Source organism: Chitinophaga sp. (assembly GCF_035538455.1).
Lineage (GTDB): Bacteria > Bacteroidota > Bacteroidia > Chitinophagales > Chitinophagaceae > Chitinophaga.
Window position 1 is genome coordinate 57,672 of sequence record NZ_DATLKJ010000042.1, and the last position, 57,671, is coordinate 115,342.

General features: G+C 47.7%; 49 protein-coding genes (2 of these 49 cut by a window edge). 11 read left to right on the forward strand and 38 right to left on the reverse strand.

Annotated elements, in window-relative coordinates:
* Positions 1-314, reverse strand: the 5' portion of a protein-coding gene (locus VM802_RS05075) for a hypothetical protein (protein WP_325528650.1). It extends 652 nt beyond the left edge of the window; 314 of the gene's 966 nt are visible here — the first part of the coding sequence; its start codon is at positions 312-314; its stop codon lies off the left edge, out of view.
* A 231-nt stretch (positions 315-545) separates the two neighbouring features.
* On the opposite strand from VM802_RS05075, the gene VM802_RS05080 reads away from it, so the two are divergent.
* Positions 546-1,298 (forward strand): hypothetical protein, encoded by a 753-nt coding sequence (locus VM802_RS05080; protein WP_325528652.1) that lies wholly within the window; start codon positions 546-548, stop codon positions 1,296-1,298.
* Between the two features lie 331 nt (positions 1,299-1,629).
* On the opposite strand, the gene VM802_RS05085 is transcribed toward VM802_RS05080, so the two are convergent.
* The 10 genes from VM802_RS05085 to VM802_RS05130 form a co-directional block, all read right to left on the reverse strand.
* Entirely contained in the window at positions 1,630-2,610 is a 981-nt protein-coding gene (locus VM802_RS05085) for a helix-turn-helix domain-containing protein (protein ID WP_325528654.1), read from the reverse strand.
* Between the two features lie 182 nt (positions 2,611-2,792).
* Complete coding sequence (locus tag VM802_RS05090; protein ID WP_325528656.1) at positions 2,793-3,113, reverse strand: hypothetical protein; 321 nt, start codon at positions 3,111-3,113, stop codon at positions 2,793-2,795.
* A 4-nt stretch (positions 3,114-3,117) separates the two neighbouring features.
* Complete coding sequence (locus VM802_RS05095; protein ID WP_325528658.1) at positions 3,118-3,402, reverse strand: RNA polymerase sigma factor; 285 nt, start codon at positions 3,400-3,402, stop codon at positions 3,118-3,120.
* Between the two features lie 129 nt (positions 3,403-3,531).
* A complete protein-coding gene (locus VM802_RS05100) occupies positions 3,532-4,326 on the reverse strand; it encodes a hypothetical protein (RefSeq protein WP_325528660.1) in 795 nt (264 codons plus the stop codon).
* A 40-nt stretch (positions 4,327-4,366) separates the two neighbouring features.
* Positions 4,367-5,071, reverse strand: coding sequence for a hypothetical protein (locus VM802_RS05105; protein WP_325528662.1), 705 nt, complete (start codon positions 5,069-5,071; stop codon positions 4,367-4,369).
* A 225-nt stretch (positions 5,072-5,296) separates the two neighbouring features.
* On the reverse strand, positions 5,297-5,887 hold the full coding sequence (locus VM802_RS05110) for a hypothetical protein (protein WP_325528664.1): 591 nt from the start codon (positions 5,885-5,887) through the stop codon (positions 5,297-5,299).
* Positions 5,871-6,347 (reverse strand): RNA polymerase sigma factor, encoded by a 477-nt coding sequence (locus tag VM802_RS05115; RefSeq protein WP_325528666.1) that lies wholly within the window; start codon positions 6,345-6,347, stop codon positions 5,871-5,873. The genes VM802_RS05110 and VM802_RS05115 overlap by 17 nt, the downstream gene beginning before the upstream one ends.
* Positions 6,347-7,195 (reverse strand): alpha/beta fold hydrolase, encoded by an 849-nt coding sequence (locus tag VM802_RS05120; RefSeq protein WP_325528668.1) that lies wholly within the window; start codon positions 7,193-7,195, stop codon positions 6,347-6,349. The genes VM802_RS05115 and VM802_RS05120 overlap by 1 nt, the downstream gene beginning before the upstream one ends.
* A 131-nt stretch (positions 7,196-7,326) precedes the next feature.
* Entirely contained in the window at positions 7,327-7,545 is a 219-nt protein-coding gene (locus VM802_RS05125; RefSeq protein WP_325528670.1) for a DUF4287 domain-containing protein, read from the reverse strand.
* Between the two features lie 2 nt (positions 7,546-7,547).
* Complete coding sequence (locus tag VM802_RS05130) at positions 7,548-7,979, reverse strand: VOC family protein (RefSeq protein WP_325528672.1); 432 nt, start codon at positions 7,977-7,979, stop codon at positions 7,548-7,550.
* Positions 7,980-8,101: 122 nt separating this feature from the next.
* On the opposite strand from VM802_RS05130, the gene VM802_RS05135 reads away from it, so the two are divergent.
* Complete coding sequence (locus tag VM802_RS05135) at positions 8,102-9,079, forward strand: GlxA family transcriptional regulator (protein WP_325528674.1); 978 nt, start codon at positions 8,102-8,104, stop codon at positions 9,077-9,079.
* Positions 9,080-9,145: 66 nt separating this feature from the next.
* Here the strand turns inward: VM802_RS05135 and VM802_RS05140 are convergent, their stop codons facing one another.
* Both VM802_RS05140 and VM802_RS05145 read right to left on the reverse strand, forming a co-directional pair.
* Positions 9,146-9,835, reverse strand: a complete 690-nt coding sequence (locus VM802_RS05140; protein ID WP_325528676.1) for a TauD/TfdA family dioxygenase — start codon at positions 9,833-9,835, stop codon at positions 9,146-9,148.
* A complete protein-coding gene (locus VM802_RS05145) occupies positions 9,813-10,802 on the reverse strand; it encodes a hypothetical protein (RefSeq protein WP_325528678.1) in 990 nt (329 codons plus the stop codon). The genes VM802_RS05140 and VM802_RS05145 overlap by 23 nt, the downstream gene beginning before the upstream one ends.
* 434 nt (positions 10,803-11,236) lie before the next feature.
* Here VM802_RS05145 and VM802_RS05150 point away from each other — a divergent pair, with 434 nt between their 5' ends.
* Positions 11,237-11,995: a class I SAM-dependent methyltransferase gene (locus VM802_RS05150; RefSeq protein ID WP_325528680.1), complete on the forward strand. Its 759-nt coding sequence runs from the start codon at positions 11,237-11,239 to the stop codon at positions 11,993-11,995.
* Positions 11,996-12,016: 21 nt separating this feature from the next.
* Here the strand turns inward: VM802_RS05150 and VM802_RS05155 are convergent, their stop codons facing one another.
* The 6 genes from VM802_RS05155 to VM802_RS05180 form a co-directional block, all read right to left on the reverse strand.
* Positions 12,017-12,670 (reverse strand): NAD-dependent epimerase/dehydratase family protein, encoded by a 654-nt coding sequence (locus VM802_RS05155; protein ID WP_325528682.1) that lies wholly within the window; start codon positions 12,668-12,670, stop codon positions 12,017-12,019.
* Between the two features lie 37 nt (positions 12,671-12,707).
* Positions 12,708-13,064, reverse strand: a complete 357-nt coding sequence (locus tag VM802_RS05160) for a GIY-YIG nuclease family protein (protein ID WP_325528684.1) — start codon at positions 13,062-13,064, stop codon at positions 12,708-12,710.
* Complete coding sequence (locus VM802_RS05165; protein WP_325528686.1) at positions 13,061-13,660, reverse strand: TetR/AcrR family transcriptional regulator; 600 nt, start codon at positions 13,658-13,660, stop codon at positions 13,061-13,063. The genes VM802_RS05160 and VM802_RS05165 overlap by 4 nt, the downstream gene beginning before the upstream one ends.
* A gap of 111 nt (positions 13,661-13,771) precedes the next feature.
* A complete protein-coding gene (locus tag VM802_RS05170; RefSeq protein WP_325528688.1) occupies positions 13,772-14,974 on the reverse strand; it encodes an acyltransferase family protein in 1,203 nt (400 codons plus the stop codon).
* A 200-nt stretch (positions 14,975-15,174) separates the two neighbouring features.
* On the reverse strand, positions 15,175-15,693 hold the full coding sequence (locus VM802_RS05175) for a GNAT family N-acetyltransferase (RefSeq protein WP_325528690.1): 519 nt from the start codon (positions 15,691-15,693) through the stop codon (positions 15,175-15,177).
* Positions 15,694-15,768: 75 nt separating this feature from the next.
* Positions 15,769-16,128, reverse strand: a complete 360-nt coding sequence (locus VM802_RS05180) for a DUF4180 domain-containing protein (protein ID WP_325528692.1) — start codon at positions 16,126-16,128, stop codon at positions 15,769-15,771.
* A gap of 268 nt (positions 16,129-16,396) precedes the next feature.
* Here VM802_RS05180 and VM802_RS05185 point away from each other — a divergent pair, with 268 nt between their 5' ends.
* From VM802_RS05185 to VM802_RS05195, 3 genes are all read left to right on the forward strand, one after another.
* Entirely contained in the window at positions 16,397-17,149 is a 753-nt protein-coding gene (locus tag VM802_RS05185) for an AAA family ATPase (RefSeq protein WP_325528694.1), read from the forward strand.
* A gap of 511 nt (positions 17,150-17,660) precedes the next feature.
* Positions 17,661-18,428 carry a M12 family metallopeptidase gene (locus tag VM802_RS05190; RefSeq protein ID WP_325528695.1) on the forward strand — a complete coding sequence of 256 codons (768 nt, stop codon included), beginning with the start codon at positions 17,661-17,663 and terminating at the stop codon, positions 18,426-18,428.
* 152 nt (positions 18,429-18,580) lie between these two features.
* Positions 18,581-20,206, forward strand: coding sequence for a serine hydrolase domain-containing protein (locus VM802_RS05195; protein WP_325528696.1), 1,626 nt, complete (start codon positions 18,581-18,583; stop codon positions 20,204-20,206).
* 71 nt (positions 20,207-20,277) lie between these two features.
* Here VM802_RS05195 and VM802_RS05200 read toward each other — a convergent pair whose 3' ends face one another.
* On the reverse strand, positions 20,278-20,445 hold the full coding sequence (locus tag VM802_RS05200; protein ID WP_325528698.1) for a class I lanthipeptide: 168 nt from the start codon (positions 20,443-20,445) through the stop codon (positions 20,278-20,280).
* 121 nt (positions 20,446-20,566) lie between these two features.
* On the reverse strand, positions 20,567-21,049 hold the full coding sequence (locus tag VM802_RS05205; protein WP_325528700.1) for a DinB family protein: 483 nt from the start codon (positions 21,047-21,049) through the stop codon (positions 20,567-20,569).
* 122 nt (positions 21,050-21,171) lie between these two features.
* On the opposite strand from VM802_RS05205, the gene VM802_RS05210 reads away from it, so the two are divergent.
* Positions 21,172-21,486 (forward strand): hypothetical protein, encoded by a 315-nt coding sequence (locus VM802_RS05210; RefSeq protein ID WP_325528702.1) that lies wholly within the window; start codon positions 21,172-21,174, stop codon positions 21,484-21,486.
* 83 nt (positions 21,487-21,569) lie between these two features.
* On the opposite strand, the gene VM802_RS05215 is transcribed toward VM802_RS05210, so the two are convergent.
* On the reverse strand, positions 21,570-22,184 hold the full coding sequence (locus VM802_RS05215) for an inclusion body family protein (RefSeq protein ID WP_325528704.1): 615 nt from the start codon (positions 22,182-22,184) through the stop codon (positions 21,570-21,572).
* Positions 22,185-22,881: 697 nt separating this feature from the next.
* Between VM802_RS05215 and VM802_RS05220 the strand changes: the two genes are divergently transcribed.
* Both VM802_RS05220 and VM802_RS05225 read left to right on the forward strand, forming a co-directional pair.
* Positions 22,882-24,114, forward strand: coding sequence for an amidohydrolase family protein (locus tag VM802_RS05220; protein WP_325528706.1), 1,233 nt, complete (start codon positions 22,882-22,884; stop codon positions 24,112-24,114).
* A 260-nt stretch (positions 24,115-24,374) separates the two neighbouring features.
* On the forward strand, positions 24,375-25,721 hold the full coding sequence (locus tag VM802_RS05225) for a M60 family metallopeptidase (protein ID WP_325528708.1): 1,347 nt from the start codon (positions 24,375-24,377) through the stop codon (positions 25,719-25,721).
* Positions 25,722-25,786: 65 nt separating this feature from the next.
* On the opposite strand, the gene VM802_RS05230 is transcribed toward VM802_RS05225, so the two are convergent.
* From VM802_RS05230 to VM802_RS05250, 5 genes are all read right to left on the reverse strand, one after another.
* Complete coding sequence (locus VM802_RS05230) at positions 25,787-26,968, reverse strand: SDR family oxidoreductase (RefSeq protein WP_325528710.1); 1,182 nt, start codon at positions 26,966-26,968, stop codon at positions 25,787-25,789.
* A 139-nt stretch (positions 26,969-27,107) separates the two neighbouring features.
* Positions 27,108-28,289 carry an SDR family oxidoreductase gene (locus tag VM802_RS05235; protein ID WP_325528712.1) on the reverse strand — a complete coding sequence of 394 codons (1,182 nt, stop codon included), beginning with the start codon at positions 28,287-28,289 and terminating at the stop codon, positions 27,108-27,110.
* Positions 28,290-28,466: 177 nt separating this feature from the next.
* Positions 28,467-28,646 (reverse strand): hypothetical protein, encoded by a 180-nt coding sequence (locus VM802_RS05240; RefSeq protein WP_325528714.1) that lies wholly within the window; start codon positions 28,644-28,646, stop codon positions 28,467-28,469.
* A 221-nt stretch (positions 28,647-28,867) separates the two neighbouring features.
* Positions 28,868-29,266, reverse strand: a complete 399-nt coding sequence (locus VM802_RS05245) for a hypothetical protein (protein ID WP_325528716.1) — start codon at positions 29,264-29,266, stop codon at positions 28,868-28,870.
* Positions 29,267-29,464: 198 nt separating this feature from the next.
* Entirely contained in the window at positions 29,465-31,684 is a 2,220-nt protein-coding gene (locus VM802_RS05250; RefSeq protein ID WP_325528718.1) for a putative phage tail protein, read from the reverse strand.
* A gap of 178 nt (positions 31,685-31,862) precedes the next feature.
* Between VM802_RS05250 and VM802_RS05255 the strand changes: the two genes are divergently transcribed.
* Complete coding sequence (locus VM802_RS05255; protein WP_325528720.1) at positions 31,863-32,018, forward strand: hypothetical protein; 156 nt, start codon at positions 31,863-31,865, stop codon at positions 32,016-32,018.
* Positions 32,019-32,186: 168 nt separating this feature from the next.
* Here VM802_RS05255 and VM802_RS05260 read toward each other — a convergent pair whose 3' ends face one another.
* The 11 genes from VM802_RS05260 to VM802_RS05310 all read right to left on the reverse strand — a co-directional run bounded on the left by VM802_RS05260 (position 32,187) and on the right by VM802_RS05310 (position 56,508).
* Positions 32,187-33,677 carry a glycoside hydrolase gene (locus VM802_RS05260; RefSeq protein WP_325528722.1) on the reverse strand — a complete coding sequence of 497 codons (1,491 nt, stop codon included), beginning with the start codon at positions 33,675-33,677 and terminating at the stop codon, positions 32,187-32,189.
* 17 nt (positions 33,678-33,694) lie between these two features.
* Complete coding sequence (locus VM802_RS05265) at positions 33,695-35,167, reverse strand: RICIN domain-containing protein (RefSeq protein WP_325528724.1); 1,473 nt, start codon at positions 35,165-35,167, stop codon at positions 33,695-33,697.
* 10 nt (positions 35,168-35,177) lie between these two features.
* Positions 35,178-36,833: a RagB/SusD family nutrient uptake outer membrane protein gene (locus tag VM802_RS05270; protein ID WP_325528726.1), complete on the reverse strand. Its 1,656-nt coding sequence runs from the start codon at positions 36,831-36,833 to the stop codon at positions 35,178-35,180.
* A gap of 17 nt (positions 36,834-36,850) precedes the next feature.
* Positions 36,851-39,949: a SusC/RagA family TonB-linked outer membrane protein gene (locus VM802_RS05275; RefSeq protein ID WP_325528728.1), complete on the reverse strand. Its 3,099-nt coding sequence runs from the start codon at positions 39,947-39,949 to the stop codon at positions 36,851-36,853.
* Positions 39,950-40,123: 174 nt separating this feature from the next.
* On the reverse strand, positions 40,124-44,218 hold the full coding sequence (locus tag VM802_RS05280) for a two-component regulator propeller domain-containing protein (RefSeq protein WP_325528730.1): 4,095 nt from the start codon (positions 44,216-44,218) through the stop codon (positions 40,124-40,126).
* 151 nt (positions 44,219-44,369) lie between these two features.
* The gene (locus VM802_RS05285) at positions 44,370-45,911 is read right to left on the reverse strand and encodes a glycoside hydrolase family 43 protein (RefSeq protein ID WP_325528732.1); all 1,542 of its coding nucleotides are present in this window, start codon (positions 45,909-45,911) and stop codon (positions 44,370-44,372) included.
* Between the two features lie 31 nt (positions 45,912-45,942).
* Complete coding sequence (locus VM802_RS05290) at positions 45,943-49,230, reverse strand: glycoside hydrolase family 38 N-terminal domain-containing protein (protein ID WP_325528734.1); 3,288 nt, start codon at positions 49,228-49,230, stop codon at positions 45,943-45,945.
* Between the two features lie 16 nt (positions 49,231-49,246).
* Positions 49,247-50,608, reverse strand: a complete 1,362-nt coding sequence (locus tag VM802_RS05295) for a sugar porter family MFS transporter (RefSeq protein WP_325528736.1) — start codon at positions 50,606-50,608, stop codon at positions 49,247-49,249.
* 14 nt (positions 50,609-50,622) lie between these two features.
* Positions 50,623-53,277, reverse strand: a complete 2,655-nt coding sequence (locus tag VM802_RS05300) for an ROK family protein (RefSeq protein WP_325528738.1) — start codon at positions 53,275-53,277, stop codon at positions 50,623-50,625.
* 45 nt (positions 53,278-53,322) lie between these two features.
* The gene (locus tag VM802_RS05305; RefSeq protein ID WP_325528740.1) at positions 53,323-54,063 is read right to left on the reverse strand and encodes a GntR family transcriptional regulator; all 741 of its coding nucleotides are present in this window, start codon (positions 54,061-54,063) and stop codon (positions 53,323-53,325) included.
* Between the two features lie 135 nt (positions 54,064-54,198).
* Positions 54,199-56,508 carry a hypothetical protein gene (locus VM802_RS05310; RefSeq protein WP_325528742.1) on the reverse strand — a complete coding sequence of 770 codons (2,310 nt, stop codon included), beginning with the start codon at positions 56,506-56,508 and terminating at the stop codon, positions 54,199-54,201.
* A gap of 540 nt (positions 56,509-57,048) precedes the next feature.
* Here VM802_RS05310 and VM802_RS05315 point away from each other — a divergent pair.
* Positions 57,049-57,671 carry the 5' portion of a helix-turn-helix transcriptional regulator gene (locus VM802_RS05315; protein ID WP_325528744.1) on the forward strand. The gene runs 259 nt beyond the window's last position, so the window shows 623 of its 882 coding nt (coding positions 1-623); the start codon lies at positions 57,049-57,051; its stop codon lies off the right edge, out of view.

The window sequence follows — 57,671 nt, forward strand, 5'->3', positions numbered from 1 at the left end:
ATCTTCATGGGTACAACATCTGTACGGGTTTGTGGCATTTCTGCACTTTCCGTCACACGGGCATCTTTCCTGACCCCTTTTTTCATCAGACGCAGGATATTGTTTTTCATAATAAAAGTGCTGACTATCCATTGCCTGAATAATCCCTGTAATACGATGATCCACAGGACCAGGGACAATGCCAGAAAGGACAATGCCAGCCAGGGCGCCGAGATTCCACCCTCCTCCCTGGTATTGTAGTAAATAATCATGGGGAAGGGAATGGCAAAGAAGAGGGCGTACAACAGCCAGAAGTAGTTCCAGAATCCTTTCATGCGGGTCGGGTTATTTCAATAATAGCTGTAAAATACAACATAACTGCTGTTCCTGGTAAAAAAGTGATCAGTATCTGGTACATTTCCACTGAATAATAGTACAGGAGCCTGACAAGATAACGTTACATTCTCGCTGGTATACTCATTTATTAAGGATTTATTATCAAAGAACAGCAACATGCATAAGCGAAGAAATTCAGCTATATTACGGTAGCCATAAAACCGTTTGTTATGATGACCCAGGAAGAGCAAAAGCTGTGGGCAAGGATACAGGACTTCCGGATAGATGATCCAGGCATAGCATTACCTTTCCCCGATCGGCTGGCCCGTGAGAATAACTGGTCACCTACCTTTGCAAAAGCCGTCACACTGGAATACAAAAAGTTCCTTTTCCTCTGTGTAGTGAGCAATCAGCCCGTAACGCCATCAGATGCAGTAGACCAGGCGTGGCATCTGCATCTTACTTATACCCATTCTTATTGGACAGAATTATGCGCTGGCATCGTGGGCAGGCCTATCCAGCATACTCCTACCAAAGGTGGCGTAGTGGAGGGCAACAAGTTCCGCAATTATTATGACGAGACCCTGCAACTTTACCGGGATAAGTTTGAAGAATTACCGCCCAGGCATATCTGGAAAGACCCTGACGCCCGTTTCAACGACGATTTCACCCGGGTGAACAAACGCACGCATTGGGTGATCCGTAAACCACGCAGACCAGACTTCATTGTCCCAGTATTAACCGGCATGGTGAGTATCGGGCTGTATCTGTTCCTGCATGCCAACATTATACTGTGGATGGGCATGTTTGTATTGCTATTCACGTTTCCCAACATTTACTTCAGGCAACACCATCGCGACAGGGATGACTCATCCGGTGGCAGTTGCTCCAATACCTGCAGTTCAGACGGCGGACATGGTCATGGTCACAGTGGCTGCAGCGGTTGCTCCTCTGGTTGCAGCGGGTGCGGCAGCGGCGATTAAGAATCTACTTTGCTGCACATTTTTTCTCCATTTCTGCACATTCACCTACAACTTAATTCGTCAACTTTGGATTGTTCGGAATGTATATGTTATTGGCTAACATCCTCTGCCCAGGCGCAGTATGATGTTGATACCATTTCCACTCCGTCACAAATAACGCACTACAGATAGCTATACATCATTATTTTCACAGAAAAAATATTGCTGTCCCTAATAGCACCAGGCATATAATCCGGATTCTTCCGGGTTTCCGGGAACGTTACCAACAAAATAACAGGCATTATAGAGGGGTGACATTTCCCAGATCCGGATGCGAAAGCACCCGGATCTTTTATTTACGGTAGTCGGCAGGCGTATAACCTGTGTAGCTCCTGAAAGCCCTGATAAACCCTGAAACGGTATCATATCCCACTTCATAAGCAATGTCACCGATCCTCGCATCACTGTCGGTCAACATCCGCCGGGCTCTGTCCATTCGCAGCCGCAGCAGCCATTCCTGCATGCTAACGCCATAGAGTAAACGAAAACCGGCAGCGAGCTTCCTGGGATGTAGATGTACCTCCCGGGCCAGCTCACGCTGAGATAGCTGCTGGTGAAGTTTACTGGCAAGGATTGCGCTGGCGCTATGTAGCGCCCGCAGATCCTCTTTGGTGAAATGGTACTGCGACTGCACATACCGCTGCTTCCCACCCAGCTCTTCCGCATATAGTAATATCAAATCATTGATCCGTGCCTGGATGAATATACTGCGCTCGGCATCGTCCAGTCTGCAAAGGTAGATGCTGTTCAGAAGATCTCTCACCCGCGGCGTGATCTTAGCGGCGTGCTGTTGTACTCCTTCCCTGCTGCTGTTCTCTGTTTTCTCCAAGACATCCTTTACTGCGGGGTATTTCCTGCCGAGTCCCTGTATCTGCTGCGGAAAGAGGTTTACCTGGAAGATAGTCGTTTCTCCTTCCGGAATGGAGGCGGAGTAATTGCCTTCCGGAATATAATACATGTGGTACCACCCTTCCGTCAATACAGCGTCGCCGAAGCCGTGCAGCAGGAAGGGTACATTCCCACTCAGTGCATAGCTCAGGGTGATCATAGGCTGACTAATATCCACCTCCAGGTCTATGGTCTGCTTCATCCTGAAGTTGTGGTTATAGATTGTATAATCCTGGCTATTGACCTGTTGCAGCAACATGGAGCCAAATGTGCCACTGATGCGCGTTGCCTGTAAAAAGGGCAGCAGGCTCGCCTGTTCATACGGCGGACCAAGTACTTCAACAGTCATATTTTCCTGCAACCAGGCAGGCAAGGTGAATTTCATAGTGAATGATGGTTGGAATAAAATGGGGCCGGTGCCTGATAAAATAAATTCAGTTCCACAACTGATCCACTGCTAAAATACAACAATTAAAAATCCTATCCTCCGTCACCTGTAGAATTAATTATATCATATGGAATCCTTACTGCTTATATTTACCGGAAAGGTATTTCCTGGTATTAAATTTATTGGGAGCAGCCGTTATCATACAACAATGGATGATACAGCAACTTACCCTCACGGCTATACGCATCGCCATAACTGCGCGCAGGGTTCCCGCGCTGCATATCCGGATTCATCAGCACGATAATACTGCTATTGATAGCAGCGGTATCATCCATCACAGTAAAATCCCTGTACGTTGCCGGAACAACCACCTTGCCCGCTTTATTCTTCACGCCTATCAGTGAATCAGCGGGATTCGTAAAGTAATACAATCGTTCCTGCGCCTGCACGCCAACCATCATCGTCATTAGCGTTACAAAAATGCAAAACTGTTTCTTCATGCTGTTATACTGGTATCTGGCGAAAATAATTTAAAAAACAGATATGCAAACATTTCCCTGATGTAATATCCGGCCGGGACCTCACCTCCCAGATCTTCAGGAATACATCATGCACCGGGTCTTCTGTAAGAGCCGGGTTCTTCGTGAATTTCAAAAGGTAATTGTAAATACCGCCGTGATACTGGAGATAGATAACGGTAAACGCTTCCTCGTTGCCTAAGGCTAATTGTTTCAGTAATTCCTGTTCATTCATTATGCTGCGGAATATCGTGCCATCAGCTACTGTCATCTGATACAGGAATAAATGTAATATTAATTGTCAGAATTTAAATAACAGGGAAAGATGAGTGGGTAACGCGGTCAACAAAAAACCCTCACGCCACGCGTAAGGGTTTCATATCATATGTTCGGGCAGTATTTATTTGGACGAACCTGTGATGCGGTTCAGCTGTTTCTCCATTTTATCAATACGCTGCTGTTGCTGTTCGATAGTTTTCTGCTGCTGTATCAGGTACAATGTCAGTTCTTCAATCTTCTGCATCTGCTGCTTGTTAATCTCAGCAAGGTCAAGACCGTCTTTCGTTACCTCAGCTGCAGACGGGACATCCGGCAGATGGCCATGCGCTTTGATAAAGGCTTCTACTGCAGCAAGTGTTGGCAGTTTATAATCAGGACTAAATACGTAATCGGCCCATGCTGCCTGCGTCACTTTCACTTTGCGGGCGCCAATGGTGCCTTCCACCGCCAGCTTATAAGAACCGGGATTAGTAGTACCGATGCCCACATTTCCACTCCTGGAGGTCTGGTAAGGGGAAGCCAGTATCACATCACCATTAGCCTTGAACGCCAGCGGTGCATAGTAACCGCCGCCCACACGCGTGCAATAAAACTCCAGAGATGTCAGTGCCGTACCGCCACCGGTAAAGTAAGCGTCTTTACGGTGTGAAATGATCCACTGATTAGGATTACCGGTTGGCACGGTAGTTCCTGTTTTCACGGCAAACTGTAAATCCGAATAAGCATTGGCGTCACCATCACTTATCATACTGATGCTATTGCGTGTGGCGCCGAAATCCAGTGTCAGCTTCTGGCCTGGCGTGGCAGTACCTATACCCACATTACCCGTTGCAGGAAAGGTGTTCTGCGCCATAGCGGTACCAGTGGTCAACAAAGTTGCGAGGACAGCCAGATAAAAGGTGTTCGACATTTTCATATGTATGGTTTGTATTTAAAACGGTATAAGGCTAATATCTTCAGAGATTCCACCTGATCCCAGCGGAGATGTTCAGGTGCGAAAGGCTTTCTTTCTGATCTCCTTCCAGCTGCACTTTTGTTCTTCCATAGCCGTCTTCACGCGTGATGCTGCTCAGTTTTCCGGAGATCAGCGACAGTTGTGCACCTGCGGAGAGTCTGCGGGTGATGCGTACATCGTATCCCAGGTCCCAGCCGAATCCCACAGTACCACCAGTGAGCTTTGCCTTTTGAATATGCACCCAGCCGTCGTCATAATAATTCAGATACCCCAGTGATAAATTGGCGTAAAAGAAATTAGTCTGCTTCTTATTATAGAAGCGTGTAGCGAAAGTGGCGGCAAAGAAATTGAATGCCATATTGTCCCCCACGGTCGTGCGCATACGTCCGCTGTTGGGAACGTCCACAAGAAGCACATCGCTTTTTGATGTCTGGAAGCGACTGTACTTGATACCGGCACCTAATGATTCATTAAAATAGTACAATACGTCGGCGCTTACATTGAAACCGGATTTCAGTTTTTTAAAATAGTTCCTGGCTTCTGAGTTAAGGTCTGGCGAGATCTTGGCAAGACGATAACTATAACCGCCATTTATAGCAAAACGGAAGCGGGAATACCCGTTATCAGGCACTTTCCGGGCAGGCTGCTGGGCATAAAGACCATGCACGGTAATGCTCATCAGCAGTATAAGGATACACTTCTTCATATAAGACTGGATTAAAGTATAAAGCTGGCTGTCTTCCGGGTACAATCATAGTTATGCTACAACAGAAAAAATATCATCTACAACAGTTCATAGGTAACCGGGATACGATAATAACAATCCTGCCGGACATTGTCTTATTTTTTTTCAACGCCGGCAGTACATGCCTGAATAATAGGGTATACAGATTGAAAAGTGCAGTGGGTATAATTGTCGAGTATTCTCCCGTTATGAATCCTGAAGCTGGGATTGGTATTTCTCCAGTTGCCCGATTACCTGGTTCAGTTCCCGCTGTTGTTGTTTCATTCTTTTCGGTCTTACAAACAGCCACATATATACGAAAAATGCGAAGACAACCAGGTAAACCAGTCCCACTTTGAGGCCAGACATATGCTGCAATGGTTCATACATATACAAGCCAATGCCTGCACTCAGCAACAGGAAGTATACAGACATAACGGTCCGTGAAGTATACTCCTGTTTTTTCCTGATCCCGATAAGATGGTGAAGGTACTCCCTGTTGGCCAGTGCACAGTTGTGACGGATGAAAAACACCAGCTTCAGTTGATTTACTACCAGGATAACAATTGCCAGGATAGCCAGGCTGATACCGGCTTTGGTAGTGGTGAGCTTCATGCCTGAAGCCCACCAGATATAAATTACGTACAATATGGTTGCAATGAGCAGGATCAGGAGGAGGATGGTTTTCCTTTTTACCTCCTGCTTTACCGCACGTGCCCGGCTTAATGTTTGCGTCATCTCAGGCATGACGGCTTGTTGACGGCCCCACAATGCTTTCAGATCAAATTCGTTCTTCATGCTTTGAAAATTTCGCGGTTAATTTTTCTTTAATCCGGTGGATCTTCACCCTTACATTGGTTTCAGAAATACCGACGATACTGGCAATCTCCGCCTGCTTTACATTTTCTAGTTCCAGGGAAATGATGATGCGGTCTGTTTCCGGCAGCGCTGCGATGCATTTGTACAAAAACGCTGTCTGTGTCTCAATATCCGTACCGGCAGTTTCCGGTATGTCTGTCATCAGTTCCGATTTCGGCAATCGTCTGGCTCGTTCCATCTGTCGCAGACATTGGTTGGTGGCGATACGGAAGATCCAGGTGCCGATCGAAGACTCATTCCTGAATCCGGGTAGTGCTTCCCAGATCTGAACAAAACTGTCCTGTGCTATGTCTCTTGCCCATTCGCCGTCGTTCACAAAGCCCATGCATAAACGAAATACTTTTTGCCAGTATGCTACATATATCTCTTTAAAGTCCATTAAGGTTTTATATAGGTTGCGAGTTGCTGATTATACCAGTCGGTGTCATCGTACATAATAAAGTGTAAACCTTTAGTAGCATACTGTATGGAGGCCCCCTTCAGGTTTCCGTACTGTGCTTCGATCTTTGGCTTGAAAATGGCGAAATTGGCTTCCAGTAATATCAGGCTTGGACATTTAATATTAGCAATTTTTTCTCTCAAATCAGTATTGGAAAAGTCGCAATACATTTCTGCGAATGTTTTACGGTCACTTTTAACGGTCCAGTTGATAATACCGGGTACTCTGGCTGTATCGGCACACAGGCCGGGCATACTCATCTGTTGCATCTGGAGGAACTGTGCATCGCTCACAGTGAGGAACTGGTTCACCATCGGGCTGCAATCGTTCTTTTCCTTCGATTTAAAATTCGGATTTCTCATGGCAACCAGGCAGGGCAATGCATCCACCACCACAATTTTGGAGAACAGTTCCGGATAATCTGCCGCCAGCGCCAGTGCAAGGCCGCCACCCATACTGTGTCCGATAAGAATCGCCCTTTCAATTTTCTGCTCCTTAATATAATCAGCAATACCTTTTTCCCAGTTATTGAAAGAGGCGCCGGGTTGTGCGGGCGTACCGGCAAATCCGGCCATAGTGAGTGTGTAGCATTTATAATTCTTCTCATAGACAGTACGGGTTTCATTCCATACATCACCGGAGCAGGCGAAACCAGGGATAAAGATAATGGCATTTTTCCCTTTGCCGGTGATCTTTACATCAAAAGGATAGGCAGCAGCTTTGCTGCTGCCTGCGAAAGTGATAACAGATATAATAATCAGCGCGGCAAATAAGGTAATCTTTTTCATCTTATAAGGTTTTACTTTTTGTTGATTTTGTCTTTTAGATACGGATGTAATTGAAATGTTACACTCGTTCCCAATTTTTTTTTCAACTGCAAAACCTCTCTTTAAAAATGATACAGGGGATAAGGTTCAGCTTACTCCCTCTTCCCCGTCAGTAACGCATAGACAGCCATCGCATGACCGTGGCCCAGTTCATAGTCCTCTTTCAACCAAGCCACTATCTGTGCCGCCTTTACGCCAGGCATCAGTGCCCCTTTATCTGCCAGCCCCTTCTGCGCGGCCAGCTTTTTGAAGTCTTCCGGGGTTTTGCCCGTTTTCTTCTGAATATTGTCGAGATAAGCCTGAAATGACATCGTTAATTGTTTTTAGGGTAATCGTAATTAAGCATCCATTTGATACCAAAGCGGTCTTCACACATGCCGAAGTAAGCGCCCCAGAAAGTTTTATTCACCGGCATCTCTACCTTCCCTCCTGCGGAAAGCGCGTTAAAAAGCTGATCTACTTCTTCTTCTGAATCAGTATGAATTACGAGATGCACGTTATTTCCCAGCTGCGCCTGTTGCTCCATTGACTCCAGGAAATCGGTAGCCATCAATACTGCACCGCTTTTGGTGGTAAGTATGATATTCATGATTTTGTTGCGCTCATGCGCTGGCATGTTCTCGCTTCCGGGGCCGTCACCGAAACGAACGAATGAAGTGAACTCTCCGCCAAATACGGATTTATAAAAGTTCATCGCTTCTTCGGTATTGCCCATAAAATTAAAGTAGGTGGTAATTGCACGCATAGTTGTACGTTTTACGAATGGTGATATCGCAAAGGTAATGACAGAAATCCATCCCTATGTGTGGCAAATACGGCAACCTTTGGTTGGTATTTGCGTCATCAATTCCATTTACCTTTATGGCTATGATTAACCTATATATACTCACGGTCAGAAATGCCCTGGTAGCCTCTATTGCAGATTGCCAGCATGTATTCTCTATGGTAAATGCCTTCCTGAAAGAAAGGAACAAAGAACCGCTGTTCAACATCCGGCTGGCAGGCATTACAGGAGAAGTGAAGTACAACGGCGACGCATTCCGTATAAAGCCGGACGTGCAACTCAATGCTGTAGACGATGCCAATCTCATCATCATCCCGGCGCTCAGCGGCGACATGACCACCACCGTGATGCTGAACAGGGAATATTGTATCTGGGCTTCCGGGCAATACAAGGAAGGCGCAGAAATAGCCTGTCTTGGCTCAGGCGTTTTCCTGCTGGCTTTCAGCGGTCTGCTGAAAGGCCGGCAATGTACCACCCACTGGAACCACGCCAATGAACTGAAATATTTCTATCCTTCCATTGACGTAGTAGACGAACGGATGATCACTGACCAACATGGCCTGTATTCCAGCGGCGGTGGCAACGCCTACTGGAACCTGCTGCTGCATCTCGTGGAAAAATACGCAGGCAGAGAGCTGGCTATATATACCGCCAAATACTTCGTGATTGACCTGGACAAAAACATTCAGTCGCCGTTCATCGTATTCCACGGACTGAAAGAGCACAACGATGATATCATCAAAGATGCACAGCAATACATAGAGAAACACTATAAAGACAAGCTTGTTGTAGAGGAACTGGCAGACCATTTCAACATGAGCCGCAGAACCTTTGAGCGGCGCTTTAAGAAAGCCACACGCAACACCGTTGCTGAATATGTGCAACGTGTGAAAGTGGAGGGCGCCAAAAAGCAACTGGAAACAGGGAGGAAGTCAATACAGGAAGTCATGCTCAACGTGGGCTATACAGACACCCAGAGCTTCCGCAGCGTATTCAGGCGCATTACAGGTATGACGCCGGTGGAATATAAAAACAAGTACGCCGGGCATATGCTGGCATAAAAACGCAAAGGCTGCGGGAATACAGCCTTTGCGTTGACTATGAAACAAAACCGGATGCTTCACATACTACATAATCAGCACCCTGTCTATCATTCTTGAATAGCTATTTTCTACGGCCGTGAGCCTTCTGCCATGTGCAAACTTCCAGTTGTCCATGATCAGCAGGGTACCCGGATTGAAGGGTACTTCCACCAGGTTGTTGATCACCAGGTTGTCCCAGGTATTGAAGGCCTCCCAGTCTCTTTCAATGGTATCTGAGCGAAAGCGGTAAAACACTTCTTCGTTGAGATGATTCACCAGTTTGCCTTTCAGCGTGCCGCTGCTGCGGTTGGAGGGATGATGGATGTCCAGCACACGGTCAGACAGTTCGGTGCGCTGTGCTTCCGTGAGTTGCAGAAAAGCGGAGTGAATATCAGATACATGCATATGGTTATTTTCAAACCCACTAGCTTGCCGGCAATACAGGATCAGGTAGCGCGGCGGTATTCTCCAGTAGGATTTGTCGTTGTGCAAAGGAACGTCCCTGGTACCCACTTCAGCGCTGGTACGGATCTCCGTAATGTGGTCATTTCCTCTTCCGATAGGAATTACTTCACCGAAGAAATAGGCAATGGACAACAGCGTTTTGGATGGGATATCACCGATGTTGGCAGCAGTGTATCCCTGCGTTTCGAGCGGACCGGTAATATCGTTCAGGATATCGGCTTCTGTGGCTTCAAAGGTAGACATATCCTTATTTAACGTCATAGTTTGCATGATCGAAAGTATTTTTGTGAATCAAATTTTTTTCAAGCAGATCCTGGTAGGTAGGCAGATTATTAAAGCTATATGAAGCACCTGATCTGAGCAGATCAGTGTAGCGCAGGAAATGAAAAGTATATTCTGCCGGCAGAAAGGTAGGCGGAGGCAACAGGAAATTGCCTGTCTGCGCATACAGCCGGCCAAACCAGGCCTGATCAGCAAATTTGGGATGATAATAACGGTCTGTTTCTGCGCTCTCGAGCCCGGTATTGTCGTTACTGAGCCGCAGCGGATGCTCTGCCGCAATATAGTCATCCTCCACGATCTTGCTTACAATCAGCTCCTGATTAGTTTTAAGCGGATCATCTGCAAATTTGAAAGACATCAGGTAGGGTACAGCCATGCCCCCCGCCTCCCGATATGCCTCCAGGGATTCAAACCTCCTCTCAATTTCATGCCTGGAGTCTATAGCGGAAATGGATACACGAAATTCAGCCTTGTTCTTCGCCAGTGTCTGCATCACTTCCGCAGAAGGTTTGGTAAATACTTTTGTGATAATAACCAGCCTGATATTATGTTCCATCAGGATATCCGAGGTGACGGCCAGCAGATCCCATGATTTCTTTGACAACGAGCAATCAGACACCCATCCCTGCCTGAGCCAGCGCTGGTTTACCGGTAGGTTACTGATAGATTCCCGGAATAATGCTTCATCAAAATTATTGATGCGGCGCATCCCGAAATTATGCCCTTTGTTAATCCAGTATTCTGCCGCAGAGCAATTACCATAGCAAATGCTTTTAATGGGCAGGCAACCGGAGTAGATGTCTGTCATGAGATAATCAAAAGGTAATCCTGCCTGTTTCCCGCATAATATATTATAGACGGGCATCTCGGCAAGTGTTTTCTCATCAACAGATTTAAGCGAGGGTCTTTGAAAAGCGAGTGCTTTGCTATCGTCATAATTCAGCAATTGCTCCATAAAAATTCAATTTTAGGATTAAGTAAAAACAGGTATAACTATCGGGTTCACGGGTGGCACACAAACGGGTTCGGCTGTTGTTTTTTTAAACGGAAATTCTTTTCAGTCGGCTAATAGCGTGCTGTTAACAATATCATTTTTCGGACCAGGTTAATTCAAGCAACAGTTATCTGAATATAATGAAAAAAACGGGAGATAGTTTTTTCTTACGGATTAATTCTATGTTATCTGATTCTCTGACCATCGGCAAAACAGGTAACAGCGGGTATTTTAGCAGATATTTTTTTTGTTGGTAACAGATGTTGATCTGTATTGTCTTATTCAGTCTCTTATCTAGTAAATTATTCTGAAGGAGAAAGATTTCCCGTCGGATGATTTTGCGCAAATAACGTTAATTTAAACGTATCATTATCATACCGCAACTACAGCGCACCATGAACAGTACAACCAGATTCACCGACCGGGCAGACAACTACGCCCGCTACCGGCCCGGCTATCCTGCCGAAGCATTAGCGTATCTGAAAGAACAGGTACACCTGCATTCCGATATGATCGTGGCGGATATTGGTTCCGGTACTGGTATCTCTTCTGCCTTATTCCTGGAAAACGGGCATACCGTTTACGGTATAGAGCCCAATGATGCGATGAGAGCAAAATCCATCACGTTGTTGAACCATTATCCAAACTTTCATGGTATAAAAGGTACAGCAGAAAATACCGGACTGAAAGACAGTAGTATAGACATCATCTTCGCAGCACAATCCTTTCACTGGTTCTCACAGCAGGAAGCGAAAGCCGAATTCAGGCGTATCGCCACACCGGACGCATGGATACTGCTGATGTGGAATATCCGCGAACTCAGCTCCCCATTTGCCCAGGCATACGAAAGCCTGCTGAAAAAGTATGGAACCGGCTACCAGGAAGCCGCCAGAGACATGGCTTCGGAAGATAAGAACACCGCATTCTTTAGCCCCTGTAAATTTGAAAAGGTTACTTTCCCCAGTATTCACCGCCTGGATTACGAAGAGCTGAAGGGCCGCCTGTTATCAATTTCCTTTGTGCCTGCTGAACAGGATCCCTGCTCCCAGCCTATGCTGCACGAGCTAACCGAGATTTTTAACCACTACGAAGAAAACGGGCAGGTCAACTTCGGGTATACAACAACGTTATACGCAGCCAGGGCGCATTGTTGAAAGGAGGTTAGCAGTCAGAAGCTAGGCGCCAGCAGCCAGTGCCAATATATCCTTCACTTCCAGTACATGTTTGGGATACCCGGTACGCACGGTATTCATCATGGCCTGCCCTACTTCACGCAATGTGCACCCCCAGCCTATTGCGCGGAACAATGGATACAGCGGGTTGAATACCTTATATAAAGACTTTACATTCTTTTGCTCCGGCAACGGCTTCATTAAAGCAGGCCGGAAGCAATACACACTTTTGAAAGGCAGCTTCATCAGGTCATTTTCTGTTTTTCCCTTTACACGCGCCCACATAATCCGGCCTTTCTCTGTACTATCTGTACTACGTCCGGATACATAACTGAATACCATGCCGGGATTAACCTCTGCCAGCACTTTTGCAAACTGTATGGTGACATCGTAGGTAGCACGACTATACGTTGCTTCATCCATGCCTACAGAACTGATGCCAGCGCAGAAGAAGCAGGCGTCATATTCCTGTAGCAGATCGCGGAACTGCGCCGCGTGCAAAAAATCGAGCATGATCAGCTCTTTCAGTTTGGGATGCGCCAGATCGTAGTGACGGCGGCCCACTAGCAGCACTTCTGCTACGTCGGGCTGTTGCAGGCATTCCAGCAATACGCCTTCTCCCACCATACCGGTGGCGCCGGTTATAATAACTTTCATTGCCATAATAAACCAGTTTTATAACAGCTCCGCGCTATCAATTGCGGCGCTGATGATATCCTTTATCGCCATAAGGCTCCAGTTGCATCATTACAAGTTTCTCCAGGGTTTTGATCTCCTGTTTGGGATCTGCCTGCGGATCATTATTCTCTTTGAGCACCTCCACTATTTCATATACGAAATCCTCCCCGTTCTGGACCTGCCAGTCGTGCTGCAATTCTTCGTTGGCAAAGGAGCCGCCCATCAGCCGTACCCGCAACGAGTTCCAGGCCCTGTCCAGGTCCATACTGCTGCCAATGAATATTTTATTATTGCGGGTATTCCGCAACTGGTATACACCTTTCCTGAATTGCATCTCTCTGTATACCTGCTTCAGTTCCTTCTTTGAGCTCATGATGATTGTTTCAGTTGTTGATCTATAAAATGCCCGGCCTGTTTTGTAAATGCCTCATAGCTGCCGGGATAGCATCTGTTGAGATACAACGTCAGCAGGCCGGTGGTGCCATATAGCAGCGCAGCCCTTTTTTGTGCCACCTCCCTGGCGGAGAACAACTTCTTGTTGATGCAGTGCTGCCATTCAGCTTCACAGAGTTCTTCCAGTAGTGAGGTGACTAACCCACCGGTATTGCCCTGCCTGTCTATTTCAGACAGCTTCTCATTGAAGAAGAGATCAAATACCCCGGGGTACTGGATGAAGTATTCCATGTAAGCTGATATGATGGCCTTCAGTCGCCGGCTGCCGGCAACAGCGCTATGGCTTTTACTGGCAGTGTATGCACTGCATTCTTCCCGAAAATCCTTCACGCAAAGAAATACCAGGTCTTTTGCATCTTTGAAGTAATTATACAGCGTAGCAAAGGAATAGCCTGCCTTATCTGCAATGTTCCTTACGCTGACGCTTTTCAGTCCTTCGCTTTTCAACAGCTCTTTGGTGGCTTCTATAAAGTACCCTCTCACTCGTTGTTCCTGTATCTCCTTTTTACTTAACATGCTGCAAATATATTGAACACTGTTCAAAATCTGAAATACTATTACACTGAAAATAAAAACAGGCGCGATAGTTCGCGCCTGTCAGTAACTTCCCTTAGTTGCCGCAGTATATCAGACAGGGTTATCCACCGGAACGGGCTTGGTATATTTGCCTTTGCGCAACAGCCAGTTTCGCAGCGTTTGCTGTGCCGGCAGCTCAAAGTAATAATAGGCGGCTATGCTCAGCGGGCAAATAATCACCAGAAAGAGGATCAACATAACTGGAGAACGGAATACCTCCCGGCTGTACCCCAGCGCATCAGCCACCACAAGGAACATCAGCTGCAAGGGAAAATGAAGCAGGTAACATGCATAGGAACTGTTGCCAAATGCGTGTAACCGGTGGCTGTCCCTCTTGTAGATAGTGTCATACAACACAAGCGAGAGCACGAGCAGCGGCCCCGCGAAAATGCGCGCAAACATATTCGTCAATATATACGAAATGGATTTCCCTGCTCCCTGAGATGTCTGTACTGTCATATTCATACGCGACAATAACAACGGTCCCAGCTTGAAACCGACCACTACCAATACCGCCGACAGGCAGGTAAGCATCACCACCCGTCTGAACATCTTCCTGTAATCTTCTCTCGAAATAATATACCGGTATATATAATATACAATTCCACCAATGAAAAACTCTGACATCCCACGCCCTATCATGGAGTTAACAGGCTGTATCACAAAACCCGCTACTATCAGCAACGTGAGTACCAGCCAGCTACGGTTACGCTTCCAATAACACAGGCAAAAGAAAATAATATACATCATCACTTCCACAGACACGGTCCACACTGGTCCATTAAAAGAAGGGCCTTTCTCAAATCCCCAGCTGTTGATCAGGAATATATTAAGCAACAGATGCTGTATATCGTTGTTTGTGTAGATAAAATATTCTCCGGTTGTCTTCAGCACCCTATACTGAAGTACTATTACCAACACCAGTGATAGTATGTGCATCGGGTACAGCCGGGAGAATCGCGTAAAGAAAAACACACCGCCGGAAACCTTCCTGGAAGCCACTCTGTCAGCATATAGCCAGAAGAAGATAAATCCCGACATCGTGAAAAAAATATCGACTGCCAGGTAACCATTGATGTAGACGAATGACAGCAACGAATAAAACGGCAATTGCCCCCAGTCAAATGGTATCGGCAGTTTATTACCCGTATAATAGAAATGCTGCCAGTGGTGTATCACCACAATAAGGGCTCCAATACCCCGCACAATGTCCAGGGTGAAGAAATGCTTCGGTTTCTGCAATGTAGGGTTCATGAGAAATATTTAGGGTATGGGTTTCCATATCAGCAGGCATTACGTCTGCTGTAATGACTCTTCACATGACTGAATATAATGGCAGAAATTACGCCACCAGGGTATTCATGTATGGCAGCTAGGGGATTTTCACTATAGGTTATTATCCAACATTCCCTGTAAAAACAGCAGAAAGTATATATTGGTTCAGTCTTTTGAAATTATTTATTTCCGGGGGTTATCTGATAGACCAGGCTTGGTTCCTGTCCGGGTACATCATCCAATGTACCGCTCAGGATCATACCACTCTTGGCAAGCACCTTTATGGAAGCGGCATTCGCTGGTCTCACGATTGCGTGGATCTCCGGCAGCTTCAATGTATACAGGCCGTAGTCAATTGACGCTACCGCCAGTTCGGTAGCAAAGCCCTTTCCCCAGGCCTGCTGCTCAAACCGGTATCCGAGATTTATTCTTTGCGTGTCTCCATACATTTTGTAGGACAGCCCGCCGAAACCAATAATATGATCAGGCGCCTCTTTCGTTGCGATTACCCACACGCCAAAATGATGTGCGTCCCAATGGTCTATCCTCTTTTGCAAGTCACTTTCCGCCGTATCCATATCCGGCACCGGCCCGAAAGGATTATAGAGATTGGTTTCATAAGCGCCATATATCCTGAAGTATTCGTTTACATCCTGCATAAGTGGCGTCCGCAGGAATAATCTTTCTGTGTATATCATCGATTGTCTGTAACCGTTATCCGGTGTTCAAGGTTATATAATGTCATATAGTTTTTAGCATCCACGTGGGGCAGCCTACCTGGCCGCCCTTTCCAGCGCAACATCCAGCGATTCCAGGAAATTGATGTGCCGGCCTTTATTGCTTTCATAAATAAAGTCGCGGATACTTTTTCCCGGGTACTTCGTGAATTCGCCAACGATGGTAAGATGGGCCCTGTAGTTGGAAAATTTCTGCAGGATCTCACCAGCAATACCGGTTTTCAGATCGAAGAATTCCGGTGTAATATTCTTTTCATGGATGATAATCAGGTCGTAATCCTGGTAAGTAAGGTCAACTATGAGCTGAAGGGCTTCCTCCGCATTATTCATCAGTATGGTTTCCGAAATTATCTCTGCGATCCTCTTATTACCTGCCTGGTGTGTTACAATCGTCATAAATTATCTTTATCGCTCAAATGTAACACAAATCTACCATCTGTGGTATATCTCAGGCTGGCGGAGCCGGGGTGAAACATTACCTTTACTACCTCAAAAGCTATCCTGCAATCAATCAAAGCAGACTTTTATGAAAAATTGGTATTATTGATTCCGGAGTAGTGGGTCAAATGTGTGCCAAAGCTTTTAAGCGGGAGGCGTACGAAGTGGCGCACCGCCGCAGAGGAAGCATAATATTTTATAAATAACCACAAAACATCAGCGCAAAGTGCTTACGAAAAGAGGATTGACAGAAGTTATCTATAACAGGGAAAAAATCACCACCGCAGACCGGTATCCGTTCAATATCCCGGCCTTGAAAAAATTATCATCCCTGAAACTGCATCCAAAAGTAACTTATCTGTCTGGAGAGAACGGTATGGGCAAATCCACACTGATAGAAGCTATTGCCGTTGCGGCAGGATTTAATCCTGAAGGGGGTACCAGGAATTTCAATTTTTCTACACGGGCCTCCCACTCTGCATTACATCAATACATCAATATAGCCAGGGCGCCGGTGCGGCATAAGGATGGCTTCTTCCTGAGAAGTGAGAGTTTTTTCAACATCGCCACCAATATTGAGCAGCTGGACGCTGAAGGTGGTGGTGGCGCACCAGTGATTGATAGCTACGGCGGTGTGTCACTGCATGAACAGTCGCATGGGGAATCTTTCTGGGCGCTATTCATGCATCGCTTCTCCGGCAACGGACTGTATATACTGGATGAGCCGGAGGCGGCACTCTCCCCTATGCGCCAGATGTCTATGCTCACCAGGATGCATGAGCTGATACAGCAGGACTCACAATTTATTATCGCCACACACTCCCCGATCGTAATGGCTTATCCCGATGCGGTTATTTACGAAATGACAACAGATGGCATCAGTAAGAGAAATTATACTGAAACAGAAAACTACAGGGTATCCCACCAGTTCATCAACAACTACAAAGGCATGGTGAAGATATTACTGGGAGAAGCCTGAACTTAAGCCTACAGCAACAAACCACGCCGGCCGGCGTGGTTTGCGATTCCTGTGATACAGATCCGAATGGTTTAATCGGGGGAAATCAAACATGGACCTTTCTTAAACATCGTATACCCATAAGCGGTATACTTTTCATATTATCAATCTAAGAAAAATACCTGATCTGGAAAAAACTTCCTGAAAGTACATTTTTCAGACCTGACATCCATTTACACAAGCCACTGTCATATTAGCGCTGCCAGATTGCATAAACATACCCGTAAACTATTCTCCGAAATATTTTTTATTTTATTGAAAACGGACTAAATTAGTGTTGAGACCTGATTGTAACCCGAGAGCATCTGAACTGAGCGCAAATACGAATCACTATTTACAGCAACGAACACTACGCAAATGACGAGAACCGCCACTGGTAACTGGACTACAGTTTACCGGAAGCGATTTATTGTAATCTGAGCACTTATTATTCAATCATTATTATTCAACCATCACCCAAAATCAATTTTCTATGAACAAGAAAAACCTGACCTGCTTCGCGCTTATTGCAGCGGCATTGATCTCCAGCTGCAAGAAATCTGCCGACACATCAGAACCCTCTGCCATCAACTCACCGAAAGCCCATGCGTGTATCGACAAAGGCTCACCAGGCAACGTCACTACTGAAGGCGTGGCGGTGAAATCAACACTCTGGGCCAACGGGAAAAACATTAAGGTTAAGTTCCTGAATGGCAGCAGTTTCCTCAGAGGCAAAGTAATCACCTACGCCAAAGTATGGGAGAGCTACGCCAACATCACTTTTACGTTTGTTGCTGACAATCAGCCCGCTGACCTTAAAGTGAACTTCAGCAACGACCAGAGCTCCTGGTCCTATCTTGGAAAAGATGCACTCACTTACGCTCCCGGAAATGCAGAGTCCATCCACTTCGGCTGGTTCGACAGCAACACCGATGATACAGAGTTTTCAAGAACCGTTACACACGAATTTGGTCATGCAATAGGTCTTGCTCACGAGCAATCCAGTCCTGTAGCCAACATCAGCTGGAACAAACCCGTTGTATACAACTACTATGCCCAGTTCGGATGGAGCAAAGCTGATGTGGATTACAACGTGTTCTATAAATACAGCAAGACAGTCACTCAATACAGTCAGTATGACCCTGCTTCCATCATGCAGTATCCTATTGACCCAAGTTTTACAACCAATGGCTTTTCTGTAGGATGGAACACCGTATTGTCCGCCACTGACAAATCATTCATCGCAAGTGTTTATCCCTAATAACTAACCATTACATACACCCTGACAGAGGCCCTGCATGTGCGGGGCCTCTGTTTTTTCAGTACATCATCTTTGCTTTTTCCTGATTAACTTCAGCAATGTGTTGAAGCAACCTTACCGGTGCCAACGTTACTTTAAATAAATGCACAAAGATGAAACCCATACTTATTCTCATCTGTGGCCTCCTGGTTACCTCCGCAGACGCCCAGACCCGAAGCAGAAACGCCCTTTTCCTCGAGGTACTGGATTCCATCAGAAGCGATTTAAAAATCCCGGCAATGACGGTAGCTGTCATGCAGGACACTACGGTACTACTGGCCGCCGGACTGGGGTTCGCAGATACTCAGCTTCATATCAGCGCTACCCCCACCACCACTTTCCGGGTTGCTTCCATTACCAAAACCTTTGCAGCCACCATCATCCTGCAGCTTGCCGAAGAAGGGAAACTGAACCTTGACGCCCCTGTGTCTGACTACGGCATTGACCTTGGCAACCCGCATATAACAGTTAGGCATATACTGACACATACTTCCGAAGGCGAACCAGGCAGCGGCTTTCAATACAACGGGTACCGGTTCAGTTTTCTGGATAAAATAATCCGCCAGGCGGCAGGCGCTCCTTTCTATCAGCTGCTGATGGAAAGAATCATATTGCCGCTGGGCATGACCTCCACTGCGCCGGGTATTTCCCTGTATAAGTACTTCGGATATATCCGTCAACAAAATGCAGCAGCCCCCTTCTTTGAAAATGCATCAACCCACCTGGCCAAACCCTATGAATCAGATGCATATGGCCATATCAGAGAAACAGACTACCTCGATGAGTTCAGCACTTCCGGCGGCCTGGTCTCCGATGTTACGGATTTGCTTAAATACGCTGCTGCCCTTGACAAACAACAGTTACTAAGCGTCCATTCCCTCACACAGATGTTTACACCTAACAGAACAAAGAATGGCAGTACTACTCCTTATGGTCTCGGATGGTTTATCCAGGAATACAAAGGATTGAAATGCTACTGGCATTATGGTCAGACACAGGCTGAATCGGGATTGTTCGTTAAGATCCCTGGCAGAAAACTGACACTGGCCGTGCTTACCAATAGCATTAACCTCAGTCAGCCTTTCCCCCTGGGTGAAGGAGATCTGCTACTATCGCCGGTTGCGCAGTTGTTCTGGGAGTATTTTATCGATAACGATACCACAGCAGCAACTTATTACCCTGACAGGACAGTCACAGACATAGAGAAAGAAATCAGTCCCCGTACTTCTCCTGAAGACCTGGCGCTGATCAACAGGAAAATAATAACAGCAGCCACTATTTTGCAATTCAAAGGAGATAGCACGAAAACAGCAGCATGCTATCAGCTATATGCAGATCTGAATTTCAAAGCTGTTCCACTCCCCACCACACCTGTTATCACGGCGATCATACATGCCGGCGTTAACCAGGAAATTTCCAGGCGCTTCACACTCAACAAGACCACCCGGATAAAAATCATAGGCACGGGAGAAAACTGTTCCGGCGATTTCAGTTCGTGGTGTGATTATGGATGGATTGAAGACGACCGTGGGAAGGTGGTCTGGGAAATGCAGCGGCAACCGGCGGTTCACGCAGGAGGCGCCATAAAAAACCAACGGGTGCAGGCAGTTATCTCCCTACTCCCAGGTACGTACACACTAAAATACAAATCAGACCGGGCACATGCCTACAACAGCTGGGATGCTTTGCCACCGGACAATTACAACTGGGGTATTACACTCTATAATATGGAACGATGATCTTTCAAATAACAATGCCTGCGCATAACGCAGGCATTTAAATGCTGTAAGGAACAAGATCACTACAAACCTCAGCAGAATTTGCGCGTGCAGAAGAAAAAGCTGGAAACAGGATCACAAGGATTTTCTGTCAGTGGATCAGTCATCTTTCTTCTGATAACACCAGGCTGTTCATTGCTCAGACTGGCAATTGGCTTCTTGTTCAGAACAAGTTTCTGTGGAACAGATTTCTTAATCATCGTGCTTCGAATTATAGAATGGTTAAAATAAGTACTGGCACTTCGGGGTAGGGAGCGACAGTTATCAATAGAAAGGTACTACAAAATCAATTGCAATTCATCCCATAAAACAGGGATTTTCTTATCGGTCAGTACCTGTCTGACGGACGATTTTTTTGATCAGGGAAATCTGTCCGAGATGATAATGGGTATGTTCCGTTACCCCAAGCAGATTCCGGTAATAGTTGCCGTATTTGGGATCTGCAAAATCGTTCTGCAGCTGTGTATCATCCAGTTCTTCGATCATTGCTGCAAGTTGTGCGGCTTCTGTCATGGTTTTGTTCACCAGTGCCTGCCACTCTTCTTCAAAAGAAAGCGGCGCAAGATCGAAGCTGTATTTATCGTGTGCATCAAGCGGACTTCCGTGCATCACTTTCAGGATAGCACTTACGTAGTAGTTAATATGAAACACCAGCACTGCAATGGTATTGAGGTCATACACCTTTGTGGTGGCCTCTTTCCAGGTGATGTCAACCAGGGTGTCTTTCAGGTTTACGCTGGTCCAGTTACCACCGGTGTGCACATCTCTGAAGTGTTTTGCGATCTGTTTGGTTGAAGTATTCATAGGTCAATACATTGAATATCTGTTACACAATATCTAAAATCCTGTTAAATCCTGCAACAGATTTTTCAGCATTAAACCATTGGCCCTTATCTCCAGTCTACAGATTATAAAAACAAAAAGACATGAAGCAAGTCATCTTATTCTCAGCACTGATTGCTGCCACACTGTCTGCAGCAGCACAGACACGGACTCCTGTTATCCACGAAAGACAACAGCGCCAACAGCAACGCATCGCCAATGGTGTGAAATCCGGTCAGTTGACTGCCCGCGAAACAGCGCGTCTCGAAAACAGGGAAACAAAGCTGCAACAAGATAAAAGACTGGCTAAATCAGACGGCGTAGTTACACACCAGGAAAGACAGGAATTAAGACGCGAGGAAAACCGTGACAGCCGCGCGATATACGAACAAAAACACGATGCCAACATAAGGCACTAAGCAGCATATAAAGAGAGGCTGGTCAGGAACTTTATGTTCCCGGCCAGCCTTGTTAATTAAAATGCACACCGAAGTGGTTACCCTCAGCTTACATGGATGGTCGGATCCCATCTGAAATAGCCAAACGGCAGTTGGTTTTCACCGTTTTTATCAAGTTCATAGAGCGCAAACGTAATCTTGTAGGCTTCGTCACCCCCCTCTTTAACAGTTGTGCTATAAGCATAGAAATCACCCACCACTCTCTGTGCAGGAAGTCCATGGTAATTGCCCGGGCCTTCATCATCTATCTGTGGAGCAGCAGCTCCTTTTATCTTCACTTCTATCTGGTCAAAATGGTTGAATAATCTGGCAGAACTGTTGGGTGTAATATCATACACAATAACAGAATCCTGCGAGTTAGCATACATGGACATTCCATGGAAACGCACAATATCACCTGGAATGGCATAAAATTCCAGGTCAGCGGTTCCTTGTTTCTGTACAGGTTGGCGGCTTCCTGCGCAATACATAAATTCAAAGCTGTGATCGATGTCTGTTGGAGACTTGGGATCCTGACTGGGCTTCTTTTGCGGGGTGCTACTGTTATAATACTCTTTCAGTTTGTCGGTGTCAATAAGCACCAGCACATCGATAACCTGGTTTACATTTTTTAGTACCTGTGGGTCGTTTGAGGTTGTTGTTTTAACACTCGTGGTCATAGCATATAGTTTTTAAAAATTACACCTACTCTGTTATGGCTTTTCGGTATCCGCCATTTAAGAAGTTTATTGGAAAAAAGATGGTGAAGTTATAGGTCAGACCATGAGCCAGTCTGAAGAATAGAGGAGCCATTCAGCAGGATATTCCCGCCGTAAATTCCTTAAGGGTTCAAGGATGACGGCCATACGCACAAAGGTTTCCTATTACCCAATAGGCATTGCGGGCGGCTGTCTGCCAAAGCATGAGTTTTCTTGTATGTTTAATTGGTGTACCGGTCATACGCTGTTGCCTTAGGAAGGCAATCGCGTTCTGGAGTTATGGTTATTTTGAGTGAATAAATAAAACGATCGATTAAGCTGATACTGATAGAAACTTAAGGCGTATAGATAACAGCGATGAAGTAGTTTTTGTTCCGGCTAATTTTTCTCTGCAAATACAAATGCTGCATGGCAATGCTACTTTATATCCTGTTACCGTCCTTCTTACAATGCATGTAAATAACTCTCTGCAATTCTTGCGTATTGATGTAAAAGTACAAAGAAGCGCATACCAATTGCAGGGTACTTTCCCCGGGGGATATATCACGGCCTGAAAACATTTCGATGAACGGTCATACAGTACTGACTTTAATAACTATCTTCAGTTTCGTAAACACCTCAATGATCTTATCCCCTTATGTTATTCAATCTTCTTCAAATGAAAAAACTACTGCTGGCTTTACTCCTGTTACTGCCACTTACATTTTATGCGCAAACACCCGCCGGTCAGGATCTGGCACTTGTGGGCGCCCGCATATACACCTCTCCGGGAACGTCCCCCATAGAACAGGGCGTTGTTGTGATCCACAATGGAAAGATCACCGCCGCAGGTGATGTAAAGCAGGTAAAAGTACCGGCCCGGGCAAAGGTAATAGATTGCAAAGGGCTGATACTAATGGCCGGCTTCTGGAACTGTCACGTACATTTCATGGGACCTCAATGGTTCCATGCTGATACCACTCCGGCAGAAGAACTCAGTAAGCATATGGACGAGATGATCAACAAATATGGCTTTACGCATGTATTTGACCTGGCCACGCTTGACTTTCCCAACCTGAATGCATTGCGGGCGCGTGTTGCATCCGGCGAAGTAAGGGGTCCTGCTATCCTTGCTGTAGGAACACCTTTCGTACCACCACATGGAAGCCCGTTCTATGTGCGCCCCGTGATGCTCACGGAAATAGGCGTACCTGCTGAGGCTGCAGCCTTTGTGACCAAACAGTTACAGGCCGGTGCAGATGGCATCAAGGTATGGTCTGCCTCTCCCGATGGGCATGGCATTGTACCCATGCCACTGGATGTACTGAAAGCAGCCACCACCACTGCACATAAATTAAACAAGCCTGTATTTGCCCACCCCACCAGCGATACCGGCTTACGTATAGCTATGACTGGTGGCGTGGATATATTGACGCACGTAGCGCCGGATGGCTATCTTCCCTGGACTAAAAAAGACGTAGCGGAAATGAAACGCCACAAAATGGCTGTAATTCCTACGCTCAAGCTTTTCAAATGGGAGCTGGAGCGCAACAAAGTAAACGTGGATGACAACCCGCTGATGGCAACCGCCTTGCAGCAACTCAGCATCTATCTCAAAGAAGGCGGCGAAATTCTCTTCGGCACCGATGTCGGCTATGTCACAGATTATTCCACCTCAGGTGAATTTGCATTCCTCTCCCAGGCAGGCATGAACTTTAACCAGATACTTACCGCCCTGACCACAGCACCGGCAAAGCGCTTCGGTATGGCCCAACACAGTGGCCGCATCGCCACCGGCATGGATGCCGACATCGTGCTACTGAAAGCAGATCCCCATACAGACATCAGGCATTTTGCTGATGTAGCCTACACAATCCGCAACGGGAAAATCACTTATAACAGCGCGCAATAAAACGCTTTTATTCAGATGCGTGCACAGCAATATATTTGTTGTGCACGCATTTTTATTTTACTCCAATTTCATTATCTTTAGTAATACATATTGAATCTGTAATATAGATACCCGGTAACAGTGAACCTTACCCTTTATTGTTTTCATTAACTTATTGAAGTGAACAGTGATATTGTAGCATGAGAATACATTTCCACGATTGTATCTGTAAAACCGTTTATACCATTATCGTTCTATTAACCATTTAAATCGAGTTCTGTATGAGAAGAAAAATCCTGTATTTCTGTATGACATGTTGCATTCCTGTTGGTTTACTCATGAACACAAGTTGCCGTAAAAGTGCTGTCGAACAATTACCCGGCAAAGATGCTTCATCAAAGACGCCACGCACTGAGCTGATCACAGACAGTATTATCGTTGTCAACGAAGTACCTTCCGGCTCTAAAGAAGCCACCCGCCTGCAACAAGGCAACCCGGCATCAGACTTCACACCTACCGGTTTTTACCTTGCCCCCAATGACACCCTCAACGTATACGTAGAGCAGATTACTGGTACAAGGCTTCCTTCTGTGCTGATAGGCACCTATTCCAGGTACGTCAATAAATGGGACCCTACCACCTACAAACTACAGGCAGGTAACAACAACATCACCGACCAACTGGGGGGTCTCATTTACATTCGCTACAACACGGACGCCACTCCGGGAGCCAGTGCCCGTATCACCTTCAGGAAAGGGAAGAAACCTGTTCCCTATTTCGTACTTGGTAAAACTACGCATGCCGATTGGCTCAATATGCTGAATCAATACACCGACGTTCCGGATGTGCAACTGGTAGGTAAGCGCGTAATCATTGTTGCCTCACGCGCCAAAGCGCTCGCCTACAAAGACGAAGACCAGCAACAGGTTGTAACCCTCGCCGACCGGATTATCAATATTGAGGATTCACTCAGCGGCCTGGGAGCCCCTACAGAGCGGGATCGCGTAAATGTTCACAAATACCTGATGACAGAAACAGATAAAACCGATACCTATATGGCGGCCACCTGGTATCGTACCTGGTATCATACGAACGTAACCAACGTACTGCTGACTGTAGACGGTATCCGCTCCTGGGGCCCCTGGCACGAACTGGGACATATGCACCAGCAAGGCCCGATGAGATGGAGCACCCTCGGCGAAGTAACTGTAAATATCTACAGCCTTGCCGTAGAACGCACCTTCGGCATCACACCTTCCCGTCTGCGCAAAGATGGCGTATGGCCCAAAGTAGAAACATTCCTCGCACTGCCGGATACATCCAGGGATTATAATGGCAGCAAAGCAGATGTATGGGTGAGACTCGCCATGTTCCACCAGTTGTGGCTCGCATTCGGCGACAGCTTCTATCACCAGATACACCAACGCATACGTGACGAGAAGCCCACCGCCAGCACGGACGCAGACAAGATGCGCTACTTCATGCTTACTTCCAGTAAGCTGTCCGGCAAAAACCTGAGCGGCTTCTTCCGCAAGTGGGGCTTTAAAGTACCTGCATCTGTATATACCGAAATAAATAATCTCAATCTCCCCGCCCCTGCAACTGATCTGACCACCTTACAGGATTAAGGAATAAGTTTTAGGAATTAGGTTTTAGCCTTTAGTGTTGTATACTAAAGGCTAAAACCTAATTCCTAATTTTTCACAGGCTCCTCAAATTTATGATGACATGCGTATGCGTACAACGCGTCAAAGCTTTCGAGAACATTGACTTCAGCAACATCATGCGGTTCGCTTGCGTCTTTAGGCTTATAGAAGTAGTGAAGTGGTCCGGTAAAATAAGAAGTCATGTATGCACTAGCCTTCTGGTAGTATGCATATTCCAAGGCATTCATTTCCTCTATTGCAGGAGGTGTGTCTACCATATTACAGGGCAAGCCCAGGGCATTCGCCATATAAGGCAACATATAACCTATGGGCGTCGGATACGAACTTACAATATTGTACTGGCGTACATCATCACAACTGTAGAGCGCGACAATTACTCTCGCCGCATAATCTACCGGTATTATGTTAAGTGCTATTTCAGGATTGGATACAACCCTGAACTGTTTTACGTTATCGATACTGTTTGCATTTTCATTCTTCAGCCACTTATACAGGAATCTTCCGAAATCATAAAACACATTAAACTGCGATATGTAATATAGAGGTTCATCTATCAGCCGGCCGCAGATAGCAGCGGGTCGCAGAACCTGCCAATTGATATTTTTCCGTTTACACCAGGTAGCCACACTGTGCTCCGTCATTCTCTTTAAATATTCATAATGATTCCGGTATGGCTGGCCGCCGGGGAATGGCTCCACCTCTCCTTCTTTGGAAACTGTAATATAATCATCGTTGATCTCACCTTCCCGCAGACCACAGGCATAAGTGGTTCCTATGTAAATAAATCTGCGTATTAATGTGCCCAGGCGTCGCAACAACCACATCGTGGTCTGATAATTCTCATGGTATACTTCCTGTAAAGACCTGTCGTCATTGGTTAATCTCGTGCAACCGGCAGCATGGATCACATACAGGTTGGTGTAATTACGCAAGACAACCCGATGATCCCCTGTCAGCTTATCGATAGCTGTACTTATTATTGTGATGAAGGATAACAGGAACGCTACAGGGTACTCATCAAGGTAGCGTGGCCTGAAATGATTGAACAGCAGGGATCGTACTCTTTCTTCCGCTGTGCCGGTAGCATCTGGTCTTACAATGAGGATGATATGCCCTTCTTTTTCACCGCTGGCATACAATCTTAGTAATTCATAGAGGATGTGGCGGCCGAGAATTCCGGTAACGCCTGTGAGCAGTACATTTTCCATAGAACAGTTTATTAATGGTTATTGAAGACCGTTAAGCATTTACTACCTGTAAATTTCCATATTGGCAACAGGTATTTAGCCTTTAGCTTATAGTGTTATAGTACTAAAGGCTAAAAGCTAAAAGCTGAAAGCTGAAACCTCATATTTCTACCGGCTCTTCAAACTTATGATGGCATGCGTATGCATACAATGCATCGAAGCTCACAGGGATATTGGGTTCTGCAACATCATGCGGTTCCTTCTTGTCTTTGGGTTTATGGAAACGGTAAAGTGGTCCGGTAAAATAAGAAGTCAGGTACATACCTACCTTTTGGTAGTAGGCCTGTTCCAGGCTGTTCATTTCCGTTATTGCCGGAGGTGTGTCTACCATCTTACAGTGTAACCCCAGAGACCGCGCCATGTAAGGTATCATATAGCCGACAGGCGTTGGATAGGAGCTTACAATATTGTATTGCCGTACATCATCACGGGTGTAGAGCGCTACAACCACTCTGGCCACATAATCCACCGGTACTATGTTAAGCGCTAACTCAGGATTGTATACAACCCTGAACTGGTTCATGCTATCGGTACTGTTTGCACCTTTCCTCTTCAGCCACCTATACAGGAATTTGCCAAAACCATAAAACACATTAAACTGTGATGTATAGTATAGAGGCTCATCTATGAGACGACCGCAGATAACGGCAGGCCTCAGGACCTGCCAACCAACATTTTTCCGTTTGCACTGAGCAGCCACACAGTGCTCCGTCATTCTCTTCATGTATTCATAGTGATTCCGGTATGGCCGTCCGCCAGTGAACGGTTGAACCTCCCCATCTTTCGAAACTGCAATGTAATCTTCGCTGATCTCACCTTCCTGCAGACCGCAGGCATAAGCAGTTCCTATATAGGTGAATTTGCGTAGCAAAGGAACCAAGTGCTGCAACAAATGCATCGTAGTATGGTAATTCTCATGATATACGTCCTGCAAACATCTCTCATCATTAGCTAATTTTGTACACCCGGCAGAATGGATCGCATACAGGTTATCATAGTTGTGTAATGCGGTCATGTGATCAGTTGTTAACTCGTCAATTGCCCCGCTTAATACGGAGACAAAGGATAACAGGAACGCAGGAGAATACTCATCGAGGTAATGCGGTCTGAAACGATTGAACAGCAGGGATTGTACTCTTTCTTCCGCTGTGCCGGTAGCATCCGGTCTTACAATGAGGATAATATGCCCTTCTTTCTCACCGCTGGCATACAATCTTAATAATTCATAGAGGATGTGGCGGCCCAGGATTCCGGTAACGCCAGTGAGCAGAACGTTTTCCATAGAACAGTTTATTAATGGTTATTGAAGACAGTTAAAACTTACTACCCGTAAATTTCCATATTGGTAACAGGCAAATGGTCTATGGGATGACAATCATGGGCAACAACGGGGTTTGCGGTCCGGAGGTCATTTCTCAGAACAAATATACTAAGAACAGGAAATCAGAAAAAGAAATGATCAATTAGTTTGAGGCGTACCGGCTCTTAATAAGACGAATGCCTTGCCGGTAAGCTGCCGGTATATAGCATGTTTTCTATGTTGCGGAGGTATTGGGCGATACACACCGGAAGCCATCCTGGATGCAGTGGCCAGTAAACCGGCATTCTCCATGGTCTTGCGGGGCCTTTCTTTACCCATTTACCGGTAAGAGCGCTTTAAAAAGTCCCGATAGCGAGCTGTCTAATGCCTATCTCCAGCTTCACCGTCGGATACAGGATAAGTATTTAAATCACAACATCTTATATAAATTTACCGGTATTATCCCATTGCCCCCAGTTTTTAACATGGTGCTTTCACAGGCTTCTCCTTCGCTTGTCATTCGATTCTCATAGGGAGTAAAAGCGCACTATGGTAATAACTCAATGGCTCCCGGAGAGCACGGGATTATCTTTTAATCCCACTATCTCAATCACCTCGCATTCCGCTACCCGTCGGGCTCCTTCCATAAAATAGCCCTTTAGTCCCATCCTAATATTATCATAATGCATTGGCCTTCTTTCTGGTATGATGATCCACATCCTGGCTGTTCCTGTTTCTGGCACTGTATGATCGTTTTCAATTATAACTTCACCCGCGGTATCTTCGAACTCTGGCCAGATCATAAAAAGTTGCCCAGGCCCAGCCGCATCATACCAAAAATCTGAACGATAGCCCTGATAGGGCGGATAAGCCCTACCACCTTCGTCTTTACTGTAAAAACGGTATCTGACTGTGAAATCATGCAGATGCCTCAGCCTCTTTTCAATTGGTTTGTACATTTGTTTTCGCAGGAAAATGAAAAGATAAATTTATTGCGCACTCACCATTTCTTCACATGCTTAGTTAACAATATTAGCAAAATAACTGATCGTATCAGCAAAGCCGCTCAGGCTAGCTATCCTCTACCTGGCAACAAAAGCGGGCGGAGCTATCTCCGCCCGCCGGGCATCAAGGGGGTTGTCAAAGGATGTTATTCATCATGGTAACAGGGTATCTTTCTGCCGGATCTTCAGAAGATAATTCCCTGCTGGCTTCAGAACGAAAGACAGGACCACGGTATTTCTGATGGCATTAAGCACAAGCGTACCTATTTCGGTATTGTCCGGCGCTTTGACGCTCATCACTGTTTGTGCCACCTTGCCATCCTTTAATACGGTAGGGTTACCCATCTGTACCTTGTAATCCTTACCATCGGTGAAGTCATGGTATTCGAGGTAATTGTTCACTGTTCCGGGTTCGCGGGTGCCTTTGATGGTGTATTCAAATACCAATGTGCCCAATGTCGCGGAAGTAAGCTCAAACCTTCGGTAGTAGGTCTTATTATAGGGTACAGGCATCATACTCATGCCAGTGGATGGCGTGAGCATGCCATTGGTCATATCGAAGGTGAATGCTACATCCGAAGTTTTAAAATACGTGTCTGTTCTCAGGTCTGAAGGTGTATAGTCTTTGGTTTTGAATGAACTGAGGCTGCCGGTGATATTATCCAGGTAGACGCCGTTGCAGAATGCCGTACTGGATGTTCCTTTCAGGGAAGCATCTATGGCATTGTTGTATAGCACGAGACTGTCGGCAGCAATGGTAGTAAGCACAGCGCCACTCCAACCGGTGAGTGTATTGTTCTGCACAGAGAGGCGCATTTCGTCTTTGGTTGGATCCAGTGCGCCCGGCGAACTCTTTCCCTGGATAATGTACACCTGTCCGCTAGGTGTGTTGCCATACCTGGTAACCGTATTTCCTTCGAAAATAAAATTACGCACCTGCTTAGGCGTAGAGAAAGTACTGTTGTCCGCCACTACAAACGGGCCTTCCACCCTGGCGAAACGGAAAGTATTATTGCGCACTTCATAATGCAGGAACTCTTTGTTGACCAATGCTATGTTCCGCAGGTAATAAACATCAACTTCGTTACCGGTGAAATAAACTTTACTGTTCTTCACTGCTTCTGTATCAAAGGAGGCATAGCTTACCCAGGTATTATCAGGATTTAGCCCAGAGTGGTCATTCAGAAAACCGGTTACGAATGTTTCTTCAATGATAAATCTGTTGTTCTCTACAATCTTGGAAGATCCTGCCTTACCCTTGAACAACGCTTTGGACCCATCGTTGATGGCGAGGCCGAAGCTCAGGTTATTCTTATAGACATTGTTACGGTAAATGCCGGTTTCTGAAGACATATAAATGTCGTAGATCGCTACACTGTAAGTGGCCTTAATTCCTTCCACATGATTGTATTCATACAGGCAGGAGTTACTTTCCGTGAGGATGAACAGGTAATAGGTGTTCTCTCCTGACGCTTTAAAAGTAGCGGGGGCGTTGATCAATGTGTTATGCTGTACATTCAGCTGCTTCTTGTTGAGGCGGATCTCTTCAGGTTTCGGAAAGGGGAGATTATTTGTGATCCCGTCATTAAAGACGTTTTCATGGATCTCATACAACTGGTTGTCGCGAATGGTAACTTCGTCATACACGCAATCCACCAGCGTCATCCAGCTACCATACAAATCTCTTATTTCATTGTTACTGATTAACCCCGTACCCAGGCCAGCCGTGCCAAGTGCAAAGCCCGCTCCGTATAATCGCAGGGTAATCGTGCCCGTGAACTTACAACCTGTGATCTGCAGCTTTTCAATAAAGCAGGCCTTCTTGTCTTCCCAGAAAATTTTGACCGGGTTCTTCGCGTCTCTGGAAGAAGAACTCAGTGAGATATTGCTGAGTGTAAATTCACGCAACCTCGCCGGTATATTAAGCAGGGTACCGGTGTTCATAAAGATGACACGCGAAGCTGCACTGTCGCCGCTTATCTTAATAGTATCAGCGGTGATAGCATCTGCAAAGCTTTTTACCTCTACATACAATGCATCTTTTACAAGTACCTTGCGTCCCTGATTGATCAGTGCGATGAGCCTGGTGTAATTGTCTGCAGCGCTCGCTGTGGTGCCGTAGGTAATACCGAACCAGCGCAGATCCACCGGACCAGTAGCAGGATCATAATCCCTTCGCCAGCGGCCGGTGGCAAACTGGTTTGCTTTGATAATAATACCACCATCATCGTTCGCTGTAGAAGTTGCGTCCCAGTGGAAATTACCGCCTCCACCGTCTCCGGGGGCTGCGTAACCTCGCACCACATATGTCTCCGTTGCGGATGGCAGGCTTGTGACCGTTCTTAGGTTTTCAATAGAATCGAGTGTCGTCATAATTATGATATGGTTATGGTCTCCGGGGTTAACTGTTATACAAAGAAACATCTTTTTTACGCTATCTATGTGCGCATGCACCCATCCTGCTCATCAATATTTATTTCTCGGAAATTTAATTTATATTAGTAGACGCCAACATCCACCTCTATCTTTTAAACACCCTAAATGTTCACGTATGAAAAAACACATCTCCAAGAAATTGAAACTGGGAAAGATTATCGTTTCCAACCTGCTTGAAACTACACCGTCACAACAAGGTAACGTGCAGCAAATGGCTACCTTCAACAGCTGCTATAAGACATGCACTACCTGCGGCACGTGGCTGTGCTAGTTTCTCGCAAAGCAGCATAAGTACCGCAAAGAGCGCAAAGAATATTTTAAGTTTAATAAGATTATTTAATAGTATCCTACTATAAATTCGGACTATTAAATCGTTCTTTGCTAACTTAAAATATTCTTTGCGCTCTTTGCGGTACTTATGCTGCTTTGCGAGAAACGCTTAATCTTCCGTTACAATCGTTGTAACACTTTCCGGCTCAATAACAACCATGTTATCTTTTACCTGTTGCCGCTGTAAACGCCGTGAAGCAGCTGTAACATAAGCCTTGCCCTTCTTCGCTGTCAACGGGTAATGATAGGTGTTTTTTCCGAGGTTCACCAACACAATAACAGTCTGCCGTTCTTCCGGCTTACGGTATGCAGACACCAGGCAATCCGTTGCGCCGTCCACTTCTGCGGCGATCCTTTTCATACCGGGTCTTACAAAACGGCTGTAGTTCCCCATTACCCAGAGCATCTTCGTATCCTGGTAACTGCCACCAGATTTGTTTTTATCAATACAAATAAGGCCATCTTTGTAATCATACGGAGAAACCGCCAGCCACCATTGCCAGGCAGAAACGTTGGCTACGGTAAGGTCCGTATGCATTACACGCGCTACGTACAATGCCGCCTGCATGCCGGTGTCGCGCTTATTACCGTTGATCTCCCCGTTATTATCCCCCAGGATACAATATTCAGACTGCCACAACGTCAGCCGGTCAATTGCTTGTATACGCGCTGCCACGGCAGATCTCACTGCCACCGACGACGATTGCGGAGAAGTGGAGAAATAGCTGTGCGTAGCTATGGTGCGACTTACACCCGGCAGATCTCCCACAAAAGTGCCGCTGCCTTTCTGAAAGAAAGCATTCACCTGGTTGCCTTTTCCAGGCTTATCATCATCCGCCAGCAGGTAGCGGATATGGCCGGATTCGGGTATTAATATTTTCGTAGGGAGATGCGCACGCTGTAATGCCTTACTCAATGATTTCACTATGCCGCTGATCTGCTCATTATTGTAAGGACATCCTTCCTGACCGCCGTCGCTCCAATCCCATTGTGGCTCATTTACAGGGCTTATATAATCAAAAGCGATCCCTGTTGCCTGCTTTACGCCGTTGATTACAGCTGTAATAAATTGTGACATGGTATCGTACCGGCTTTTGTCGATATTGCTACGCCCCCCTGTGGCAAAGGCTTTTCCATTGACGGTGTATTGTACCGGCGGACTGTTGAGAAATCCGAGAAACTGCTTTACGCCCCGTTGCTGTGCTGCTTTCAGTAACCATAACTGACCCGGTTGACGGTTCCAGTTATAACTGCCATCCGGTTGAAGGAAGGATGCCGCACGCCGCCACTCATCACGGATACCGCTGCTGTCGCCCTGTTCTGCACTGCCAGCCCCTATGTTGAATCGCCACATCGATAATGCAATACCTTTCGGACTTCCGTCTGCCAGCGTATCAGCGCTGAACAGCAAGTCTGCTATGGCATTCCGCATGTTGTCCGGCCAGTTCCCGATGAACTGACCGGACCATGCATCAGATGCCGCGAAGTTGTCGATCTGCTGATATGTCTTTCCCGGATAGGTGGTAATCCTGATTTTTTTCTGAGCCGTCAATGTGCAAGACAGCATCATCCATAAAACAAATACGATTGATCTCTTCATCTGTTTGAAAGAAAATTTTACAGCCTCACGATCTGCCATTGCTGGTTACGGTTACCGCTCAGATACCATTGAATAATATTAGCGCCATTGTTGCCGGATGCACCGTTTACATCCAATGCCTGACCACTATTTACATTGATGAGCTCATAAGCGCCGAAGCCAATATCGACGATCTTCCATTGCTGATTAGCGCCGCCCCAGTAATCCCATTGAATGATAGAAGCGCCGCCGGCCGTGGAAATGCCGTTTACATCCAACGCTTTACCGCTGTTACGGTTAGTGATATAAAATACGCCATCACCTGCACTATTGATCTTCCATTGCTGGTTATTACCACCCCAGTAATCCCATTGTACAATGCTGCCGCCGTTAGCTGTGGAAGATCCGTTTACATCCAGCGATTTACCGCTCTGGCGGCAGGTAATACGATACCAGGCATTGCTGTCGAAGCTGCCGGCCGGCAATGTAATATTATTAAGATTCCATCCGTATTGCAACCGCGATAATCCGGATGCATTGTTGGTCACCAGTGTACCGCCACTCAGCAATAACAGGCTGTAACCATCTCCGGTAGCCAGGCCAGGCCAGTACACATAACCGATGCCGCGTGCACGTACTCCGCTGGTGATACCCTGGAAGTAAGCAATTTCCCGGTCCTGCCCCGGCGCGCCAAGATAGTTTTTGCCATTGGTCATAGGAATGCCGGCTTCTGTTACGATGGTACGCTGCGGATAGCCAATGGCACTAATAGCCGCTTCCCAGTCGCCCGTGGTGGTGTAGCTGTTATTGAACCAGGTGTAGTTGTGGTAGGAAAGCAAACATCCGGACAAACGGCTGTCGGCGCCTACCGTATTCACATCCTGGGCATAGCCTACCCCATCAAGTACTACACGCTCTTGCGGCGCTGACGGGTACCGGGAAAGCCAGTCGGCATACAGGTTAGTGAGATTAGCAGCGCTGTAACCGTGCGGCTCGTTGAAGATTTCGAAGTATACGTTACTGTTAGTACTGTACCTGTTCACGATGGCTTGCCACATATTACGGAACTGCGTCACATCATCTACCAACCCGTCTTTTGAGCTGTTGCCCTCCCAGTAAGCAAGGATCACCTTCATGTTCTTTGCGGTGGCGGTATCAATAGCGGCGGTATAGGAACTCCACCAGCTGCCCAGCACCGAAGCGGGATTTACCGGCAGCCGTATAGTATTGACGCCACGTTGTATGAATCCTTCTACAATACTACCAGCGATAGCTTTCGTGGCAGCGTAACTGTCGGACGTATTAAGACCGCTGGGCACGACAACGCCATCTTTGAAGTTATCGCCTTCAGCAGCCCAGTTGAGTCCGCGGAAATCCGCGGTAGACGTGGGCGCCAACTCCACCCTGGCTTTAACATTATTACCAGTGTCAGACGGATGGGTATCTGACACTTTTTTGGTGCATCCTGTTGTTGCCAGGATAGCGAGGACAGAAACAAACAATCTATTCATAACTATGGTTTTAGTATCCTTCGTTCTGGGCAATCCTGTTATTGGACGCCTGGATCTCCGCCCTTGGAATGGGCAGCCAATAGTGCTTCTGCTGGAAGTTACGACCAGAGAGCGCTACTTTCCGTGTATACGTGAGCGTGCTGCCGCTCTTTGCCACATCTATGCCATAGGCAGGCACGTTCTCTGTAGCAGCAGCGATCTTCCAGCGGCGCACATCATAGAAGCGATGTTCTTCAAATGCCAGCTCCACTCTCCTTTCATTACGGATACGGGTACGCATGTCTGTCTGTGATAACCCCGGCGGCAGTGGCGGCATGTTTACGCCGGCTCTTTGTCTTACCTGGTTCACCGCGTTGTATACGGTACCATCAGGGCCAACAGCCTCATTCTGCGCTTCGGCGTAGTCCAGCAGTATCTCTGCATAACGCATATAGATCCATGGCTGGAAGCCGGCCACATCCCACGGGTTGTTGATGGGATAGTCATCGTTCTGGAACTTGCGCATATAGTAACCGGTTTTGGAGGTATTCCAGTTTTCATTGCCATCCTTGCTGTCTTTACCACCGGGCAGGAATGTTTCCACTGCGCGGCCCCGGAAGCTGGCGCCGTTATATAGGATGGAGGCGGCCAGGCGCGGATCTCTGTTCGCATAAGGATTTTGCGCATCGTAGCCGGAAGCGGGATCTGTAATGGGTTTGCCGGAGATCATTTCATAGTCATCTACCAGGTTCTGTAACGGCGTGTTGCCACCCCAGGCGCCATAGCCGTTAGGACTGGATGCAATTTCCAATGGAAAGTGCGAAGCGTTTTTGGTATATAGCCTTTCAAAAATAATTTCGTTGTTATCCGCCGCAAGGAACAGTTTAGCGTAGCCGCCGGTATAGATACTGTAGCGGTTGAGGTCTATCACTGCCTTAGCCGCAGCGGCAGCAGCGGCCCAGGTACCGGCATTGTAAAGCGGACTTGCGGCATACAGCGCCATCCTGGCTTTGAGGGCCAATGCTGCGCCATTGGTCGCACGTCCCAACTTCCAGCTGTCGTTGTTAGTTGCCGGCAATCCTGTTGCGGCGGCATCCAGCTCTGCGAGGATATAGTCCACACATTCCTTAATGGCTGCACGTTTGAACAGGGCGTCATCGGAGAGGTTGTCTGTCAGGTTATATACTTTGTCGCCCATCAGTACTACGCCGCCGTAATTAATCACGAGATCAAAATAGCGGTAGGCGCGGATGAAACGCAGCTCTGCCACCAACGCTTTACGATGTGCATCGCTCATCTGCACTTTGCTGATATTTTCCAGTGCGTAGTTGCACTCCCGGATACTACGGTAGCTCCTGCCCCATATGGTGCCGGCAATGCCAAGGTTCTCCGGGGCCAGTTGCCCGCGCACAACGAGCCAGGTGTTATCGTCATTGTTATAGATCGCCTCATCTGAAAGTGAGCTCCACATAGCCCAGGTGAAGCCCCTGCCGAACCCTGGCACGTCTTCTTTCTCCTGCAGGCGCACGCCGAGGTAACGGTTCGTCACAAACGATTCGAACAACGCTGAATCCGCCAGCAATGATCCCTGCGATACTTTGTCCGTTGGGTTTATTTCCAGGAAATCTTTCTTACATCCCGCTATCATCATCACAACAAGCACAAATATTATATGGTATTTTCTCATGGTCGTAGTTTTAAAGATCAGAACCTAACGTTAACGCCTATATTAACAATACGCTGCTGCGGATAGAACTGTCCGCTGCCGCTATTTCCTTCCGGATCATAATCCTTCACACGGGTAAAGGTGAGCAGGTTGAAAGCGTTCACGTATATGCGCAACGACTGCATCCGGATAGCCGAAAGCATTGCTGACGGCAGGTTGTATCCCAGCTCTATATTTTTCAGGCGCAGGAAAGATGCATTGTTGAGCCAGAAAGTACTGTTGTATAAACCTCCGTTGATAGAAGACGAAGCGCGGGTATCAACGCGCGGATAAGAACCATTGAGATTGGAAGGGCTCCAGCGGTTATCTGCCCAGCTGCTGTAGAAGTTACCAACAGTACCCGATTCGGGTAACACATACTGACTCACATGCGTCTGCCCCGCCAATACCATCGAGAGATCGAAGTTTTTGTAAGCAGCATATAAATTAATACCATAAGAGATCTCAGGAATGTTGCCATACTTTGTTCTCATCTGGTCATCAGCGGTGATCTTACCGTCGCCGCTGTAATCCTCGTAGATGAGATCTCCGGGCTGCGCTCCGGGCAGATGGGCCGACTTGTCGATCTCCGCCTGCGTGCGATAAATACCAATGGCTTTGTACAATAAATAGGTATTCAGCGGTTGCCCTGTTTGCCGTTGATAGCCCAGCACACCGGGCGCTTCATCAATAAACACGATCTTACTTTTAGCATAGGTGAAATTACCGGAGACGCCATACTGGAAGTTACCATTCCTATGATCATACCCTACAGTAGCCTCCACGCCATTGTTACTCACCTTTCCGATATTTTCCGAAGGCACCAGCGGATCTCCGCTGAAAGGGTTCACTATACCAGACACAAAAGGAATAGACGCATTGCGTGCCGCCAGTATGTTGGAGCGCTGCTGACGGAAGTAGATGAATTCAAAGGAGATGTTTTTGAAAACTGTACCTTCTATGCCGAAATCCGCTTTACGTGCGTCTTCCCAATGAATGTTCACGTTGGCCAGCTTGGTGAGATCAATGCCAGGCGTGATATTGGAACCAGATACAAATTGGTTGTTGAAAGAGTAGTTATCAAAATACTGGAACAGCGCCACATTGTCGTTACCCAGCGCACCGTAAGAGGCCCTCACCTTCAGGTTGTTAACGAAGCTCACACTACGGAACCACGGCTCCTGTGAAATACGCCATCCCACAGAGGCTGCGGGGAAAGTGCCGTATCGGTTGCCGGATGGGAAGATGGAAGACCCGTCTATACGCACCTGTACGTCTGCCAGGTATTTATCCGCATAACTATACGCCACTTTACCCATATAGCTTTTACGGGTGAAGTTGTAACTGCTGCCGGAATTATCTTTATCGGCTGCGGAAGTGCCTCCCTGTGACAGCTCTGGCGTAAGCGTAGTGAGGAAGTTCAGGCGGGATGCACCGAACTGCTCACGTTTGATAGTGCTCTGTTCATACCCGGCCAGTGCATTGACAGTATGCGCACCCCAGGACCTGTGGTAATTCAGCATGATATTGGCCGTGATCTGCGACTGGTTATCCTGGCTTTCTTTGAGCGTCGCTGCCCCGGAAGAGCCCCCTACTATTCTTTTATTATAGGTGTTGGCAATCTTGTCGTAAGAATAGACTACATACGGCGTCGCGAAGGCTTTCCCGAAATTCCAGGATTTGTCTACCGACAAAAATCCATCTATCGACAAGCCCTTCACCGCAGCAATATCATAGCTGCCTTTCAATATCCCGTTGAATACCTGTTTGGGATTGCGGTTGATACCACCGGCATCCGTGGCCATCATCACCGGGTTATTCCCTTCGATACCAATAGATGGCAGGCCATTGGGATAGCGTGCAGGGATAGTGGCATAGGCACGGTAGATAGAACGGAAAATGTCCTTGGCAGAATCGATAGGAAAACGCCGGTCTTCTTCCCTGCCGGAAAGATATAACCCTACACGGAAGTTCTTCGTGATATTCGCATCGATGTTGGAACGGAAGCTATACTGGCTGTATTTTGTGGCGCCGTCACGGTAAAGGCCGTCCTGGTTCAGCATACCGGCAGATACATAGTAACGTACATTCTCAGAACCACCGGCAATGGAGACATTAGCCTGATGCTGCAACGCTGTTTTCTTCAGCGTTTCACGCGCCCAGTCTGTATTGGGGTAGTTAAGCGGATCTGAACCATCAGCAAACTTGCGGATCTCATCAGCGCTGTAATGCTGGTTCATGCCGCCAGCAGGGTTATTGTAATAATCGATCTCATTGTTGATGGCTGCATAAGTAGCAGCATCTGCCATCTTCGGTAATCTGGTAGGCGAAGAAAAACCCTGGTTGAAACTCGCGGAGATAACAGGTTTGCCCGTCTTCCCCCGTTTGGTGGTCACCAGTATAACGCCGTTGGCCGCACGGCTACCATATATAGCGGCGGAGGCATCCTTTAATACCGAGATGCTTTCAATATCATTCGGGTTGAGGCGTTCCAGTCCACCGATTTGTCCGGGTACGCCATCCACCACAATCAGCACATCATTGTTGCCGGTGGTAGCCAGACCGCGTATGGTAAAAGAGGAACCGTCTAAGCCAGGTTCCCCGCTGCGGTTATTGATCACGATACCGGAGAAGCGGCCTGCCAGCGAGTTAGACACATTGGCCTGCGGGCTTTTCACCATATCGGCGCCCTTCAGCACGGAAATGGAACCAGTAAGGGTGGCTTTCCTTTGTGTATTGTATCCCACTACCACCACTTCGCTCAGATCCGCATTGCGGGATTCGAGGCGGATGTCGAGGCCGGTGCGTAACTGCTCCGTAACCGCCACCTCCAGCGGGGCATAACTCATGTGAGAGAACACCAGTGTAATGTTGCCGGGGGCAACAAGGGAAAACTTACCATCAGCACCGGTAAGCGTGGCTGTTTTAGTACCTTTTACAATCACGGTAACACCGGGTACCGGCCCGTCAGCCGATCTGACCGTACCGGAAACTGGCTGTTGTGCCAGCGCAGGCACACTTAACAGTAACATTGAAATAGACAGGAATAGCTGCATGCACCAGTTCATGTGCAGCGGACGCGGAATTAATCCCTTCATGACAAGACGTAGTTTTGGTCCGAAAATTTGTGTTGGTTGATATCAGCGGCGGGATAAATTTTTCACCTGCCATGGAATTTACTACCTGCAAAATAGGCTGAGCCGGCAGGACAGAGAGGGGGGTAAATCACTAAAAAAGGGGGGCAAATTAACAGATAAGGGCCGGAAAGGCCCTTATCCTTCCTCGTTTTCGGCCATCTTGATAACATTGCAGTCCTGGTTGAATGAAAAGCGGTATCGCCGGATGTATTCTGATGGTGTCATCCCGAAAAGTTTCACAAACTGCGCCCGGAAATATTTCACGTCACTGATGCCTACCTGGAAAGCAACCTGGCTGATGTTTAAATTCTCGGTCAACATGAGCACCGCCGCTCTTCTCAACCGGATTGACCGGATGAAGGCATTAAGCGATTGCCCCGAAATGGATTTTACTTTCTGATACAACCCGGAATGACTCATTCCCATCAAACGGGAAAACTTCCGGATATTAAAATCCTCGGCATCCAGGTTGGCTTCAATTACCTCGATACATTTTTTGAGAAAGTCACGGTATTCCACCGGTACTTTTACATTAGTTTCCTTCAGCGTGATGTTATCAAAGAAATACCGCTGTAACAGGCTCCGGTTCCGCAGAATGGTTTCCACGCGCGCCCGCAGCAGCTCTTTATCGAACGGCTTGGTGATGTAATCATCTGCACCACCTTCAATGCCCTTCAGCTTTACCTGTGTATCAGTGGTGCCGGTGAGTAAAATAACGGGGATATGCCCCAGGCTTTCGGAATGTTTGATCCTGCTGCATAATTCAAGACCATCCATTCCCTGCATGCTGATATCGGTGATGATCAGGTCAGGCGTACATTCCTGCGCAAGGCGGAACCCTTCGTTGCCATCCGCTGCTGTGTAAAGCAGGTATTGCGGATGAAAGAGCTGCTGCAGGTAAGCCATAATCTCAGGATCATCATCAATGAGCAGAATGGATCTTTTGCTGGTCACTACTTCTTCTGCGGTTCTCCCTTTAATGACTACCGTCTGCTTCCCGGCCGTAGCAGGTTGTTCGCTGCCAGCCAGTTCTTCCAGCAGCACATGACCTGAAGTTTCTTCCTGCATGGTATATCCGGCCGGTAAATGCGCCACCCCTTTCTGTAACACGATCGTGAAGCACGCACCACCTGATTCAGCATTGCTGCATCCAACGCGGCCACCGTGATTTTCCACGAAGTGCTTCACAAGATACAGCCCGATGCCGAAACCACTCTTCTTTGGCGCTTTGTGAGCTGCCTGCCTGAATTTTTCAAAGATATGGCTGCGGTCTTCTTCCTTAATACCACATCCACTATCCTGCACCTGTACGATCACCTGGCAATCATCCTGTCGTACTTCCAGCATAACGCTACCGCCATCCGGTGTGAACTTAAAGGCATTAGACAGCAGGTTGAAAAGCGCCACTTCCATTTTCTCCCGGTCCACGAAAAGCTCCGGTCGCTCTCCGTTTGTTTCAAAGCGGTAGTCAATATTTTTGGTCCGTGCCTGTTGACTAAAGCAAAGAAACACTTCATGCGCCAGGGTATGTATATCCACCCGCGCTACCCGGAGTATATCCGCGCCGCTGTCTGCTTTACGGAACAGCAACAGTTGATCTACCAGGCTCAGAAGGCGGCGGGCATTGCGGTACACGGTACCCAGCTCCTGTTCAGGGGCGGTGTTCCGGTTGCCCAGCATTTCCTTTACCGGATTGATGATCAGGGTGAGCGGTGTCCTGAATTCGTGGGAGATGTTGGTGAAGAAGGAAATACGCTTTTCATGCAATTCCTTGTCCTTCTCATGTGCGAGCCGCGCAAGCCTGATCTCGTAATGCAAACGCTGCTGCCGGGCAGTGTAGCGGGTATACATCCATATGCCGCCGAAGACCAGGCTGACGTATAATGCATAAGCCCACCAGGTTCGATACCAGGGCGGCAGCACAATAATACGCAACGCCTGTATTTCATTACCCCAGCGGCCAAGGGCATCAGTGGCGCGTATCCGAAAAACGTAAGTACCTTCTTCCAGCCGGGAGTAGTTGGCATTTCTCACATTGTTACTGTAGTTCCAGTGCTTGTCCCAGCCATCAAGGTAGTAGGCATAGCGGATCTTATCGGGCGCGCCGTATTCGGGCGCCACGAAGCTGAGCACCACCGCAGAGCGGTTATATGGAATAGTGATCTCGTGCACATTCTCCAGCGTCCGTTCTGTAATGAAGCGGCTGTTGGTTTCCAGGGGGCTGCCATCTATCTGTATGCCAGTAAGGAATATCTCAGGGGCATTCACCTGTGCTGTTACCTCATTGGGATAAAAGATATTGAACCCTTTGATACCACCGAAGAGAAATTCACCCGACCGCAGTGCCAGGGCGGCATTGAAACCAAACTGATTACTTTGCAGCCCATCTGAGATGGTGAAGGCCCTGAACTTCCGTTCTTTTACATCGAAGCGCAGCAGACCGCTGAAAGAACTGATCCACAGGTTACCGGTACTGTCTTCCAGTATACGCAATACCGTATTGCCACCAAGCCCGTTATTTTCATCATAGCGTTTATACGTGCCTGTATGGGTATTAAACTGTAAGAGACCTCCGCCCTGCGTGCCTACCCAGAAGTTCCCCTGTTTGTCTTCATGGATGCTGCGTACCGTATAGCCGATACCGTAAGAGATGTGTTTGCCGGTAGCCGTGTCAATCCTCACAAGGGAAGAATAGTTACCACCCCAGAGGTGGCCTTCGCTGTCTTCTGCCAGACATTGTATGTTGACGATGTTTTTATCGAAGAGCTCAAAACGTTGTGTTCCCCTGTTGAAGCGGTACAGGGTACCATCGTTGCTGGTGCTGGCCCAGAGATTTCTATGACGGTCTTCATACAGCAGCCAGACTTTTTTCTCTTCCCTGCCCGTAAAAGGATTGAAGCAGGGAAAATATTCAAAAGTGCCGGAGGCCTTATGGAGACGACTTACACCGCCCATCCAGGTAGATACCCATAGCTGCTGTTGTGTGTCGCTGACAATGCCTGTCACAAAATTGCCCGTGAGAGAATTCCTGTTATGCGGGTCATGGGAATATACCTTATAGCTATTGCGGCTGCGATCCCAGCAACGTAATCCACCACCATCAGTACCGATCCAGATATTGCCATCCGGCGCTTCGCAAAAAGACAAAATGAAATTACGGTTGGGATTATTAGGTTTTTCTCCCTGATAGATCACTGTTGTAAAAGAGCTTTGCTTCGGCTCTATAACGTTAACGCCCCCACGTAATGTGCCTATCCACTTACGTTGCTGTTTGTCTTCATAAATAGCATATACCGCGCTGCTGTTGATCAGCGGCTCTCCGTCTGCGGATATAAACGGCTTTGCTTTCGAAGCATCCTTTTCCAGGCTGTACACCCCCTTACCGTCTGAAGCGATCCAGAGCATGCCCCGCGCATCCAGGCAAAGGCCGAAGACTTTGCAGCCGCTTTCTATGAAACTACCGGAAACACCTGCTTTCCCTGCATCATACCGATAAAGCCCATTGTCAGTGCCGATCCATAAATGACCGGCATCATCAGCGCGGATGCAGTTCCCCTGACGAAGCGAGGTATTTACGATCGTCACTTTATTATCGCCGGGCACATACCGGCAAAGTCCCTTCTCCTGTACAAACAGCCATATACTGCCGTCGCGGTCTGACGCCAGTGTGGTCACTTCATAGGGCGCAATATAGCGCCCGTTTTCAAGCAACGGTATTTGCCTGCCGGTATCACTTCCCGGCGAAAATACCAGCAGGCCGCCTTTTTCAGCGCCCGCATAGATCATCCCTTTTCTATCAGCAATAATATTGGTAACCGGGAAAGAAATATCCCGCGTTTTTTGTGCATGAACAGGGCGATAGTAAGGAGCGGAAAAGTAGTGGCGGCCGGAATGATAAATACTGACCCCATACCTGCCTCCTATCCACAGGTTATGCTCCGCGTCTCCGGCAATGGAATAAATCTCATTGCCCTTCAGCGAGACACTGTCGCCAATCCTGTTACGGAACACGGTAAAGGCGCTGCCATCAAACTTATTCAGGCCATCGTAGGTACCAAACCACATAAAACCTTTATAGTCCTGGTACACGCAGGTCACCGCATTGTTGGACAAACCATTCTCAATACCCAGGTACTTTACAAAAGGATCAGCCGCCAGCAGAGAAGACGCACAGAACAACAGTAACGGCGCCAACAGGTACCTGACGTGGAATATAGCAAGGCGCAACATGCGATACTTTAATTTTGGTTGTTGGCAATGTCACAAACATAAGATTATTTGGAACGCCAACCACACCATGCGTGATGACATACAACTACCCTGAAATAAGTAACGGCCGGGATAAACATATCCCGGCCGTTATTACAGAAAAGGTTTATAACTATCGTTGTTTTTCAGACTCCCTCCGGAACCAGTTGAAATCAACATAACCTCCATTCTCATGGCTGCTGAAATTAAACAGGGCGAAACGGTTCGCCGTCCAATCTAACCCCAGCCCCATTTTCAGCCGGTTGCCAAATGGAACGAAGCGCTTACCATCTACGCTATAGGAAAACGCAGCTGTAAAATCTTTCTCGTATACACTCGCCCTGATCCATACTGTATTCTTCTTAAACGGCGTTACCGCAATAGTGCTGTCATTGTTGACCATGACGATACTCCGTTTTCCGTTCTGTTGCTGAACCGCGATATAGGCGTAAGGAAACTGGAATACACCGAAGCCTGCTACGTCTCCTTCCTTCATTTTGTCAATATTCAGTTCTACTGTCCCCTCAGAAAAAGGTCCTTCTACACGCTGCGTAAGCGTATTGCGCGCCTCCGGCAGCTTCGCAGCTTTTGTGGCATGCAACCGGAGATAACCCGGGCGCTCCGTCAGCGACCAACTACTATCGTCAGGATTATGATTCCATTGCCATTGCAACCCCAACACATGATTGTTGAATTCATCTGAAGTAGCAGGTATCTTTACAGGAAATGTTCCGCCTACATCCGGTTTTGTTTCAACATCCACGCCCTTACCGTTGCGGCCCGGCATAGGCCAGCCATCTTCCCAGGTAACCGGCTCCAGATTCGGCACACGGCCTATAGGCCCGCGGTCCTGCATAATGATAAACCACCAGCTGCCATTCTTCAGCTGTACCATTCCTCCCTGATGCAGGCCATTACCTGGATAGGTATGATCGTCATTGATCACCACCTTTGATTCATAAGGCCCGTAGATATTATCCGCACGCAGACAAATCTGCCTTCCTTTGGTACCACCGGTAGATCCCAGTATGTAATATTTACCATTTACTTTATACAGGTGTGATCCTTCCAGGTATGGATACGCACGGTTATTATAGATTTGCCGCCGCGGCGTTTTCACTGAGCGCGCATCACTGTTAAGCGCTGTGATATACAAGGTAGTTTGTCCATGCGCCACATACACCTTTCCGTCGTCATCAAAGAAAAGCCCCGGATCATACAGGTATTCCGGGAAGATGGTTCTGCTCCAGGGTCCTTGTATATCCTTTGCCGTGCAGATAGAGAAATTGCCATTTTTCCCATCCTTGCCCGGCGTGCAGAAACCAACGTAGAAGCTGTCTTTATGATGACGGATGGTAGCAGCCCAGGAACCATTCAGGTACATGTCGCCGCCTTTCATGTCATAACGCGGATCTTCCTCATAACGTGGCACGGCGTAACCGGCCATTTCCCAGTTCACCAGGTCTTTCGATACTGCAATCGGGCATCCCGGCACATAGTGCATGCTGGTGGAGATAAAATAAAATTTATCATCTACCCTGATCACATCAGGATCAGGCCAGTCGCCCCACATCAGGGGATTCACAAAAGTGCCGTTCTTTTTATCCGGCATCCATTGAGCAGACAAGCCTGAGCAGATGGCCAGCAGCAGGAATATAAATGCAGATCTTTTCATTGGTTTACTGTTATAGTATAGGTTCACTGTTCTAATGTACACTGATCTCCATCACACCCATTCCCGGCAGCTTTACCGGCGCCTTCGGATCGAGCGTTTTGCCTGATAATACAGCCTTCACAGTCGCCGGTTGTTTACTCCATCTGATCACTGTTTCCTGCGGCGCATTATCGGGATTATAGAGGCGGATGACATAGCCATCCTGTTGCGGCGTAATGCTGGTGATGGATACATGCGTATTGGAGAGCGATAACAATCCAGCAGGTAATTGTATTCCATTGCGCAAAGCGATGCCGGTGAGCGGCTGTGTATAAGCGGCAGCATATTGCTCCGCATCCGTATAGCTGAATGCGCCATGCGGACGCAGCGAATAACTGAAAGCAGCCTCCCCGGCCTGATCCGACTTATAGTTAGTATGCCAGTAGTTGTTCATGGCATAACTGAACCAGGTGGCAGTGCTGTAAGGATGATCACTATGTTTCCAGATTTTAGGCGTATTCTCATCGATCATTGCATTAGGTTCCAGCATAGGCGTTTGTTTGAAGAACAACTGCACACCTTCTTTTTCATTGGCCACATCCATCCAGCGGCGGCTGCTGATAAACTCTTCATTAGAGCCTGGCAGCTGATCTGCCGGGTAACGCATGGTGCCATAACCTGCATCCATGTATACCGCAGGGTCCTTTACACTGAAAGGGAATCCGAAATGTACTGATTCCTTGGTACGTACTGCCTTCTTATCTACCACGTTTTCTATATCTACTGTTGCTGCATCTGCAAACAAAGTAATTTTCTTTTCCAGGCCATTAGTACCAGGTGCTGTTCCTTTAAATACAATGGAAGTCATCACTGGTCCTTTTTCCACGATGGCGGTTGTTAGCCCTGTTGCGGTTTGCGCTTCCTTCGGGTCTCTGCCTGGCACATACCAGTAGCTATTCAGTCCTTGTCCGTTGAACTGCCCCGCCAGGTTGCTCTCACTTTGTGTAGCGAGCCTGCTGATATCGCCCGTACGCGGATTCCAAGATACAATAATGTGACTGTTTTCCAAAGTGGTATCATTCGGCATTGCAATGCTATTCACATTGCGTACAGGCGTTGACGTTATTTTGTACAGCGCTGATGAAAAAGGCGGAATATCTTTCGCGAAGAACACATAACGGCCATCGCTGAGGCGTTGCAGCGGCCATGCCTTGCCTTTGCCGTCAGTAATACTGCTGCCTTTCACGGAAGAACGGAAATACACGGGCCCGCTGCGGGTATACGACAATGTATTGATTACGGCAATCTTACCGGAAGTCTCATCCTGCAATGGTTGCAGCAGATCTTTCTCCAACACGTTGGTGATGCTGTCTCCCTCTTCCATAAAGGCTTTCTTGATACGCCACTGTTCTGTTACAAATGGAATGTCCGGCGCTGAGATACTGTTGTGCGCCCCCCAGGTATGTTCGCTGAACATGACCACATTGCGCCATGCCTGATAGAACCTGTCGGCATTATACTTTGCAGGCGACAACATCGCATAGAGCGTGCCCAGTTGTTGCAGGCGAAGCGCGTTGATGCGGTTCTGTCCTTCTTCTCTGGCGGTAGACACAGCGCCGTCTTCCCAATACGGAGTGATGTCTCCTTTTATCACCGGAATATCTTTCCCATATCTCTTCTCAAACTCGCGGAACATATCCACAGTAGTACCCAGCACCAGCTTCGGCGTACTGTACTTCTCATTCCATTTCTCCACAAAATCCGCCACCGTAGTATCAATCGGGGCATTATCAGAACGCACATTGAAGCGCCACTGCACCATTTCATACGGATAATTTTTCTCGTCCAGCTCCTGCATATAGGCATCGATCTTCTGTGCTGCATTCTGGCTGTTATTGCCTGCCTTGATGTATTGCCAGCCGTGCCAGTTGGAATAGCCTTTACCTGCAGCCCAGAACAGCACGCTGTCCTGGCCGGAAGGCGATACCCACCAACAGGGACGGTCACCCATTTCTTTCAGGAAGTGGCCAATGCGGTCGCTTTCATTGGCGCCGCTGGAAAAATATTTCACGCCGCCATGCGCCATAGCTGTAACAGTAGCCCAGGTGTATCCGGGCACGTCAGAGATCATGGCGCTGTTGATGTCAAAGCCATACTGTTTGCGGAGCCGGGCTGCGTAGTCAGTATAATGAAACAGTTCTTCCGGTTCACTCAGCCCGGTAAGGATATTGGCATATAAGGCTGAGAGACAGATACCGCCTGCTTTTACAGCCCGTATAAATTTTTCTTTCTGTGAGGGCGATGCCTGTGAGAGATAGTTCTCTACCGCCCATAATGATTCAACATTCCATTTGAAGCGGGCCTCCGGTGAGAAATGTTTGGTGCGCTCAATCTGCTCCAGGGCATCGTCAATATTCTTATTATGGATCTTCACCACCTCCGGTTGAATATGCGAATAGCCGATGTCGGTATGAGCGTGATGGATCAGCCAGATGGTACGGTGCGTAACGGGGGGCATCACCACATAACGATCTATTTTCAATGCATTACCTGCATCTGCCTGCACGCGGATACTATCTGATTTCCCGGTAACGGTAACCGGTACTTCAAACCTGTTGAAACCATGTTCTATGGTGAAGGAATAGGCCTGTCCGCCGACACGCACATGCAAAGGCTGCGGCCCGCCGAAGTGCAGCGCAGTAATGGCCATTGGCCGTTGGCCGTTCTTCAGCAGGAAAGCAACCGGCGATACGTCCACCCTTTCTTTACCATCAAACCGGAAAGTCATGTACCAGTCGTTGCTTTGCTGAGCATGGCCGGTAACTTTGATCCGTAGCGGTTTGCCGGCCGCGTACTTACCGGCAGGCACACGCAGGAAAGCCTGACCATGTGCATCGCGGGCTCCATCCTGCCGCAACTGTACAAATACCAGGCGGGTACTGTCAGGCGCCGCAAAAGACCACAGCGGCTGTTTGTTAGCAGGCTGCGTGGAGAAGGTTAATATTTTCTCATTGTTGATGTAAAGATCGAAATCACGAACACCACTACTGCTGCCGGATGAATGTGATGCCAGCCAGCTGAAGTAAAGGTATTTACCGCTCATCTGAGCAGGCACAGCTTCTGTTTCCCACTCCACAGATTTGTTGCCGTCTGTACAACGCACCAGCAACGCACTGTTGGCATAATGCGGATAGGCGGAAGTATAACCGATCGTTTCGCCGTTGATATCGCGGGCATAGCCGCCCAGCCAGCTGATCTTCCCCAGGAAAGGAACATCCGTCTGTGCATAGCCGCACAGACAGCAGCAAATGCATGCCGCCAGCATCCGGAATTTTTTCATAACCACTATGTTTTTTTTATGAAGTCATTTTACTGATCTCTTCAAGCTGAAGCCCCTTTGTTTCAGGTATCTTTTTCCACGACAGCCAGAACGCGAAGAGGCTGCACAACGCAAACACCAGGAAGGTAAAGGACGGGCCAGTACGTTGCAGCATCAGCGGAAAGAACTGTCCGACTATCCAGTTGGCCACCCAGAGGCTCATCGTAGCAATTGCAATAGCACTGCTTCTCACAGACACCGGGAAAATTTCATTGATGATCACCCAGGTGACCGGTCCGAAAGAAAATCCAAAACAGGCAATAAATGCGATGATAGGCAATAGTATCAGCCAGCCATTGGTGATATTGCAGGCGAAAAGCAATGATGTCACAAGCAGGGAAATGACCGCTCCGCCAATACCCCATAACAGCAAGGGTTTGCGGCCATGCTTATCAATCGTATAAATAGCTACCAACGTGAATAAAGTATTGACAATACCGATGGTCACCTGTCCCCCCAGCGCCTCTCCCAACCCGAAGCCCGCTTTCTCCAGCAACGAAGGCCCATAGTAAATCACCGCGTTAATACCGCTGAACTGTGACAATGCCGCCAGCAACACCCCAATGATCAGCCACTGCCGGTAACGGCCACGGAACAGATCCGCCAGCTTCACCTGCGCCGTGGCAAGGGAACTGCGTATCATGTCCATTTCCGCTACGGCCGCATCATGCCCGGAGATCCTGGTCACGATATGCTGCGCAGCCGCGTAATTTCCTTTCAGGGCCAGCCAGCGCGGACTCTCAGGGATCATACAGCTCATCACGATAAACAATAATGCCGGCACAGCCCCCACTCCGAACATCCATCTCCATACCATATCATTGGAAAGACCGGATTCCGTCTCGCCTGCACGTTGGATCATCACGTTGGAGAAATAAGCGGCCAGTATCCCTATTGTAATAGCCAGCTGATAGAAGGTCACCATTTTACCCCGTACAGATGCAGGCGCCAGCTCCGATACATACATCGGCGATATTACCGATGCCGCACCGATACCCGCACCGCCCACCAGCCGGAACACAATCAGCCACCATATATCAGGTGCCAACGCACAGCCAATGGCAGACATCATAAATAGCAGCGCCGACAGTAACATCATCTTTTTGCGGCCAAGGCGGTCGCCTAGCCATCCGCTGACAGACACGCCCACAATACACCCTGCCAGTGCAGAGCTTACAAACCAGCCCTCCAGCATGGCATCCATATGCCATATCGTTCTTACATAAGGGATCACCCCGGAAATAACTGCTGTATCAAAGCCAAATAGAAATCCGCCCAGTATAGCCGTCAACGTTATCAGCGACAGGTACCGGAAATTGTGGACTGATGGTGCTATCATTGTTTTTCATTTTATCAGCAGCATTCATCCTTCACATAGGCTGTTACCAGGAATGCCCTGCCGGGATGCCGGTAATGCACGGTGTAGGATAGTACCGATGCCGGCACCACGAATGTTTCTGCATAGTGGAATATCAAAGTGGAATCCGGCGTAGTGACAGTGACTTCACCTCCCTCAATCAGCATGCATATATGACACTGGCCATCGGTAGTGATCTCCACACTGCCGGAAAATTCATAACGATCTACTGTATAAAAATGCTCCCGGTGCGTAGGCAGCTGCAGTTGGCGTCCCTGCTCCCATTGCTGCACCACCCTGGGCTGCGATATAAGTGCTGTTTTCACCTCATCGCCTTTCCTGTCGAAATACAGGTTATTAAACGCATGTTCTATATTGATGGGACGTGGCTTTCCATCGAGGCCCGGCCTGAGCCAGTCGTACATTTTGAAGGTAAAGATGTAAGGAGTACTGCTGATCTCCAGTACCAGGTTATTTTTCCCGGAAGCATGCACGGTACCGTTGGGTATCAGAAAGAGATCATGTTTCTTCGCAGAATGTACCTGCACATATTTTTCTGCCGGCAGTTCTATACTTCTTTCCTGTGCATCTTCTAATGCCTGCCTGAACTGCTGCGGGTCGATGTTGTCCTGGAACCCCAGATACACCACTGCTTCCGGCTCACAGTCAAGTATGTAATAAGTTTCATCCTGTGTGAAGTTCTCCCCGAAATGTTCACGGATATATTCCGTACGCGGATGACATTGAATAGAGAGATTACCGCCGTCGAATGTATCAAGGAAATCGAAGCGTATCGGGAACTCGTTGCCAAAGCGGGGAGCTGCCTTTCCAAGCAGTTGCTGATTGTTACGGTACAGCAGGAAATCAAAAGATGCTTCCAGCAGGAATCCGCCGGCTTCCAGCACAATGCCGTTCTCCGGCGTGATCAGCTCAAATGACCATGCGTAGTTAACGCTGTCAGGTGCAAGGCCACTGAGATGCTGTTTCATCCAATGACCGCCCCATATGCCGGCCTCAAACCAGGGGCGCGCCCTGAAAGGCTGTTGCAACATAGCATCCAGCGTATTCCTGAAGGCTTTGCCATGCATCCAGGTAATAGCTGTTACGCGTTGTTCATCCACTATAATATCTATCACCGGCAGTAAGGCCGCTTTATGTTCATTGAGTACCGGCCAGTCGGCGAAGTAATATCGTTTATACATCTGCACCGGATCAGTAGCTGCTATAGCGCCCAGGTTAGTTATGCTGGCTGCACGCATTCGGTACTGGATCTCATTTTTCGGAATATCCAGGTACACCAGCAATCCTTTCCATCCGCTTAAAGCCGCACCGGTACCGTAAACGATATTGATGCCTGCCGATTCATCCGGCGCCAGTTTCGCTAATTTTTCTTCTTCAAAAAAATCCGTCAGGGCGCCATCAAACTTCTTACCAAACACGGGATCATCTCCATTCAGACTGTTACGCAGCATATCGTCGATAACTACTGCTGGCTTCATACAGGCGCTTATATCATACCAGTAGGCAGTTATGCCCATACGTTGCAGCTGAGCGCCCAATTGTGACCGGAAGCTCTCCCATAGCACGCCAACATATCCATCTATCACCACACATTTATGCTGTGCAACGTGCGTAGCCAGGGTATCGTAGCCTGTATAGATTGTTTCATTGCTATGAAAAGAAGGAAAGATCTCATAGCCTGTTGCAACGGGCTTGCTGACTGGCAGCAACGGCTGATTCGTTTTTCTGAAATGCATAAGATCCATGCTGATGTTGGTAGATGCTGATGCTATCATGCCTGCGCCGTTTATGATCATTTGTTCTGTATCGTCTGTAAAAATGAGCCTGGTATTGCAATGATGCAGGCTTAACTGTTGTTGAAGCTTCGGCGCAAAAAGATGTGACGCCTTGGCAATACTGCCGCCAATCACCAGCACTTCACAGCTGAAACGCTGTATCCACGGAATGAGGAAAGCGCATAGGTTGTCAGCAAATTCATCAAATACCTGCACCGCTTCCTGCGGGTAATTTTCCACAAGGTGCTTTACTGAGGACACCTTCTTACCGGTGAGTATTTCAAAGGCCCTGAGGAACCAGCGGGTAGAGAAATAATCGTCCGCAATTCCCTCTTTAAAAAGCTCATTGTAAAAAGCTGCGTTGGTCGGTATACGGGGATGCGAGTACAGTAATTGTCCTTCCGCGTAGAATGCAGAACCGAAGCCGGTTCCGAGCGTCAGGAAAATACAGTGTGCATCGCCCGGGTGCAGGTGATGATAGCATCCGGCTGCATAGCAATGTGCGTCATTGGCAAAGCTGAATGAAATGCGCTCCCTGAAAGCGTCTTCCATTGCAGCTTTCAGATGCAGTCCGAAAGTACGTTCAAATTTGTTGCCCACGCCGCTGATCCTGCTTACGCCTTTAACATAGTCGAATGGACCCGGGAAAGCAACACCGGCAGCCATTACAGGATGACCACCTTCCAGCAGCGCTTCTACGCATTCGCGCGTGGCATTAATAATTTCAGCACCGGAAGCATGACTGTCTATGGTACATCTTACCGTGCGCAGCGGCCCACCTTCATTTTCATGGGAAAGTAGAGCGCCGCTGATGTGGCTGCCGCCAACATCTATTCCTATTGTATAGCTGTTCATTGTTCACTGCCCTTTTTCAGGATGACCATCGTCGGATTTTTAAACCTATTGCGGCCGTTTGATCTCTATGCTGTAGGTAAAGCAATCACTGCGATACCAGCAGATATTGAACTCCACCGGCTTTCTGCCTGCGTCCAGCACTACCCTTCTTCTTTCGAGCACCGGCGTACCTTTGGCAATCTGCAATAGTCCCGCTATCTTTTCACTGGCAGCGATGGCCCTGATCTCCTCCTGCGAGAAAACCGGTACAATATTGTATTCGCTGTCCAGCATTTCATATAAAGGTCGGCTGAAATCCTCACTGCCGCTAAGCCCTGTACGTGGATGGAAAAAGGATTCAAAATACACCATCGGTTTTCTGCCAGTGCTGCGGATACGTTCCAGGCATACCACAGGTGTGCCATGTGCTATCTGCAACTGCCTGGCGGTATCCACAGTGGCCTTCACCACATTCACGTGCTGCTGAAGTGTCTTAAATGGTATACCCTTGTCTTCCATCTCATGCGTGAAACTATACCAGCTGCTGAGGTCAGTGGTGATCTTCTTCTTTCTCACTGTAGTACCTGAGCGCTTGCGGCGTTCCAGCAGCCCGTCTTTCACCAGGTTGGCAATGGCCATACGCAGGGTATTGCGGGAGATACCCCAACGTTTGGCGAGATCAGTTTCCTTAGGAAACTGGTCCCCCTCCCGGAAGTGATTCTCCCGGATCAGCCTGCGTAACTGCACCTCAGCCTGCTGATGTAACGGCACTTTACTGTCGTGGTCCAACAAAGGTATTTTGTCCATATGTGCGAACATATTATTTTTTCCCGAACCAACGAAATTTTTTAATAAAAAAAGAACCACCCCGGGAGAACCCAGGGTGGATTATTCGCTTATACCACTTTAGTTTTAAGGGGGTGTGGGTATTGCCAGATTAATTCAATTTAATACCGTTACTATGCCATTGCGTGCAATACGGACCTTCACTGTTTGCCCGGCTGCTATATTAATATGTTGCCATTTTACAAATGCCGTGTATTCCAGTGGAACAGCAGCCTGGTTATTGGTTTCCGCCAACAGGGCTACCGATGCATTGTAAGATGTAGGGTTTGTTATTACGACGATCATCTGCGAATTTTCCGTTGATATTACTTCTGCAGTAACATGATCAAAAACGGTTATTGCCTTTTTATCAGTATTGATATATATACCGGGAACCTCCAGCGCCATCAGCATCCCGTCCGTTTCTGTCCAGGAATTGCGTGTATTGATAAAGTTGCCGATACTTCCCTTCCCTTCTGCATCGCTGGGCTGGATACGCTCCATGGACGATCCGGGCAGGTTATGCGTAGTCAGATGCCCGGGCATATTCACCGCTTCTGCATGCGCATGCTGAATATCGCGCAGGAGATCAGCATACAGGTGGTTGCCGGTGGCCCGGAAGAGCTTGAACAATGCATCACCGGAAGAGGTGCAGATACCGGGCGCCGCATGCTTGTTCTGAATACTGGCCCATACTGCACCCGCCATATGGCTTTGCAGTTTGCCGATAGCGCTGCCAGACGGAAAAACAGGGTCATAAGAGAGTGCCCATGTAGCACAAAGCGCTGCCTGTGTTTCAGCCATATCCCGCCAGCGCCGCTCCCCCGTATAGTTATACATAGCCATCAGTGACTCCAGGAAACCGAACGCCGATTCTGAATTGGCATCCTGCGAAATGTCCCCGCAATCACCGCCTGTAAGACCCTGTCTTTCTACATCACGGCGGTAATAAAAGGCGGATGCGTCTTGTGCTATCTTCGTCCAGGCTCCAACATGGAAATAGTGGGAAGCTATCATCAAACCAGCCGGTACAATGGCCCCTGCCGTAGAATTGTAAACAGCTATCTCCCCGGTTTCAGGAGCAATATATTGCCCAAACTCGCCATGCTTTTCCCAGGTAGCCGCAAAGGCTGCTGCCAGCCGCTTTGCAGCCTGCTCCCATTGCGGTTTGATCATAGCGCCGTAGCCCTGCGCTTTCAGCAGCAAAAGGTGCTTCATCAGCCAGAACAACACGTCACCGTTTTTCCTCACCATCGCCTGCAACTCCGGGAAATCCGGATGCATCTTCTCTGGTCGCAGCTTTCCGTTTGCGGTAATACCGCCATAGAAATAACCACTTTTACCCTGGAGTTTTTCCACTACAAAATCAAGCTCCCTCGCCACACGCTGCCGTTCTTTTTCGTCATTTAGCGCCAGCATCGGGTACGTATTGATCATACCACTCACCCAGCCCAGCTGAAAATCACTATTATTTTCCGGCTTGTAATAAGCACCTGCCTTTACTTCTGTAAAATTATTCCTGCATATATCCGTAGCGCATTGAAGCAATTGGCTCATGGGAAGTATGTTCCGTGGTTCATTAGGTCCACTCAGCTCCTTGCGCACCTGCATAAAGCGCCGTAATAATGCGGGAATATTTTCTGCATCAAACGCATACATCCGGAATTGCACGATTACTTCATCCCCGGCTTTCCAATCCGGTGCACGATCACCACTGAGGTGAAAGTCTCCGAAACCCGCTGCCAGCTTTCGTACGGCCGGCGCCGTTATAACCAGCGAGCAGCTGTCCTTTTCTCCATTCTCTGCAATGGTAAGGCCGCTGTTGCCCAGCTTCGTCTGTTGTGTCGTGAGCAGGATGAATCCTCTCTTCTCCTGCGGCGAAAAAAAACAGATAGCGGGTGTAGCGGCATTACCGGTTTGCAATGATATTACGGAAGATTGACCTTTCTCAACAGATAACCGCGGATTATGGGATATCGTAAGCGGTACCGCCGGATTATAATACATATCCTTTGGATAGTCAGGACTATAGCTATTCCCGATAACGCGATAACGATTACCATTATATACCGATGCCGGCACCAGCACATAATTTTGTGCACTCCATTTCCCGAAATCCAGTGATACAGCCACTGCGCTTTGTGCAGCACTGCCTTGTTCCAGCCTGCATACCAGCTGCACATCCGCAGCTTCCTGCTGGCCTGTTATATTCATTTGCAGGCGCCAGTCGGCGCTTGCCGTATGTAACTTACCGTCATGAAACAATTGTTCAGATAACAGATCGGTACCATCAAACTGCTGTATGCCAATACGTAAAGAACCATGCAATACGTTCAACAAACCCGCCACCGGTTGCTGTGCCTGGATAGTGAAAACCCGGCATAGCAGAATGACAGCTGTTAAACTCCAATACTTTCTTTTCATCATCTCTTATATCTGACTATCCCTGATTTATTATTACACCCGTTTCTTCAACATCCCTCACTACCGCCGGCTGTAGCCGGATTTCAGCAGCGGGCCCGCAGCTGGCAACTGCAGACCCTTGCTGAAAAGTTAGGAGGCAATTAATTTGCGTGCTCTCTTTTAACATGTATAGGGTATAGGATAGGTTGCCAGTTTTGTAAACGAAACCCACGTGGCGTAAGCCTCACGTGGCCGACCATATACCCGGTAGGGACAGCGAACATCCACTGCTTCCCCGACAGTATAACCTTTGCTTGGTGTAAATTTCACACATCCATAACGGCTCAACAACCCGTTATTTGACAAATACCAATGTTTTTTTTGCAATCGTAAAATGAACAATCGTAAATGAGATGTTAAAATGACAACCTGTTGCTAAACATTTAGCGCATTTGATTAAAATAGTTTAAGTTTTCCAGAATATACAGATAGCAGACTCGCTTTCTTTGAGGTAACTTCACTACCAGTTTTATTTACCACTGGGGGATATGCCACTTTATTTATATGCAGTACATTTACGAGAACTTCACCTTTCCGCCTGATCAGTCGTTCACTATCAGATCTGAACATCTCGAAATCAAGGATCACATGACATTGAAGTCGCATATGAACTTTGAGATTGCCCTGATAGAGAACTGCAGCGGTAAACGTTTTATCGGGGATCACATCCGGGACTTTGATGGTACCGAACTGGTATTGCTGGGCAGCTACCTGCCGCATTGCTGGCAATATCACCCGCAGCAGCATACCGCTCAGCCTCCGCTAGCCACGGTTATACACTTTTACCCGGACTTTCTTGGCAAGCAGTTGCTGAAAAAACCAGAGGCCAGACAGCTTAACACGCTTTTTGAAAATGCCGCCAGGGGGGTGCTTTTCCACGGCCCTACCCTTACCGCCGCCAAAAACATTATGCAGGAAATGCTGTTCCAGTCAGGACTTGCCAAAGCCGCAATGATGCTCCGCTTATTGGATGTGCTGGCACAATCAGAACACGCAGAAATACTTTCTTCCCCTTATTTCAACGCCGTTGAGAATTTGGGTGAAGCCAATAAGATCAATAAAGTATTCGATTACATCTTCTGCAACTTCAGGGAAGAAATCATATTACAGGAGGTAGCCGATCTGAT

Coding starts and splice junctions, on each gene's coding strand:
- VM802_RS05080 (WP_325528652.1), top strand. CDS start 546: ATGATGACCCAGGAAGAGCAAAAGCTGTGGGCAAGGATACAGGACTTC.
- VM802_RS05085 (WP_325528654.1), bottom strand. CDS start 2,610: ATGAAATTCACCTTGCCTGCCTGGTTGCAGGAAAATATGACTGTTGAA.
- VM802_RS05090 (WP_325528656.1), bottom strand. CDS start 3,113: ATGAAGAAACAGTTTTGCATTTTTGTAACGCTAATGACGATGATGGTT.
- VM802_RS05095 (WP_325528658.1), bottom strand. CDS start 3,402: ATGACAGTAGCTGATGGCACGATATTCCGCAGCATAATGAATGAACAG.
- VM802_RS05100 (WP_325528660.1), bottom strand. CDS start 4,326: ATGAAAATGTCGAACACCTTTTATCTGGCTGTCCTCGCAACTTTGTTG.
- VM802_RS05105 (WP_325528662.1), bottom strand. CDS start 5,071: ATGAAGAAGTGTATCCTTATACTGCTGATGAGCATTACCGTGCATGGT.
- VM802_RS05110 (WP_325528664.1), bottom strand. CDS start 5,887: ATGAAGAACGAATTTGATCTGAAAGCATTGTGGGGCCGTCAACAAGCC.
- VM802_RS05115 (WP_325528666.1), bottom strand. CDS start 6,347: ATGGACTTTAAAGAGATATATGTAGCATACTGGCAAAAAGTATTTCGT.
- VM802_RS05120 (WP_325528668.1), bottom strand. CDS start 7,195: ATGAAAAAGATTACCTTATTTGCCGCGCTGATTATTATATCTGTTATC.
- VM802_RS05125 (WP_325528670.1), bottom strand. CDS start 7,545: ATGTCATTTCAGGCTTATCTCGACAATATTCAGAAGAAAACGGGCAAA.
- VM802_RS05130 (WP_325528672.1), bottom strand. CDS start 7,979: ATGCGTGCAATTACCACCTACTTTAATTTTATGGGCAATACCGAAGAA.
- VM802_RS05135 (WP_325528674.1), top strand. CDS start 8,102: ATGATTAACCTATATATACTCACGGTCAGAAATGCCCTGGTAGCCTCT.
- VM802_RS05140 (WP_325528676.1), bottom strand. CDS start 9,835: ATGCAAACTATGACGTTAAATAAGGATATGTCTACCTTTGAAGCCACA.
- VM802_RS05145 (WP_325528678.1), bottom strand. CDS start 10,802: ATGGAGCAATTGCTGAATTATGACGATAGCAAAGCACTCGCTTTTCAA.
- VM802_RS05150 (WP_325528680.1), top strand. CDS start 11,237: ATGAACAGTACAACCAGATTCACCGACCGGGCAGACAACTACGCCCGC.
- VM802_RS05155 (WP_325528682.1), bottom strand. CDS start 12,670: ATGAAAGTTATTATAACCGGCGCCACCGGTATGGTGGGAGAAGGCGTA.
- VM802_RS05160 (WP_325528684.1), bottom strand. CDS start 13,064: ATGAGCTCAAAGAAGGAACTGAAGCAGGTATACAGAGAGATGCAATTC.
- VM802_RS05165 (WP_325528686.1), bottom strand. CDS start 13,660: ATGTTAAGTAAAAAGGAGATACAGGAACAACGAGTGAGAGGGTACTTT.
- VM802_RS05170 (WP_325528688.1), bottom strand. CDS start 14,974: ATGAACCCTACATTGCAGAAACCGAAGCATTTCTTCACCCTGGACATT.
- VM802_RS05175 (WP_325528690.1), bottom strand. CDS start 15,693: ATGATATACACAGAAAGATTATTCCTGCGGACGCCACTTATGCAGGAT.
- VM802_RS05180 (WP_325528692.1), bottom strand. CDS start 16,128: ATGACGATTGTAACACACCAGGCAGGTAATAAGAGGATCGCAGAGATA.
- VM802_RS05190 (WP_325528695.1), top strand. CDS start 17,661: ATGAACAAGAAAAACCTGACCTGCTTCGCGCTTATTGCAGCGGCATTG.
- VM802_RS05195 (WP_325528696.1), top strand. CDS start 18,581: ATGAAACCCATACTTATTCTCATCTGTGGCCTCCTGGTTACCTCCGCA.
- VM802_RS05200 (WP_325528698.1), bottom strand. CDS start 20,445: ATGATTAAGAAATCTGTTCCACAGAAACTTGTTCTGAACAAGAAGCCA.
- VM802_RS05205 (WP_325528700.1), bottom strand. CDS start 21,049: ATGAATACTTCAACCAAACAGATCGCAAAACACTTCAGAGATGTGCAC.
- VM802_RS05210 (WP_325528702.1), top strand. CDS start 21,172: ATGAAGCAAGTCATCTTATTCTCAGCACTGATTGCTGCCACACTGTCT.
- VM802_RS05215 (WP_325528704.1), bottom strand. CDS start 22,184: ATGACCACGAGTGTTAAAACAACAACCTCAAACGACCCACAGGTACTA.
- VM802_RS05220 (WP_325528706.1), top strand. CDS start 22,882: ATGAAAAAACTACTGCTGGCTTTACTCCTGTTACTGCCACTTACATTT.
- VM802_RS05225 (WP_325528708.1), top strand. CDS start 24,375: ATGAGAAGAAAAATCCTGTATTTCTGTATGACATGTTGCATTCCTGTT.
- VM802_RS05230 (WP_325528710.1), bottom strand. CDS start 26,968: ATGGAAAATGTACTGCTCACAGGCGTTACCGGAATTCTCGGCCGCCAC.
- VM802_RS05235 (WP_325528712.1), bottom strand. CDS start 28,289: ATGGAAAACGTTCTGCTCACTGGCGTTACCGGAATCCTGGGCCGCCAC.
- VM802_RS05240 (WP_325528714.1), bottom strand. CDS start 28,646: ATGGGTAAAGAAAGGCCCCGCAAGACCATGGAGAATGCCGGTTTACTG.
- VM802_RS05245 (WP_325528716.1), bottom strand. CDS start 29,266: ATGTACAAACCAATTGAAAAGAGGCTGAGGCATCTGCATGATTTCACA.
- VM802_RS05250 (WP_325528718.1), bottom strand. CDS start 31,684: ATGACGACACTCGATTCTATTGAAAACCTAAGAACGGTCACAAGCCTG.
- VM802_RS05255 (WP_325528720.1), top strand. CDS start 31,863: ATGAAAAAACACATCTCCAAGAAATTGAAACTGGGAAAGATTATCGTT.
- VM802_RS05260 (WP_325528722.1), bottom strand. CDS start 33,677: ATGAAGAGATCAATCGTATTTGTTTTATGGATGATGCTGTCTTGCACA.
- VM802_RS05265 (WP_325528724.1), bottom strand. CDS start 35,167: ATGAATAGATTGTTTGTTTCTGTCCTCGCTATCCTGGCAACAACAGGA.
- VM802_RS05270 (WP_325528726.1), bottom strand. CDS start 36,833: ATGAGAAAATACCATATAATATTTGTGCTTGTTGTGATGATGATAGCG.
- VM802_RS05275 (WP_325528728.1), bottom strand. CDS start 39,949: ATGAAGGGATTAATTCCGCGTCCGCTGCACATGAACTGGTGCATGCAG.
- VM802_RS05280 (WP_325528730.1), bottom strand. CDS start 44,218: ATGTTGCGCCTTGCTATATTCCACGTCAGGTACCTGTTGGCGCCGTTA.
- VM802_RS05285 (WP_325528732.1), bottom strand. CDS start 45,911: ATGAAAAGATCTGCATTTATATTCCTGCTGCTGGCCATCTGCTCAGGC.
- VM802_RS05290 (WP_325528734.1), bottom strand. CDS start 49,230: ATGAAAAAATTCCGGATGCTGGCGGCATGCATTTGCTGCTGTCTGTGC.
- VM802_RS05295 (WP_325528736.1), bottom strand. CDS start 50,608: ATGATAGCACCATCAGTCCACAATTTCCGGTACCTGTCGCTGATAACG.
- VM802_RS05300 (WP_325528738.1), bottom strand. CDS start 53,277: ATGAACAGCTATACAATAGGAATAGATGTTGGCGGCAGCCACATCAGC.
- VM802_RS05305 (WP_325528740.1), bottom strand. CDS start 54,063: ATGGACAAAATACCTTTGTTGGACCACGACAGTAAAGTGCCGTTACAT.
- VM802_RS05310 (WP_325528742.1), bottom strand. CDS start 56,508: ATGATGAAAAGAAAGTATTGGAGTTTAACAGCTGTCATTCTGCTATGC.